General features: G+C 68.6%; 58 protein-coding genes and 2 tRNA genes (2 of these 60 only partly in view). 27 read left to right on the top strand and 33 right to left on the bottom strand.

What is annotated here, in order from left to right; translation table 11 throughout:
- From GGR12_RS11705 to GGR12_RS11690, 4 genes are all read right to left on the bottom strand, one after another.
- Positions 1-2122, bottom strand: the 5' portion of a protein-coding gene (locus GGR12_RS11705; RefSeq protein ID WP_183204566.1) for a translocation/assembly module TamB domain-containing protein. 2111 nt of this gene lie to the left of the window's left edge; the window shows 2122 of its 4233 coding nt (coding positions 1-2122); it begins with the start codon at positions 2120-2122; its stop codon lies beyond the left edge, outside the window.
- Positions 2119-3903, bottom strand: coding sequence for an autotransporter assembly complex protein TamA (locus GGR12_RS11700; RefSeq protein WP_246328859.1), 1785 nt, complete (start codon positions 3901-3903; stop codon positions 2119-2121). The genes GGR12_RS11705 and GGR12_RS11700 overlap by 4 nt, the downstream gene beginning before the upstream one ends.
- A 93-nt stretch (positions 3904-3996) precedes the next feature.
- Positions 3997-4260, bottom strand: coding sequence for a hypothetical protein (locus tag GGR12_RS11695; RefSeq protein ID WP_183204565.1), 264 nt, complete (start codon positions 4258-4260; stop codon positions 3997-3999).
- Between the two features lie 189 nt (positions 4261-4449).
- The gene (locus GGR12_RS11690) at positions 4450-5532 is read right to left on the bottom strand and encodes a CaiB/BaiF CoA transferase family protein (RefSeq protein ID WP_183204564.1); all 1083 of its coding nucleotides are present in this window, start codon (positions 5530-5532) and stop codon (positions 4450-4452) included.
- A 110-nt stretch (positions 5533-5642) separates the two neighbouring features.
- Here GGR12_RS11690 and GGR12_RS11685 point away from each other — a divergent pair.
- The 3 genes from GGR12_RS11685 (at position 5643) to GGR12_RS11675 (ending at position 6756) form a co-directional block, all read left to right on the top strand.
- Positions 5643-5719 (top strand) — tRNA-Lys (locus tag GGR12_RS11685).
- A 64-nt stretch (positions 5720-5783) separates the two neighbouring features.
- Positions 5784-5996: a hypothetical protein gene (locus GGR12_RS11680; protein ID WP_183204563.1), complete on the top strand. Its 213-nt coding sequence runs from the start codon at positions 5784-5786 to the stop codon at positions 5994-5996.
- A 217-nt stretch (positions 5997-6213) separates the two neighbouring features.
- A complete protein-coding gene (locus tag GGR12_RS11675; protein WP_183204562.1) occupies positions 6214-6756 on the top strand; it encodes a hypothetical protein in 543 nt (180 codons plus the stop codon).
- Here GGR12_RS11675 and tgt read toward each other — a convergent pair.
- From tgt to queA, 3 genes are read right to left on the bottom strand one after another with little or no spacing between them, the layout of a single operon-like run.
- A complete protein-coding gene (gene tgt, locus GGR12_RS11670; protein ID WP_183204561.1) occupies positions 6753-7874 on the bottom strand; it encodes a tRNA guanosine(34) transglycosylase Tgt in 1122 nt (373 codons plus the stop codon). The two genes, GGR12_RS11675 and tgt, sit on opposite strands and share 4 nt — an antisense overlap.
- Positions 7871-8353, bottom strand: a complete 483-nt coding sequence (locus GGR12_RS11665) for a hypothetical protein (RefSeq protein WP_183204560.1) — start codon at positions 8351-8353, stop codon at positions 7871-7873. The genes tgt and GGR12_RS11665 overlap by 4 nt, the downstream gene beginning before the upstream one ends.
- Positions 8350-9441: a tRNA preQ1(34) S-adenosylmethionine ribosyltransferase-isomerase QueA gene (gene queA, locus GGR12_RS11660; protein WP_183204559.1), complete on the bottom strand. Its 1092-nt coding sequence runs from the start codon at positions 9439-9441 to the stop codon at positions 8350-8352. Before queA ends, GGR12_RS11665 begins: the two co-directional genes overlap by 4 nt.
- A gap of 95 nt (positions 9442-9536) precedes the next feature.
- Between queA and GGR12_RS11655 the strand changes: the two genes are divergently transcribed.
- Both GGR12_RS11655 and GGR12_RS11650 read left to right on the top strand, forming a co-directional pair.
- The gene (locus GGR12_RS11655) at positions 9537-9932 is read left to right on the top strand and encodes a hypothetical protein (RefSeq protein WP_183204558.1); all 396 of its coding nucleotides are present in this window, start codon (positions 9537-9539) and stop codon (positions 9930-9932) included.
- A gap of 50 nt (positions 9933-9982) precedes the next feature.
- Positions 9983-10453 (top strand): nuclear transport factor 2 family protein, encoded by a 471-nt coding sequence (locus tag GGR12_RS11650; RefSeq protein WP_183204557.1) that lies wholly within the window; start codon positions 9983-9985, stop codon positions 10451-10453.
- Here the strand turns inward: GGR12_RS11650 and GGR12_RS11645 are convergent.
- Positions 10450-11715: an amidohydrolase family protein gene (locus GGR12_RS11645; protein ID WP_183204556.1), complete on the bottom strand. Its 1266-nt coding sequence runs from the start codon at positions 11713-11715 to the stop codon at positions 10450-10452. The genes GGR12_RS11650 and GGR12_RS11645 overlap by 4 nt on opposite strands.
- Before the next feature lie 69 nt (positions 11716-11784).
- Positions 11785-12936, bottom strand: coding sequence for a serine hydrolase domain-containing protein (locus GGR12_RS11640; RefSeq protein ID WP_183204555.1), 1152 nt, complete (start codon positions 12934-12936; stop codon positions 11785-11787).
- Between the two features lie 147 nt (positions 12937-13083).
- On the opposite strand from GGR12_RS11640, the gene GGR12_RS11635 reads away from it, so the two are divergent.
- The 3 genes from GGR12_RS11635 (at position 13084) to GGR12_RS11625 (ending at position 16221) form a co-directional block, all read left to right on the top strand.
- On the top strand, positions 13084-13812 hold the full coding sequence (locus tag GGR12_RS11635) for a hypothetical protein (protein WP_183204554.1): 729 nt from the start codon (positions 13084-13086) through the stop codon (positions 13810-13812).
- A 39-nt stretch (positions 13813-13851) separates the two neighbouring features.
- Positions 13852-15522, top strand: coding sequence for a lysine--tRNA ligase (locus tag GGR12_RS11630; RefSeq protein WP_183204553.1), 1671 nt, complete (start codon positions 13852-13854; stop codon positions 15520-15522).
- Positions 15523-15729: 207 nt separating this feature from the next.
- Positions 15730-16221 (top strand): SH3 domain-containing protein, encoded by a 492-nt coding sequence (locus GGR12_RS11625; RefSeq protein WP_183204552.1) that lies wholly within the window; start codon positions 15730-15732, stop codon positions 16219-16221.
- A 59-nt stretch (positions 16222-16280) separates the two neighbouring features.
- Here GGR12_RS11625 and GGR12_RS11620 read toward each other — a convergent pair whose 3' ends face one another.
- The 6 genes from GGR12_RS11620 to GGR12_RS11595 form a co-directional block, all read right to left on the bottom strand.
- The gene (locus GGR12_RS11620) at positions 16281-16916 is read right to left on the bottom strand and encodes a S24 family peptidase (protein WP_183204551.1); all 636 of its coding nucleotides are present in this window, start codon (positions 16914-16916) and stop codon (positions 16281-16283) included.
- 54 nt (positions 16917-16970) lie between these two features.
- Complete coding sequence (locus tag GGR12_RS11615) at positions 16971-17378, bottom strand: hypothetical protein (RefSeq protein ID WP_183204550.1); 408 nt, start codon at positions 17376-17378, stop codon at positions 16971-16973.
- 29 nt (positions 17379-17407) lie between these two features.
- Complete coding sequence (locus GGR12_RS11610; RefSeq protein ID WP_183204549.1) at positions 17408-17836, bottom strand: hypothetical protein; 429 nt, start codon at positions 17834-17836, stop codon at positions 17408-17410.
- Between the two features lie 88 nt (positions 17837-17924).
- Positions 17925-18263, bottom strand: a complete 339-nt coding sequence (locus tag GGR12_RS11605; protein WP_183204548.1) for a hypothetical protein — start codon at positions 18261-18263, stop codon at positions 17925-17927.
- 355 nt (positions 18264-18618) lie between these two features.
- Complete coding sequence (locus GGR12_RS11600) at positions 18619-19017, bottom strand: PaaI family thioesterase (protein ID WP_183204547.1); 399 nt, start codon at positions 19015-19017, stop codon at positions 18619-18621.
- Positions 19014-19490: a PaaI family thioesterase gene (locus GGR12_RS11595; RefSeq protein WP_183204546.1), complete on the bottom strand. Its 477-nt coding sequence runs from the start codon at positions 19488-19490 to the stop codon at positions 19014-19016. Before GGR12_RS11595 ends, GGR12_RS11600 begins: the two co-directional genes overlap by 4 nt.
- Positions 19491-19572: 82 nt before the next feature.
- Here GGR12_RS11595 and GGR12_RS11590 point away from each other — a divergent pair, with 82 nt between their 5' ends.
- A complete protein-coding gene (locus GGR12_RS11590; RefSeq protein ID WP_183204910.1) occupies positions 19573-20607 on the top strand; it encodes a ligase-associated DNA damage response exonuclease in 1035 nt (344 codons plus the stop codon).
- Here GGR12_RS11590 and GGR12_RS11585 read toward each other — a convergent pair.
- Entirely contained in the window at positions 20604-22232 is a 1629-nt protein-coding gene (locus tag GGR12_RS11585) for a response regulator (RefSeq protein WP_183204545.1), read from the bottom strand. The genes GGR12_RS11590 and GGR12_RS11585 overlap by 4 nt on opposite strands.
- A gap of 190 nt (positions 22233-22422) precedes the next feature.
- Between GGR12_RS11585 and queC the strand changes: the two genes are divergently transcribed.
- Genes queC through GGR12_RS11565 form a run of 4 tightly spaced genes read left to right on the top strand, consistent with a single transcriptional unit; the run spans position 22423 to position 24885 of the window.
- On the top strand, positions 22423-23142 hold the full coding sequence (queC, locus tag GGR12_RS11580; protein WP_183204544.1) for a 7-cyano-7-deazaguanine synthase QueC: 720 nt from the start codon (positions 22423-22425) through the stop codon (positions 23140-23142).
- Positions 23139-23774, top strand: coding sequence for a 7-carboxy-7-deazaguanine synthase (queE, locus tag GGR12_RS11575; RefSeq protein WP_183204543.1), 636 nt, complete (start codon positions 23139-23141; stop codon positions 23772-23774). Before queC ends, queE begins: the two co-directional genes overlap by 4 nt.
- Positions 23771-24136 (top strand): 6-pyruvoyl trahydropterin synthase family protein, encoded by a 366-nt coding sequence (locus tag GGR12_RS11570; RefSeq protein WP_183204542.1) that lies wholly within the window; start codon positions 23771-23773, stop codon positions 24134-24136. Before queE ends, GGR12_RS11570 begins: the two co-directional genes overlap by 4 nt.
- Positions 24079-24885, top strand: a complete 807-nt coding sequence (locus tag GGR12_RS11565) for a LuxR C-terminal-related transcriptional regulator (protein ID WP_183204541.1) — start codon at positions 24079-24081, stop codon at positions 24883-24885. Before GGR12_RS11570 ends, GGR12_RS11565 begins: the two co-directional genes overlap by 58 nt.
- Here GGR12_RS11565 and GGR12_RS11560 read toward each other — a convergent pair whose 3' ends face one another.
- Positions 24886-25158, bottom strand: coding sequence for a hypothetical protein (locus GGR12_RS11560; protein WP_183204540.1), 273 nt, complete (start codon positions 25156-25158; stop codon positions 24886-24888). It abuts the gene before it with no gap.
- Positions 25159-25238: 80 nt separating this feature from the next.
- Positions 25239-25922, bottom strand: a complete 684-nt coding sequence (locus GGR12_RS11555; protein WP_183204539.1) for a transposase — start codon at positions 25920-25922, stop codon at positions 25239-25241.
- Between the two features lie 292 nt (positions 25923-26214).
- On the opposite strand from GGR12_RS11555, the gene GGR12_RS11550 reads away from it, so the two are divergent.
- Complete coding sequence (locus tag GGR12_RS11550) at positions 26215-27063, top strand: hypothetical protein (protein WP_183204538.1); 849 nt, start codon at positions 26215-26217, stop codon at positions 27061-27063.
- Between the two features lie 63 nt (positions 27064-27126).
- On the opposite strand, the gene GGR12_RS11545 is transcribed toward GGR12_RS11550, so the two are convergent.
- Both GGR12_RS11545 and GGR12_RS11540 read right to left on the bottom strand, forming a co-directional pair.
- Positions 27127-27203 (bottom strand) — tRNA-Val (locus tag GGR12_RS11545).
- 19 nt (positions 27204-27222) lie between these two features.
- On the bottom strand, positions 27223-30408 hold the full coding sequence (locus GGR12_RS11540; RefSeq protein ID WP_183204537.1) for an autotransporter outer membrane beta-barrel domain-containing protein: 3186 nt from the start codon (positions 30406-30408) through the stop codon (positions 27223-27225).
- Positions 30409-30608: 200 nt separating this feature from the next.
- Between GGR12_RS11540 and GGR12_RS11535 the strand changes: the two genes are divergently transcribed.
- The 5 genes from GGR12_RS11535 (at position 30609) to GGR12_RS11515 (ending at position 35146) form a co-directional block, all read left to right on the top strand.
- Complete coding sequence (locus GGR12_RS11535; RefSeq protein ID WP_183204536.1) at positions 30609-31490, top strand: SPFH domain-containing protein; 882 nt, start codon at positions 30609-30611, stop codon at positions 31488-31490.
- Between the two features lie 43 nt (positions 31491-31533).
- Positions 31534-31689 carry a type II toxin-antitoxin system antitoxin gene (locus GGR12_RS11530; RefSeq protein WP_246328858.1) on the top strand — a complete coding sequence of 52 codons (156 nt, stop codon included), beginning with the start codon at positions 31534-31536 and terminating at the stop codon, positions 31687-31689.
- Positions 31690-31822: 133 nt separating this feature from the next.
- Positions 31823-33073, top strand: coding sequence for a glycosyltransferase (locus GGR12_RS11525; protein ID WP_183204534.1), 1251 nt, complete (start codon positions 31823-31825; stop codon positions 33071-33073).
- A gap of 82 nt (positions 33074-33155) precedes the next feature.
- Entirely contained in the window at positions 33156-33668 is a 513-nt protein-coding gene (locus tag GGR12_RS11520; RefSeq protein ID WP_183204533.1) for a SixA phosphatase family protein, read from the top strand.
- A gap of 74 nt (positions 33669-33742) precedes the next feature.
- On the top strand, positions 33743-35146 hold the full coding sequence (locus tag GGR12_RS11515) for an MATE family efflux transporter (RefSeq protein WP_221212318.1): 1404 nt from the start codon (positions 33743-33745) through the stop codon (positions 35144-35146).
- On the opposite strand, the gene parE is transcribed toward GGR12_RS11515, so the two are convergent.
- Positions 35147-37261, bottom strand: coding sequence for a DNA topoisomerase IV subunit B (parE, locus tag GGR12_RS11510; RefSeq protein ID WP_183204532.1), 2115 nt, complete (start codon positions 37259-37261; stop codon positions 35147-35149).
- On the bottom strand, positions 37224-38579 hold the full coding sequence (locus GGR12_RS11505) for an O-antigen ligase family protein (protein WP_343053225.1): 1356 nt from the start codon (positions 38577-38579) through the stop codon (positions 37224-37226). The genes parE and GGR12_RS11505 overlap by 38 nt, the downstream gene beginning before the upstream one ends.
- A 42-nt stretch (positions 38580-38621) precedes the next feature.
- Here GGR12_RS11505 and GGR12_RS11500 point away from each other — a divergent pair, with 42 nt between their 5' ends.
- Both GGR12_RS11500 and GGR12_RS11495 read left to right on the top strand, forming a co-directional pair.
- Positions 38622-39788, top strand: coding sequence for a low temperature requirement protein A (locus tag GGR12_RS11500; RefSeq protein WP_183204530.1), 1167 nt, complete (start codon positions 38622-38624; stop codon positions 39786-39788).
- Between the two features lie 67 nt (positions 39789-39855).
- Positions 39856-40953: a serine hydrolase domain-containing protein gene (locus GGR12_RS11495; protein ID WP_183204529.1), complete on the top strand. Its 1098-nt coding sequence runs from the start codon at positions 39856-39858 to the stop codon at positions 40951-40953.
- Between the two features lie 3 nt (positions 40954-40956).
- On the opposite strand, the gene GGR12_RS11490 is transcribed toward GGR12_RS11495, so the two are convergent.
- Positions 40957-43290 carry an ATP-dependent helicase gene (locus tag GGR12_RS11490; RefSeq protein WP_183204528.1) on the bottom strand — a complete coding sequence of 778 codons (2334 nt, stop codon included), beginning with the start codon at positions 43288-43290 and terminating at the stop codon, positions 40957-40959.
- A gap of 128 nt (positions 43291-43418) precedes the next feature.
- Between GGR12_RS11490 and GGR12_RS11485 the strand changes: the two genes are divergently transcribed.
- A complete protein-coding gene (locus GGR12_RS11485) occupies positions 43419-43613 on the top strand; it encodes a hypothetical protein (RefSeq protein ID WP_183204527.1) in 195 nt (64 codons plus the stop codon).
- Positions 43614-43616: 3 nt separating this feature from the next.
- A complete protein-coding gene (locus GGR12_RS11480; protein ID WP_246328857.1) occupies positions 43617-43937 on the top strand; it encodes a hypothetical protein in 321 nt (106 codons plus the stop codon).
- Here the strand turns inward: GGR12_RS11480 and GGR12_RS11475 are convergent.
- The 3 genes from GGR12_RS11475 to GGR12_RS11465 are packed head-to-tail and all read right to left on the bottom strand — an operon-like array spanning position 43934 to position 45337.
- Complete coding sequence (locus tag GGR12_RS11475; protein ID WP_183204526.1) at positions 43934-44650, bottom strand: SIMPL domain-containing protein; 717 nt, start codon at positions 44648-44650, stop codon at positions 43934-43936. The genes GGR12_RS11480 and GGR12_RS11475 overlap by 4 nt on opposite strands.
- 43 nt (positions 44651-44693) lie before the next feature.
- Positions 44694-44936, bottom strand: coding sequence for a ribbon-helix-helix domain-containing protein (locus GGR12_RS11470; protein ID WP_183204525.1), 243 nt, complete (start codon positions 44934-44936; stop codon positions 44694-44696).
- The gene (locus tag GGR12_RS11465) at positions 44933-45337 is read right to left on the bottom strand and encodes a YbaY family lipoprotein (protein WP_183204524.1); all 405 of its coding nucleotides are present in this window, start codon (positions 45335-45337) and stop codon (positions 44933-44935) included. The genes GGR12_RS11470 and GGR12_RS11465 overlap by 4 nt, the downstream gene beginning before the upstream one ends.
- 127 nt (positions 45338-45464) lie before the next feature.
- Here GGR12_RS11465 and GGR12_RS11460 point away from each other — a divergent pair, with 127 nt between their 5' ends.
- Both GGR12_RS11460 and GGR12_RS11455 read left to right on the top strand, forming a co-directional pair.
- Positions 45465-46217 (top strand): Coq4 family protein, encoded by a 753-nt coding sequence (locus GGR12_RS11460; RefSeq protein WP_183204523.1) that lies wholly within the window; start codon positions 45465-45467, stop codon positions 46215-46217.
- A 104-nt stretch (positions 46218-46321) separates the two neighbouring features.
- Positions 46322-47266 (top strand): DMT family transporter, encoded by a 945-nt coding sequence (locus GGR12_RS11455; protein ID WP_183204522.1) that lies wholly within the window; start codon positions 46322-46324, stop codon positions 47264-47266.
- On the opposite strand, the gene GGR12_RS11450 is transcribed toward GGR12_RS11455, so the two are convergent.
- The gene (locus tag GGR12_RS11450; RefSeq protein WP_183204521.1) at positions 47263-47421 is read right to left on the bottom strand and encodes a hypothetical protein; all 159 of its coding nucleotides are present in this window, start codon (positions 47419-47421) and stop codon (positions 47263-47265) included. The two genes, GGR12_RS11455 and GGR12_RS11450, sit on opposite strands and share 4 nt — an antisense overlap.
- Before the next feature lie 4 nt (positions 47422-47425).
- The gene (locus GGR12_RS11445; RefSeq protein WP_183204520.1) at positions 47426-47602 is read right to left on the bottom strand and encodes a DUF4169 family protein; all 177 of its coding nucleotides are present in this window, start codon (positions 47600-47602) and stop codon (positions 47426-47428) included.
- Between the two features lie 70 nt (positions 47603-47672).
- Here GGR12_RS11445 and GGR12_RS11440 point away from each other — a divergent pair, with 70 nt between their 5' ends.
- A complete protein-coding gene (locus GGR12_RS11440; RefSeq protein ID WP_183204519.1) occupies positions 47673-47909 on the top strand; it encodes a DUF2171 domain-containing protein in 237 nt (78 codons plus the stop codon).
- Positions 47910-47914: 5 nt separating this feature from the next.
- On the opposite strand, the gene GGR12_RS11435 is transcribed toward GGR12_RS11440, so the two are convergent.
- From GGR12_RS11435 to GGR12_RS11415, 5 genes are all read right to left on the bottom strand, one after another.
- Positions 47915-48985 (bottom strand): alpha/beta hydrolase, encoded by a 1071-nt coding sequence (locus GGR12_RS11435; RefSeq protein WP_183204518.1) that lies wholly within the window; start codon positions 48983-48985, stop codon positions 47915-47917.
- A gap of 100 nt (positions 48986-49085) precedes the next feature.
- Complete coding sequence (locus GGR12_RS11430) at positions 49086-49847, bottom strand: AAA family ATPase (protein WP_246328856.1); 762 nt, start codon at positions 49845-49847, stop codon at positions 49086-49088.
- A complete protein-coding gene (fumC, locus tag GGR12_RS11425) occupies positions 49844-51232 on the bottom strand; it encodes a class II fumarate hydratase (protein ID WP_183204517.1) in 1389 nt (462 codons plus the stop codon). The genes GGR12_RS11430 and fumC overlap by 4 nt, the downstream gene beginning before the upstream one ends.
- 73 nt (positions 51233-51305) lie before the next feature.
- On the bottom strand, positions 51306-52340 hold the full coding sequence (locus tag GGR12_RS11420; protein WP_183204516.1) for a hypothetical protein: 1035 nt from the start codon (positions 52338-52340) through the stop codon (positions 51306-51308).
- A gap of 78 nt (positions 52341-52418) precedes the next feature.
- Entirely contained in the window at positions 52419-53537 is a 1119-nt protein-coding gene (locus GGR12_RS11415) for a serine hydrolase domain-containing protein (RefSeq protein ID WP_183204515.1), read from the bottom strand.
- A gap of 73 nt (positions 53538-53610) precedes the next feature.
- Here GGR12_RS11415 and GGR12_RS11410 point away from each other — a divergent pair, with 73 nt between their 5' ends.
- Positions 53611-53753, top strand: partial view of a RusA family crossover junction endodeoxyribonuclease gene (locus GGR12_RS11410; protein WP_183204514.1) — the 5' portion only. 223 nt of this gene lie beyond the right edge of the window; only the first 143 of its 366 coding nucleotides appear in the window; the start codon lies at positions 53611-53613; its stop codon lies off the right edge, out of view.

Genomic DNA, 53753 nt, shown 5'->3' with positions numbered 1-53753 from the left:
CGATCGCGCCCTGGGCGGTGACGCCGCCGGCGTCCAGATCGACGTCGGTCAGGCGGATGCGGTCGCCGCCGAGGAAGAAGTTGCCGCTGGCCCTGGCGGGACCGAAGTTCGATCCCGCGGTGACGGCGATGCGTCCGTCGGAGGCGTCGCGACCGCGGCGGAAGCTGAGGATCATGTCCGCGTCGGTCAGGGTCAGCCCGCCGGCGCTGACGCGGCCGAAGCCGGCGCGCAGGTCGGCGCGCGGCTGGGCCAGCGTGCCGGTCAGGGCCCCGTCGCCGGTCATGGCGCCGTCGATCGCCACCGGGCCGACGCCGAAGGGGCCGCGCGCGTTCCAGTTCAGGGCCAGACGCAGGCGTCCGTCGTTCTCGATCAGACCCCGGGCCCCCGCCGAGCCCTGGGCGCCGGTGAGGTCGGCCTGTTCGATCTCGATGCGACCGTTGTTGAGCGCGCCGGTGGCCTTGAGCCTGGGCGTCTGGCCCAGCAGACGGTCGAGCTCGCCCAGACCGGTCGCCAGCCGACGGCCGCGCGCGTCGAAGGTGAGGCGCCACGGGGCGCCGCTGCGGGTGGTCGAGGCGGCGACCGGGCCGCCGAAGGCTCCGCTGGCGCCGCCATGGATTTTCGAGGCGTCGGTGATGTCGACCTGGCCGCGGAAGCCGAGCCCACCCATCAGATTGCGCCCGCCCGAGCCGGTGACCTTGATCGCCTGACCGGCCGCGTCGATCCGTTCGAGCAGGATGGCTCCGTCGGTCTGGCGGACCGCCTCGAACTGGACCCGGGGTCGGGCGCCGAGCAGACCGCCGATAATGCCCGCCGTCGAGCCGCCAGTGGCCCGGATGTCGCCTTCCAGATCCATGCGCCCGGCGCGGACCTGGAGGTTCAGGGGCCCCTGCAGCCGTTGCGCCCGATAGCTGACGGCGTTGACGCCCATCAGGTCGACCGTCCCGTTCAGGGTCCAGTTGGTCGCGTCGCCCTTGAACAGGCCCGCATAGGCGGCCCGTCCCGCCGCCGGACGCCCGACCAGCCGGCTGAGGGACGGGGTCGAGACGTCCAGACGGATGCCGTCCGGGCTGCTGCGGTCGCTCATCCGGATTTCGCCGCTGGCCCCGGAGTTCAGGTTGTCGGACAGCAGCCGCCAGCCGACGCCTTGCAAGCCATCGCTATCGCGGTCGGGCGAGGTGGCGAAGCCGAAGCGCGCGGTGCGGCCAATCCGCTCCGCGAACGGCTCCAGCAGATCCGAGCCCGAGAAGTCGAGGAAACCGGAAATGCGGGCTTCCTTCGGCCCGTAGCGGCCGGTGATCCTGAGCGGCGTGAAGTCGCCGGTGCGGACCATGGCGTCGACGATGCGCCCGTTGACGACGGCATAGGCTCGGAACGGCTCGTCCGGCGAATAGCCCAGCGCGCCGGCGATGGGACCGCCGCCGGCCTCGTTGGCCTGCAGGTTCAGACGGGTGTCGGCGATATCGTCGCCCAGGGTGGCGCGAACCCGCAGATAGTCGCCTGGCCGGCTGTTGCTGAGTGCATTGACGGTGAAATTCTTGGCCCCGCTGCGCGGGATGTTCGCGTCGCCGGACAGGTTCCAGCGGCCGTATTCCTTGCTGAAATTCTCCAGCAGTTCGACGTCGGCGGCGAAGCGGTCGATGTCGATGGACAGGGCCTGCGGGCCCGGCGGGGTCGTCGGCGGCTCCACCTCCGGGCGGCGGATCAGCCGGATGACGTCGGCTTCGATGTTCGTGGCGTGGAAGCGGCGCGTGACCAGCGGCCACCAGTTCCAGTCGACCCGGACCTGGCGCGCGTCCAGCCAGACGCCCTTGGCGTCGGTGATGGTGACGCGGTCGATGGTGAAGTCGTCGAAGAGATCGCCCTTCACGCCCTCGACGTTGATGCGGCCGTAGCGACCGACCTTCTTGCCGGCGACGAAGCTGGTGACCAGCTCCCGGCCCGGTCCGGACAGCAGGTACATGCGCCCCCCGACCAGGGCGACGACCAGCACGGCGGCGAGGACCGCCAGGCCCATGCCCGCGAAGAAGGCCAGGGCCTGCAGGCGCGTGCGTTTGCGCTTCGCCTTCTTGGCGGGCGTGTCGGGCGCTTCAGGCGCGTCGGACGGGGGCGGGACCTCGGTCAAAACGCCTGTCCGATGCTGACGTAGACCTGGAAGTCGGCGTCGCCCTCACGCTTGTCGAGCGGGAAGGCGATGTCGGCGCGGATCGGACCGAAGGACAGCAGGTAGCGCACGCCGAAGCCCGCGCCATAGCGGGTGTTGTTGAGGTTCGGAATCTCCTGGAAGCCGATGGCGCCCGCGTCGACGAAGGCCACGGCCTGAAGATTGCGCCAGACGGTGCGGCGCACCTCGGCCGACGCCTCGAACAGGCTGAGACCGCCGCGGGGCGTGTTGTCCGGCAGTCGGGGGTTGATGCCCTGGAACTCATAGCCGCGGACCGAGCCGCCGCCGCCCGAATAGAAAAGGCGGTCGGAGGGGACCGTCAGTTCTGACCCGCCGACGATCGAACCGATGCGCACCCGGCCGGCCAGCACGGTCTTTGCCTGCTGCAACGGGATATAGGCCGTCGCCTGGGACTCGGCGCGAAGGAAGAAGACCGTGTCCTCGCCGGTCACCGCAGTCGGCTGGGCCGAGGCCAGCAGTCGCCAACCGGTGGTGGGGTTCAGCGGATCGTCCGAGCGATCCATGAAGAAGCCGCCGCGGCCGGTCAGGATGACCAGATCGCGGTCGAGGGTGACGGGCTGCTGGGTGTCGGGATCGAACCGGTTCTCGTTGTACCGCCCCGCGTCGAGGGCGATGCCGTAGCTGAACCACGAGGTCTTGCCGAGGCGCTGGCGCAGGTCGGCCGAGGCGGTCAGGGCGGTGCGCCGGTAGGCGTCGGTGTCCTCGTTCACCAGCGCGCCGGCCAGGGTCAGGGTCTGACCCGGATTGCGCCAGTGCGGCAGGCTGAGACTGCCGCCCAACCGGCTGTCCAGATCGGTCAGCCGGGCTTCCCAGACCAGGGTGTCGGCGCGGCCGAAGCGGTTGTACCAGGTCCAGTGGGCGTCGACGCCGGAGCCGCCGGAGGTCGAGAAGGTGGCGCCCGCCTCAAGAATGCGGCGCGGGCGGTCGGTGAGGGTGACGATGATCGGCCGGTGGCCGTCGGCGGTGGTCTGGTCGACGGGGGCGAGGGCCACGCCGACGCCGTCATAGACGCCTGTGTCCAGCAGCCGGCGCTCCAGCTCGGCGACGTCCTCGGGATCGTAGACGTCGCCCTCGGACCAGGGCGCCAGGCCCGCGACCCATTGGGCGTTGGTCGGTCCGCGGGTCTCCATCCGGATGCCGTCGAGGCGGACCAGCTGGCCGGAGGCGATGTTGTAGGTCGGCTGGACGCTGAAGGTCGCGTGGTCGACCACCACCCGGCGCGGCTCGGCCTTGGCGTCGGCGTAGCCACGGCGGTTCAGGCCGGCGACGATCCGGCCCTCGGCCGCGATCACCTCGACGGCGCGGCCCGGATCGCCAGGCGTGAGTCCCATTTCACTGATGGCCGTGGCGGCATTCGTCGGGTCGGGCTCGGGTTCGATCCAGCGCACCGCCGGATTGGCGATGAGGAAGCGACGGCCGGGCACGACGGTGACGATGGCGATCGGGTTCTCTTCGCCCTCGACCTCGTCTTCGAGAACGGGCTGGTAGTAGCCTTCGGACCGCAGCAGCGCTTCGGCCGCCTGCATGGCGGAACGGGCGCGTCCGCGCGCCTCGAAGCGGTTGGCCGGAGGACCATCGACTTCGCCCACCGCCCGGACCAGTTGTTCACGGAGGTCGGCGTCCATTTCGCCGCGGATCTGGGCGCGCGGATCGGCCGCTGCGGCGGACGCGAAGGCCAGGCCCGCCACGCTGAACAGGAAGAAGGCGGGCCCTTGCTTCAAACTCGAACCTTCGTCAGCGGGCGAACGCCCAAATCACTGGCCGCGCTCGCCGGCCGCCGTCTTCGCCCGCAGGGGAACCGCCTCGATCGCGGCCTAGTAGAACAGGGTCTCGCTTTCCGGCTGGACGGACTCTTCCGAGGTCCGCTTCTCGGAGGGCATGGTCGTCGAGTCGGTCGGCGGCGGCGGAGTGGTCGGCGCGGTGGCGTCTGCAGGGACGCCGGCGTCTTCGGCGGCCGGAGCCACCGGCGTTTCGACCGTCATTTCGGTCGACATGTCGTCCTCGACCGGGCGCGGATCGTCGCATGCAGCGACCGCGAAAGCGCCGGTGAGGGCCAGAAGGGCAACAATGCGTTTCATATTCGGCGTCTCCCCCGGATTCGGCCTTCAAACGCTTGGCCGTTTCGCCTGTTCCAATAGAGCGGTTCAGCTTTGACGCATCTTGCGCGCGTCTGCTCAAGCTTCAGCCTCTAGCTGTGAACCGCGCGCGGGTCACCACCTGCGAGAGACCGCGCACGGAGAAATTTCCGTGACGGCTCCCGAACCGTCTCAGCGCCAGAGGTTCAGCGCCTCGTCCAGCGAGAGAGGGGCCGGCTGCGGCGCGGGCGTCGGCGGCGTCTGGCCGAAGCGCGGGGCGGGGGCCGGCTGTGGCACGGGCTGGAGCGCGAAGGTCCCTCGCGCCAGGTTGTGGGGATGCAGCGGGGCCTCGTGCAACGTCAGGACAGGCGTGACGCAGGCGTCCGTGCCCTCGAAATGCGCGGTCCAGTCGTCGCGGTCGCGAGCGGCGAACAGGGTTTCGAATCGGGCGTGCAGGGCGGGCCAGCCGGCCATGTCGAACTGGGGCGCCTCTTCGGCCGTCAGGCCCAGGCCGGCGATCAGGGCGGCGTAGAACTGCGGCTCCAGCGCGCCGACCGCGACGAAGCGGCCGTCGCGACAGGCGTAGCAGCGATAGAAGGGCGCGCCGCCGTCCAGAAGATTGGCTCCGCGGGTGTCGCTCCACAGCTCGCGCGCGCCCAGGGCGTGGAACAGGCTGGTCAGAAGGGCCGAGCCGTCGGTCATGGCCGCATCGACGACGCGTCCCCGGCCGGTGGTCTTCGCCTCCAGCAGGCCCGCGAGCACGCCGGTGACCAGGAACATGGCCCCGCCGCCGTAGTCGGCGACGAGGTTCAGGGGCGGGCGAGGCGGGCGGTCCGGCTCGCCCATCGGGTGCAGGGCGCCGGACAGGGCGGCGTAGTTGATGTCGTGCCCGACCTGATCCGCCTTGGGTCCGGTCTGGCCCCAGCCGGTGATGCGGCCGTAGACCAGGCGGGGGTTTCGCGCGGCGACGATGTCGGGCCCCAGCCCCAGCCGCTCCATGACGCCCGGGCGGAAGCCTTCGATCAGGGCATCGGCGCCGGCGATGAGATCCAGCACGCGGGCGTGGTCGGCCGAATCCTTCAGATTGACGCCGACGGCGGCGCGACCGCGATGCATGACCTCGCCGCCCACCTCGCTGATGACCGCCGCCCCGGCCGATGCGTTGCGCGTCAGGCGCAGAATTTCGGCTCCCATGTCGGCCAGGACCATGCCGGCGAAGGTCACCGGACCGAGGCCGTCGAACTCAAGGATGCGCAGGCCGGAGAGGGGTTTCATGCCACTTGCCTAGCTTGTCCGTTCATAAGCGTCGAGGCGACGCTTGACCCCGGCCACGCTATGAACCAGAAGGCGCGTCGCCGGTTCGCAAGTGCGGGCCGGTTCGATGTGCGTCCTTAGCTCAGTTGGTTAGAGCATCTGACTTTTAATCAGAGGGTCCTCGGTTCGAGCCCGAGAGGACGTACCATCGCCTTTTCCGGAACTAGCAGGCGGTCGTTGGGTTTGTCGGATGACACCCAAAGGAGATTGCGATGCCGAATCGGAACGTCGAAGAGCCACGTGCCTTCGTCTCGGCTGAGGATTACGTGGATGAGGACGGGGAGCCCCTGGGCGCCTCCGACGTCCAGCAGGGCGGGACCCACGACAACCGGCTGAGCCATCGGGCCAAGGATTCCATCCAGGGCCGGAAGACTATCGAGGGCAATCGCCAACGCCTGAAGACCGGCTCCGCCGACGGCAACTGAGGCCTAGCGCGGCGGCTTTCGTCGCGCACGGCACTTCTTGCAGACAAGCGTGCCCGGCTTTGACCGGCTGTATCTGTACTCGTGCTTGCAGGTGAACCGGGCAAGCCATGACTGGATCGTCTGGAGCATGATGCAGCGAAGGTACGCTGTTTGGCGCTCGTGAAAAGGCGAATCGGCGGACGCTTCCGTTACAGGCGTGGCCATGGTTGAAGAGGCGATGCGTCGTCTCTTCCTGCTTCCGACCCTTCTCATTCTGGCTGCCTGCAACGCGGGGCATTCCGCGGTGGAGGGCGCGCGCACCTTCGGCGCCGGATTCGGCGACGCGGCGACCGCGCCGCTGGAGGATCTGAACCTGCGACGGGAGTACATCCCGACGGTCCTGCTGCAGGCTGAATCGAACCCCTATGACCTGCGCAATCTGAACCAGTGCACGACCATCGGCGCCGAGATCGCGCGGCTGAACGAGGCGCTGGGGCCGGACAGCGACGAGCCGCCGGCGCCGGACGGCTCCTATCTGAGCGAGATCGCCGCCGACGCGGCGTCGAAGGCGGCGCTGGACGCCATCCGCGACGCCACCACGGACTTCATCCCGGGCCGCAGCTGGGTGCGCCAGCTCAGCGGAGCCGAACAGCACAGCCGCCACGTCCAGTCGGCGATCCAGGCGGGACGGATGCGACGCGCCTTCCTGAAAGGCATGGGCATGCAGAAGAACTGCGCCCCGCCGGCCGCGCCGGCGTGGTTCCGCCCCAGCCGGGTCTAGCCCGCGCTGTTCGACGTGTGCCGGGCGTGGAAGTCGCGGCGGAATTCCTCGAACCGCCCCCGCGCGATCGCCTCGCGCATGGCCGCCGTCAGGGCCTGGAAGAAGGCGATGTTGTGCCAGCTGAGCAGCACCTTGCCGAGGATCTCGTCGGCCCGGATCAGGTGGTGCAGATAGGCCTTTGAATACTCTTGCGAGGCCGGGCAGGGGACGTCGACGTCCAGCGGGTCCTGATCCTCGGCGAAGCGGGTGTTCTTCAGGTTGATGGGGCCGTTCCAGGTCCAGGCCTGGCCGTGGCGGCCGGCGCGGGTGGGCAGGACGCAGTCGAACATGTCGACGCCGCGGTACACCGCCTCGACCAGATCGACCGGCTTGCCGACGCCCATCAGGTAGCGCGGACGATCGGCGGGCAGCATTTCCGGCGCATAGTCCAGCACCTCGCACATCGCCTGGTGGCCCTCGCCGACGGCCAGGCCGCCGATGGCGTAGCCGTCGAAGCCGATCTCCTGCAGGCGCTCCGAGGATTCCTTGCGCAGGTTCTGGAAGGTCGAGCCCTGCTGGATGCCGAACAGGGCCTGGGTCTCACGCGTGCCGAAGGCGTTCTTCGACCGTTGGGCCCAACGCGCCGACAGCTCCATGCCGGAGCGGGCGCGGCTTTCCTCGGCCGGCCAGGCGACGCATTCGTCCAGCTGCATGACGATGTCCGAGCCCAGCCGGTCGGCCTGGATCTCGATCGAGCGCTCGGGCGTCAGCACGTGCTTCGACCCGTCGATATGACTGGAGAAGGTCACGGCCTCCTCGGTCAGCTTGGAGATGCCGGACAGGGACATGACCTGGAAGCCGCCCGAGTCGGTCAGGATCGGCTTGTCCCAGCGCATGAAGTTGTGCAGCCCGCCCAGCCGCTCCATCCGCTCCGGACCGGGGCGCAGCATCAGGTGATAGGTGTTGCCCAGCAGGATGTCGGCGCCGGTCTGCGCCACCTGGTCGACGGTCAGCGCCTTCACCGTGGCCGCGGTGCCGACGGGCATGAACGCGGGCGTGCGGATGTCGCCGCGCGGGGTCTTCAGAACGCCGGTGCGCGCGCGGCCATCGGTGGCGGAGATGTCGAAGGGGAAGCTCATGCGGGATCGATCAGTCGTTCAAGGGCGTCGGCCCGACTCAGGTCCTTGGGGCGTCCGAACTGGCGGGCGACCGCGATCTGCTCGGTCAGGGCCGGGATATGGAGGATATGATCGCCCGCCGCCACAGGGACGCGGGTTTCGAACACGACGGGGCTCCAGTCGGGACCGGTGCGGACCTCCAGTCCGGCCATGACCTCGATGGGCACGGCCTCGTCCCGGGTGCGGCCATAGACCCGCGAGCGAAACTGTCCTTCGCCGGGATCGGTGACGATCTCGGCGCCCAGCGCCGCGAGCAGCCGTCGGGCGTCGCCGGAACTGGTGAGGACGTCGATGTCCGGCACCCGCCAGTCGCGCAGACCGACCAGGGCCATGGCCGCGCCGCCGAACACCCACCAGGGATCCTGCATGCCGGCCCGGGCCGCCGCGTCCGCGAGCCTGTCCAGGCCGTCAAGGAACGCCTCGGGCAGGCCGTCGGTCATGGGGCTTGCCGGAACAGCAGGCTGCCGTCGCCGTAGGAATAGAACCGGTAGCCGTCGGCGATGGCGTGGGCGTAGGCCGCCTTCATGGTCTCCAGACCGGCGAAGGCGCTGACCAGCATGAACAGGGTCGATTTCGGCAGGTGGAAATTGGTCATCAGCACGTCGGCGGCGCGGAAGCTGTAGCCGGGGGTGATGAAGATGGCCGTGTCGCCGTGGAACGGCCGGATCACGCGGTCGTCGTCGGTCGCGCTCTCCAGCAGGCGCAGGGAGGTCGTGCCGACGCAGACGATGCGGCCGCCGGCGGCGCGCACGGCGTTCAGGGCATGGGCGGTGTCGGCGGACACCTCGCCCCACTCTGAGTGCATCTTGTGGTCGGCGGTGTCGTCGGCCTTGACCGGCAGGAAGGTTCCGGCCCCGACGTGCAGGGTCACGGCGTGGGTCGCGACGCCCTTCGCCCGGATCGCCTCCAGCAGAGCAGGGGTGAAATGCAGCCCCGCCGTCGGCGCGGCCACCGAGCCGTCCCATTGCGCGAACATGGTCTGATAGTCGGACCGGTCGCGGTCGTCCTCGGCCCGTTTGGCGGCGATGTAGGGCGGCAGGGGCATGACGCCGACGTCGCGGATGGCGTCGTCCAGCGCCGGCCCGGTCAGGTCGAAGCGCAGCGCCACCAGCCCGTCCTCGCCCTTGCCGACCACGGTCGCGTCGAGGCGGCCCAGGTCGCAGGCTCCGTCGGCGACGGCGCCGAAGCGGATGCGGTCGCCCTCCTTGATGCGCTTGCCGGGCTTCATGAAGGCCGACCAGACATCGGGGGCGTCGCGGTGGTGCAGGGTGGCCTCGACCTCGACGGTCAGGGTCTCGCCCTCGGGCCCCGGCCGCTGGCGGACGCCGGACAGGCGCGCCGGGATCACCCGCGTGTCGTTGAACACCAGGGCGTCGCCGGGACGCAGGAAGTCCGGCAGATCGCGGATGATCCGGTCCTCCAGATCGCCGCCGTGAACCACCAGCAGGCGCGCGGAATCGCGCGGCTCCGCAGGGCGCAGGGCGATGCGCTCGTCGGGCAGGTCGAAGTCGAAATCGGCGGTCTTCATCAGGCGGCGCAAAGGCCACGGGGACGGGACGGGGTCAAGGCGGGGCGACCATGTGTCAGCCTGACCGGGCGCGCGCGATCCGCCATAGAGGGGGCATGAAACTGCTCAGCCTCATCGCCTTCCCGGCGCTCGCCCTGTCCGTCGCGGCTTGCGACATCGACACTTCCGCCCTGCAGGAGATCGAGGATACCGCCGCCCAGGCCCGCGCCACGGCCGACGAAATCAACACGCGGACGGACCAGATCCAGCAGGCGGTCGACGATCCCGTCGGCGCTCTGCGCGGCGTGGTGACGGCCAATCTGGCCAAGGCCCCGACCGACCAGCCGGGCGTCTATGTGCTGACCGACCTGCAGACGGGCTGCCAGTTCCTGGCCACCTACGCCGCCGACGGGACGACGGTCAGTTCGATCGCCCCGCGCGTCGAGGCCGCGGCCGGCGGTACGCGCCAGCGCTGCATCCCGATGCCGGAGGCCCGCGCCGCCGAGGGCTGATGCGGGCTCCGGCCATGGACAGGGTTCGCAAACCGTTGGATTGTGAGCTCATGCGCAATCCCGGCCTTTTCCTGATCGCCTGCATCACCGCGCTTGCTGCCGGACCCGCCCTCGCCGGAGAGGCAGCGGATTGCGACGGTTCCCCCGCCGCCAATCGCGAACTGGTTGTGGCCTTCTACACGCTCGGGCTGGTCGAGCGGCAACCGCAGCCAGCTTTTGAGCGCTACGTTGCGCCTGACTTCGTCGAGCACAAGCCGGACATCCCGGGCGGCACGCGCGAAGCCGCCGTCGACTTTCTCGGCGGGATCATTCGCGACGTGCCCACGGCACGTTGGGAGATTCTGCGTTCAGCGGCCCAGGACGACCTGGTCTTTGTTCACGCCCGTATGACGCCGGCGCCAGGCGCCGGCGTCTATGCCCTGGCTGACATCTTCCGGGTGGAGGACTGTCGCATAGTCGAACACTGGGACGTGGTGGGCGGACCAACGGACATGGCCGTCAACCCGCATCCGCGCTTCTAACGGCCGCGGTCCGTCACCACCTCGCCGCCCTTCATGACCCAGACGACGTTTCGCGTCGCCCGGATGTCCGCGGTCGGGTCGCCCTGGACCGCCACCAGATCGGCCAGCAGACCGGGTTGAAGCCGGCCCCGGTCGGGGACGTCGAGGGCGTCGGCGTTGACGGATGTCGCCGCCATCAACACGTCCGTTGGGCGCATGCCCCAGTCGGTCATCAACTCCATCTCGATGGCGTTGGTCCCGTGAGAGTAGACGCCGACGTCGCCGCCCATGCACATCGTCACCCCGGCGGCGCGGGCGGCCGCGAAGTTGTCGCGGTGGGCCCGAACGCGGGGCGGGGCGGGCTCCGCGCCGTCCCAGCCGGCGTAGCGCGCGTTGGAGTATGTGGCGGCGAGCGTCGGGCACAGGACCACGCCGCGCTCCGCCATCAGGCGATAAACCTCCGGCGTGCCGCCATCGCCGTGCTCGATGGTGTCGGCCCCCGCCAGGGTCGCGCGGCGCATGCCCTCGGCCGTGCTGGCGTGGATCGAGACCGGGCGTCCGGCGGCATGGGCGGTCTCGACCGCCAGACGCATCTCGGCCTCGGAGAAGGTCGGGCGGCTGGGTTCGCCGGGGCGCCAGGGCGAGTCGGCGTAGAGTTTGATCACATCCGCGCCCGCGCCGATCTGGCTGCGCACCACGCGGACGATCTCGTCGTCGTCGGCTTCCTCCGCCCCCAGAGGGGTGCCGGCCCCGGGCTCGAAGCCTTTGGGCCCATAGGCCCCCGTGGCGACGATGGCGCGGGTGGCGACCAGCAGGCGCGGACCGGGGACGATTCCCTCATCGATGGCCTGACGCAGGCCGTCGGCATAGCCCGCCCCCTCGGTGCCCAGATCGCGCATGGTGGTGAAGCCGGCGTCCAACGTGTCGCGCGCCGCCACGACGGCCCGGGCCGTGCGCAGGGCCAGGGGCTCGTGCAGCACCTGATCGTCCCACGCCGCCTCGTTGTAGGGGTGCAGGAAGAGGTGCGAGTGCCCTTCGATGAAGCCGGGAAGAAGCGTGGCTCCGGGCAGATCGATCACGCGGGCGCCGGGCGGGGCCGCGACCGAAGGGCCGACGGCGACGATGCGCTCGCCCTCGACCAGGACGGTCCAGCCCTCGTGGCGTCGGCCGTCGACGCCGTCGAATACGGCGGCGGGGCGGATGAGGGTGGCGGTTGGAGCGCTCTCTTGGGCCGCCACGGGCAGGGCGGACAGCAGGGTCAGACAGGCGGCGAGGATACGCATGGGAAACCTCGATGTGACGGCGTTCTGCGAGGAACGCCCTCGCATTGGGCGGGTCAAGGCTTCAGACCGTCAGGCCGTCGCTGCGACCGCGGCGGTCCGGAGGGCCTCGCGGATGTTGCGCATCCGCGTGCGGACGCCGTTGGGGCCGTGGAAGCCGCTGTCGGTATTGAAGACGACGGCGGTGGTGATCCCCGTGTCCAGGTCGGCGCCGACATAGGTCATGAAGCCCATGATCGTCCCTGTGTGGGTGACGATCCGCGGCTGGCCGGGCAGGGGCAGGAACAGGCCCAGGCCGTACTGCACTGGATCGCCCAGGTCGAGCGTGGGATCGCCCCCTGCGAGCGTGGCGGGCGTCAGGGCCTGGCGCAGCGCGTCCGGCGGCAGGGCCTGTCCGCCGAGCAACAGCGTGAACCAGCGGCACAGATCGTCCGCGCTCGAACGCATGGCGCCGGAACCGCCGATGGCGCTCATGGACACGAAGGCTGCGTGGGCGAAGCCCGAGGCGCCGGGCAGGTTGGTGTAGGCGGCGGCGCGACCACGCACGACCTCGGTTTCGTCGTCGACGGCGCTGGCGGTCAGGCCCAGCGGGCTGAACAGCCGGCTGGCCATTGCGTCCTGCAGCGACTGGCCCGTGGCCTTCTCGATCACGGCGCCCAGGAGGATGTAGCCCGTATTGCTGTAGTGCCATTCGGCGCCGGGCTCGACGCGCTGCAGCTTCGGCTGGGCGGCGAGGAAATCGACCATCTGAGTGGTGGAGCGCGGGGTGGCCAGGGTGCGGAACATGTCCTCCAGCGTGCCTTCGTCGGTGTAGTTCGACAGGCCGGCGGTGTGGTTGAGCAAGCGCTCAAGCGTGATGTCGGCCGCGCGGGGGAAATCCGGCAGGAAGCGGGCGAGGGGATCCTGGATCGACAGCAGGCCCTCGGCCTGCAGCTTGAGCACCGTGGCGGCGGTGAAGGTCTTGGTGGCCGAGCCGATGCGGACGACGCTGGCCGGGGCCATGGCCGCGCCGGCTTCCAGATCGGCGCTGCCGAAAGCCTCGCTGAACAGCGGCGTCGAACCGGACCAGGCGGAGAGCTGCATCCCCGGCGTCATCTGGTCGCGCACGGCGAGGGCGGCCGCGTCGCGCACGGACGTCCACGGATCGGCGGGACGGGCGAGGGCCGTTGCGGGCAGGGCCGCCGCGGCGGCGGTCAGCCCGAGGGCGTCTCTCCGGTTGAGCATGAACCGTCCTCCCAAAGCGCACGATCTCCACGGCGAAGGTTGCCGTCGATGCGGCCGCCGGACAAGGGGCAGGGCCAGCGCGCATGACGCTGGCTGTCGGTTCGTCCTATGTTAGCCTTACGGGGTACGGGGATCGCGGGGGCGAGGATGAACGAAGCGCAAAGGCAGACGCCGGCGACGATGTTCTACGTCGCTGTGGCCGTGCTCGGGCTGGTCGTGTCCGTGCTCGGCTTTTCGAAGACCTTCTTCCTGCCGCTCGGCGCGGGCGAGTTCCAGGCGCCCGCGGTGGTGTTCGTGCATGGCGGCGCGGCCTTCGCCTGGGTGCTGCTGTTCGTACTTCAGCCCAGCCTGATCCGGCTGGGGCGCTACGACATCCATGCGCGGACCGGCGCGATCGGGGCCGTCCTGGCCGTGGTGGTGGCCGTCACCGCCGTTCCGGTCGCCCTGTATGCGGTGGAGCGCGACCTGTCGGCGGACCTGGATTTCGCCGTTTCGACCCTGCCGGGGGTGTTCACCTCCATGGCGATGTTCCTCGCCCTGGTGATCGCCGGGGTGATGAACCGTCACCGGCCGCAGACGCACAAGCGGCTGATGTTGCTGGCGACCATCGTCGTGCTGTGGCCGGCCTGGTTCCGGCTGCGCCACTGGTTCCCGGGCGTGCCCCGCCCCGAGATCTGGTTCGCCGTGGTGGCCGCGGACGCCCTGATCATCATCGCCATGATCCGGGACAAGCTGGTCGAGGGCCGCGTTCACCCGGTGTGGTGGTTCGTCGGCATTCCGGTGATCCTGGAGCAGACGATCGAGGCGCTGCTATTCGACTCGCCGGCCTGGCGGGCCGTGTCGCACGCCCTGTACGGGCTGTTTACGTCGGGCTGAGCGTTGACCCTGCGGCCGTGAGGCTGCAAAGCCCCTCGCATGCTGCAGAACATCGACACCCTCGCGCGCGACGCCAAGTCGTGGCCGTTTGAACAGGCCCGCAACCTTCTGGCCCATGTGCTGAAGAAGCGGCTGTCCGACGCCGAGCGGAATGCGGCGAAACTGCTGATCGACGCCGGCAAGACCGATGAGGCGCTGGCGACCTTCGAGGCGCTGCAGCGGCCCGTGGTGCTGGAGACCGGCTACGGCCCGTCGGGCCTGCCGCACATGGGCACCTTCGGCGAGGTGGCGCGCACGACCATGGTGCGCAACGCCTTCCGCGCCCTGACCGGCGACCACTGGCAGACGCGGTTGATCGCCTTCAGCGACGACATGGACGGCCTGCGCAAGGTGCCGGAGGGCATTCCCAACCCGGAGATGCTGCGCGAGGACCTGCACAAGCCCCTGACGGTGGTGCGCGACCCGTTCGGCACGCACGACAGCTTCGGCGCGCACAACAACGCCCGCCTGCGGGCCTTCCTCGACAGCTTCGGCTTCGAATACGAATTCCTATCGTCGACCGAGCAGTACAAGGCCGGCCGCTTCGACGAGGTGCTGCTGCGCCTGCTGGAACGGTTCGACGCCATCCAGGCCATCATGCTGCCGACGCTGGGCGAGGAGCGCCGCGCCACCTATTCGCCCTTCCTGCCGATCAGCCCGATCACCGGCCAGGTGCTGCAGGTGCCGACGCTGGAGCGGAACGTCGAGAAGGGCACGATCGTCTTTGACGATCCGGCCGGCGGACGCACCGAGGTTCCGGTCACCGGCGGTCATGTGAAGCTGCAGTGGAAGCCCGACTGGGCCATGCGCTGGACGGCGCTGGACGTCGACTACGAAATGTCGGGCAAGGACCTGATCGAGAGCGTGCGCGAGAGCGGCAAGATCTGTCGAGCGCTGGGCGGCACTCCGCCGGAGGGCTTCAATTTCGAGCTCTTCCTCGACATCGAGGGCAAGAAGATTTCGAAGTCGAAGGGCAACGGCCTGACGATGGAGGAGTGGCTGCGCTACGGCACGCCGGAGTCGCTGAGCTGGTACATGTTCCAGTCGCCGAAGTCGGCCAAGTCGCTGCACTTCAACGTCATTCCGCGCGCGATCGACGACTATCTGGCCTTCATCGAGGCCTACAAGACGCAGGAGCCGGCCAAGCGGATCGACAACGCCGTGTGGGCGATCCATGCCGGCGCGCCGCCGGAGCACACCTCGCCCGTGTCGTTCGCCCTGCTGCTGAACCTGGTGGGCGTGGCCAATGCGTCGGACAAGGCGCAGCTGTGGGCCTACTTCGCCAAATATCTGCCGGACGCGACGCCGGAGAACGAGCCGCTGCTGGACCAGCTAATGGACCGGGCGCTGAACTATTACGTCGACTTCGTGAAGCCGACGAAGTCCTACCGTCTGCCGGACGACAAGGAAAAGGCGGCGCTGCTGGATCTGGCGGCGCGCCTGAAAGCCCTGCCGGCCGACACGACCGACGGCGAACTGATCCAGGGCGAGGTCTATGCGGTGGGCAAGGAACACGCCTTCGAACCGCTGCGCGGCTGGTTCGGGGCGCTGTACGAAGTGCTGCTGGGCGCGTCGCAGGGGCCGCGGTTCGGCTCGTTCGCGGCCATCTACGGCCTGCCGCAAACGATTCAGCTGATCGAGGACGGGGCGAGCGGCAAGCTGGCTTCCTAGGGGCCGCGGACCATCGGCCCTGCGGGACCTCCCGACCCGACGCGGCCTGGCGCTTCGCGAGCTCGCGCTCAAGCAGCGAGCCGCCGCGCGGCGAGCGATAGCGCCCTAACGAAGATGAACCGAATATAACGGCGACCCACCGGGAGCCTTCAGCTTCGCTGGCGCATTGTGCCTGCCATCGACCAACTCGATGACAGGAGATGAGCCATGTCGAATAAGAAACTCACCGTCGCTATCGCCGCCGCCGCTGTGCTGGGCACGCTCGCCCCTGCGGCCCTTCCCACCATGGCCATGGCCCAGTCGCGCGCCAACGGCATCACCAACTGTGACGCCCCCGGCGGACGTCAGCGCGCCGGCGCCCTGATCGGCGGCGTGATCGGCGCCCTCGCAGGCAGCCAGATTTCGGACAACGAACGCGCCCTCGGCGCGGTCGCAGGCGGCGCCGCCGGTGCGGCCGCCGGTTCGTACGTCGGCTGTAACCAGCAGCGCGCCCGTCAGTACCAGTCGAACTACAACTACGGCAGCGGCGACCAGTATCGCGCCTCGTCCAACCTGAACATTCGTTCGGGCCCGGGCACGAACTACCGCACCGTGGGCCGTCTGTCGGCCGGCCAGCCGTTCACGGCCACCGGCTCGCAGGGCGAATGGGTCCAGATCGCCGGCGGCGGTTGGGTCAACGCCCACTACGTCTCGCGCTAGGGATCAGCGCAGTCACAATGAAAGGCCGCCCTCCGGGGCGGCCTTTTTTGTTGGGCGGCCTACTGGCTGACCCAAAGGATCCGCGCCATCCAGACGATGTCGGCGCGGGCGATCGTGCGCGGCTCATAGGCCGGGTTGATAGAGGCGAGGGTGACCGAACGCGCGCTCAGGGCGGCGATTTCCTTGGCCACGGTCTGGCCGTCCATGGTGCGGACCACGACTCGGTCGCCCTTGCGCACCTCGGTGGCGGCCTGGTCGATAATCACGCGGTCGCCCTCGCGGTACAGCGGAGCCATGGAGTCGCCGGCGATCTTCAGGCTGAACAGGCTGTCGCCCGAGCGCGGCAGCTCGGTCGGCTCCCAGCCGTCGCCGGTGGGCAGGCCCGCGTCGTCGAAGAAGCCGTCCTGACCCGCCTGGGCCATGCCGAGCATCGGCAGGGTCGCCGGCCGGTCAGGCGCATCCTGGGCCAGCGCCGCGAAATCGCCCAGCGACAGGCCCGTGGCCTCAAGGATGCGCGTCAGGCTTTCCGTGGACGGCCAGCGGGGGCGGGGCGGTTCGCCGGGGCCGAACCGCTTGGAGGGGTTGAAGCTGGTCGCGTCCAGCCCCGCGCGCCGCGCCAGGGCCGACGCGCTCAGGCCTTCGCGCCGCGCCAGGCGGTCGATGGCCTTCCAGATCTGGGCATGGGACAGGGGCATGGGGGCGGCCCGGCGAATCGGTTTGTAGGAATATTCGCCTATCGGGCGGCGACGTCAATCGCTCCGGCCGGGGCCCGCCGCGCGCCGGTCACGCCACGCCAGGACGGTCGCGACGACCAGCGTCAGAACCACGCCCCAGACGGCCAGGTTGAGCGCGTCCTGGGGCGGCTGCGGGCCTAGGACCGTGAAGGTGCGACCCATGACGATCACCGCCTGGAGCCCGCAGGCCCAGAGCAGCCACGTCCGCCGGCTCTTCCATGCCAGTCCGGCGAAGATGGCCAGAAGGATGAGGTCCATGACGAGCTGGGCCGGGGGGCCGCCGCGGAGGAGGAGGGTGGTGAACAGCGCGAGCAGGCAGGCGCCCGCGCCGATGCGTTCGGGCTCGTCGCCCTTCAGAAAGGCCAGGATGGCCACCAGCGCCGTCGCGGCGAAACCGGCCGGCGACAGGGTGCTGTCGATCATGCGGTCAGGCCGGGCGTCGCGGCCATCGGCTACTCGAGTCCGGCGGCGCGCCGGTCCTGCCACGCCCAGAAGGTCCCGATGGCGATGGCCACCAGGATGCCGTAGCCGGCCAGGTTGGTGACCACATAGAAGGCTATGGCGGTTGGGCTGAGATCCAGCAACACGAGGACGTGGGTCATGACGATCAGCGCCTGACAGGCGGCGGCCCACAGGGGCCAGGAGCGACCGCTTTTCCAAGCCAAGCCTGCGTACACGACCAACAGGAGCGTATCGACCGCCATCAGACCCCATTGCGGGTTCGATGGATTGCTTTCGTCCTGGATCAGCAGCGAGGCGATGAAGACGAAGACGAAGGCGCCCGCGCCTATGCGTTCGGGTTCCTCGCCCTTGATGAAGGCGAACGCCACCACCAGCAGGGTGACGGCCGCGCCAATCATCGAATACGCCGTGTCAAACACAGAATCGCCCCCACGCCATTCGGCACGGGGGCGACTTTGCATCGAAACTGCGGAAACCGGAATGACCGGTCGCCGACATTACATCGAATTAAGCCCGGAGTTGATAGACCGGACGCGTTTCGCGCGGCGGCTCTTCCGGCTTGTCGAGGATGCCGCCGGCGTAGGTGCCGTAGCCGAGGCGACGGTGATCCTTGGCCAGTTCGGCGTGGCAGGCGACGATCGCCTGACGGGCCGTGCTGAGAGCGGCGATGGCTTCCATAGCCTTGGCCTGCGCCTCAGCGCCGGACACCGGCGAAAGGCTCAGCTGGGTGCGGGCGCCGATCATGGCCTGCACCAGGGTCGCCGCGTGGGCGATGGCGGCATCAACCGATTGCTCGGTCGCATTCAGATCGCCGGCAACGCTGGCGATGACTTCGGCCTTATTCATTATCCCCTCCGGACTAAACAGGATGAATGAGCCCTTAACACGGATCGGTAGAGCTTGGTAGGAATTTGTTTTCCCTGTTCGACAAGGCTTTTTTAACCATGTTTCCGGAATTCGGCGCAGTTCAGCGAGCCGCCGGGGAAGCGATTTGCGTCTCTGGGGTTGTGCCGGGAATGGAGCCGGGAGGCCTCTGACGAGGCGCCGGTCAACGAGCTTTGCGGTGTCGTTCAGGCGTGCGTGGTGGATCGCCGCCCGCGCAGCATCCAGCGCTGTGGCCAAGCTTCGCCCATGGCGTGTCAGTCGCGGAAGTCGCCAAGCAGGCCGAACGTCTGGCCGTCAGGCGGGGAGCGTCGCGTTTCTAGAGGTCGAGTTGCGCCACCAGGAAGTGTGCGCTGAGGGTGGCGATCGGCTGCGCCTCGTCCTCCTGCCACGCTTCGGCCTGGACGTGGGCGACGCGGCGGCCGGCCTTGCTGATGCGGGCGCGGGCGTGAACGTCGACCGGCCGGCCCGAGCGCAGATAGGCCACCGTCACATTGATCGGCCGGGGCAGTTTCAGTCGCGGGTACAGCAGGGCCACCTGGGCGACCGCGGTCAGTTCGAGCATGGCGGCGGTCGAGCCCCCGTGCAGGGCCGGCAGCATCGGGTTGCCGATCAGCTTGTCGGCGAATGGCATGGTGACCGTCAGGGCGTCGCCGTCCTGTTCGGTCGTGAGCCCGAGGAAGCGGGCGTAGGGCAGGTCGGCCAGGACGTCGCTCATTCTCCGGCCTCCCGACGCGGGGCCAGGTTGGCGCCGACGCCGCGGCCGCTGCTGGAGTTCAGCATGTAGGCGCTCTGGGCGGCGGCTACCGGATCGTCCGGATGGTCCTCGAACGCCCAGGCCCGCACGAAGGCGACTGAATGGGTCAGGCGGAAGCAGCGCGCCTCGGCGATCAGGTCGGCCCGGGGGCGGGCGGCGCGCATGTAGTCGACGCGTAGATCGAGGGTGGCGATGGATTCGAACCGGTCCAGCGCGACCCAGACCGCCAGCCCGCCGACGTGATCCAGCAGGGTGGTCACCAGACCGCCGGCGAGCACGCCGGTGTCCGGGTCCCCGACCAGGTCCTCGCGCCACGGCACACGGATGCGCACCCGGTCGCCGACCAGGCTTTCGTAGGCGAAGCCGAGCGCGTGCGTATGGGCGGCGCCGGTCGCCAGGGTCGGCAGCAGGGAGATCAGGGGCGAAGCGGACATGATCCAGCTATCCACCCCGTCGCCGGTTGAGCGCAAGACCGGCTCGTGCGTTCTGGACAGCGACCGGGAGGCTAACCGCCAGATGATCCGCTTCGAGGACCTGCTGAGGCCGACGCCGGCAGGGCTGTATTGCCCGCCGGGCGACTTCTACGTGGATCCCGTGCGCCCGGTGGACCGGGCGGTGATCACCCATGGCCATTCGGACCACGCGCGGGCCGGACACGGCGCGGTTCTGGCCACGCACCAGACCCTGGCGATCATGGCGGAGCGCTACGGGGAGGACTTCACCGGGCAGCGGCAGGGCCTGAAGTACGGCGAGACGGCCTCCCACAACGGCGTGGAGGTGTCGCTGGCGCCCGCCGGGCATGTGCTGGGCTCGGCCCAGGCCGTGATCCGCTGGAAGGGCGTCACCATGGTGGTGTCAGGCGACTACAAGCGCCGGCGTGATCCAACCTGCGCGGCCTTCGAACCCGTTCCGTGCAACGTCTTCATCTCCGAGGCGACCTTCGGCCTGCCGGTCTTCGTGCATCCACCGGATGGAGGCGAGATCGCCCGGCTGGTGCAGTCGCTCAGGCAGTTTCCGGAGCGCGCCCATCTGGTCGGTGCCTATGCGCTGGGCAAGGCGCAGCGGGTCATCCGTTTGCTACGCGAGGCGGGCTGGGAGCGGCCGATCTACGTGCACGGCGCGCTGGAGCGGTTGAACCGCCTGTACGAACGCGAGGGCGTCGCCCTGGGCCCGCTGGAGCCGGCGACCGGGCTGAAGAACAATTCATTGGGCGGCGAGGTGGTGATCGCTCCGCCATCCGCGACCCAGGATCGATGGTCGCGGCGGTTCGCCGATCCGGTGCTGGCCTTCGCCTCGGGCTGGATGCTGGTCAAGGCGCGGGCGCGGCAGAGGGGCGTGGAGCTGCCGCTGGTGCTGTCGGACCATGCGGACTGGCCCGAACTGACGGCGACCTTCGCGGAGCTGAAGCCGGAGGAGGTGTGGATCACCCACGGACGTGAGGAAGGTCTGCTGCGCTGGTGCGAGCTGAACGGCCAGAAGGCCCGGGCGCTGAGGCTGGTCGGCTATGACGAGGAAGACGACGAGGCGGACAGCGAGGAAACGGTCAGCTAGGCGACCGAGCGGCTCCGCCCACCGGTGACTTCCGCCGCTTCGCGGGCTGCGGCCTGTTCCAGCGCGGCGTTCATGGCCATGCGCAGGCGCTCGGGCTTGATCGGCTTCTCAACCACCGCGGCCATGCCGATCGACAGGTATTTGCGCGCGTCTTCCGGATCGGCGTTGGCCGTCAGGGCGACGATCGGGATGTGGCGCTGCTCGCCGGGCAGGGCGCGGATTGCCTGGGTCGCCTGGACGCCGTCCATGCGAGGCATCTTGATGTCCATCAGGACCAGATCGAAGCGGCGCTCCTGGACGCATTCGACGGCCTCGACGCCGTCTTCGGCGGTCTCCGAGGTGCAGCCGAACATCTCGCACAGGGCCTGGGCGACGACGCGGTTGGTCGCGTTGTCGTCGACGATCAGGACGTGCGGGCTGTTGTGCAGGTCCAGATCGGCCAGGTTCTCGACGTTCGAGGACTGGGCGGCGGGCGCCTCGGCGCGCTCGACCTCGATGTCGAAGGCGAAGGTCGCGCCGCAGCCCGGATTGTTCTCGGCCCAGATGCGGCCGTTCATCCGTTCGATGACCTGCTGGCAGATCGACAGGCCCAGGCCCGCGCCGTCGGGGCCCGAGCCGTGGACGAAGGGTTCGAAGATGACGTCGACCCGGTCGGCGTCGATGCCGGGGCCGTCGTCGCGGACGCGGGCTTCCAGGCGGATGGTATCGCCGTCGGCCGTGGCCTTCAGGCCGGCCTCGACCACGCCGTTGCGGGCGAACTTCAGGGCGTTGCCGATCAGGTTGTTGAACACCTGCTTCATGCGGGCGCCGTCGATGACGGCCGCCATCTCGGTGTCGCCCTCATAGCTGACCATCAGGGTGACGTTGTCCTGCGAGGCGCGGGGCGCCCACATGGCCTCGATGTCGTCCATCAGGGCCCGCAGCGGCGTGACTTCGGCGTTCAACTCCAGCTCGCCGGCTTCGGCGCGCGACAGGTCCAGCGCGTCCTGGAGGATGCGCAGCAGGGTCTCGGAGGACTCGACGATGGTCGAGACATGCGCGTGGGCCTGCTTGTTCAGCGGCTGGCGGCGCAGAAGTTCGGCGACGGCCAGCACGCCGTTCATCGGCGTGCGCAACTCGTGGCTCATGATGGCGAGGAACTGGCTCTTGGCGCGGGCGGAGGCGAGGGCCTGGGTCCGGGTGTCGGTCAGGACGCGCGCCTGTTCCTCCAGCTCGGCGTTCTGCTGGCGCTGCCGGTCGTTGACGGCCTGCAGCAGCGAAACGGCGGTGCCGACGCCGTGATACTTTCCGCCGCGGGTGACGATGAAGCCGCGCATCAGCGCGCCGGGGCCGCCCTTCAGCAGGCTGTCGCAGAAGGTGTCGATGCTGACGCCCGCCTCGACCACGGCGGGCTCGGGATCCATCACGTGGATGACGGGGCGTTTGGCGTAGAGGGCGTGGCCGAAAGCGCCGGCGATCTTGAGCAGGAAGGCGTTGCGTTCGATCAGGCCGACAGGACGATCGCCGTCGACCACGGGAATGACCAGCGTGTCCGGCTCGCTTTCAAAACGAGCGAAGACATCGCTTCCCGGCGTCTGGGGCGGGATCGCCTCGGCGCGTTCGGTAAGAACTTCGATCGTCGGCATGTCCGGCCGGCACTCCACTGCGACCGGTGGACAATGGCGATAACCATTTGCGGAAGGGTTAAGGACGGTAACCGTCATTTTCCCGCCGGTTTTGCCCCGCTGGCCGCGGTGGTGTAGAAGGCCCGCCCGTATCCATACGGCCCATCTTTTTGTCCATGCGCGCGGCCAGACGGCCGACCGCAGGTTTGTCATGAGCGCAATCTCCCAACCGACCCCAACCTCCGCTCTCGTCCTGTTCTCCGGTGGGCAGGACAGCGCCACGTGCCTGGCCTGGGCGCTGGAGCGGTTTGTGCGCGTCGAGACCGTCGGCTTCGACTACGGCCAGCGTCATTCGGTCGAGATGCAGGCGCGCCTGGACGTGCGCGAGGGCATGAAGCGCGCCCTGCCGCAGTTCGCCGACCGGCTGGGCCCTGACCACGTCGTCGATCTGACGGGCTATGGCAAAATCGCCGAAAGCGCCCTGACCGCCGAGCGCGCGATCGAAATGGACGAACGCGGCCTGCCCACGACCTTCGTGCCGGGCCGGAACCTGGTGTTCCTGACCTGCGCCGCCGCCCTGGCGGATCGTCGTGGGCTGGAGGTGCTGGTCGGCGGCATGTGCGAGACCGACTATTCCGGCTACCCCGACTGCCGCCGCGACACGATCGAGGCGATGGCGCGGGCGTTGAGCCTGGGCCTCGACAAGCCGGTGATCATCGAGACGCCGCTGATGGCCCTGACCAAGGCCGAGACCTGGGCGTTGGCCGAGCGGATCGGCGGCAAGGCGCTGGTCGATCTGATCGTTGAGGACAGCCACACCTGCTACCTCGGCGACCGGGCCACGCGCTTCGGCTGGGGCTACGGCTGCGGCAAATGCCCGGCGTGCGAGCTGCGGGCCAACGGCTACGGCGAGTGGGTGGCGCGCCCGTGACCTACTCAGCCAAGGAAGTCTTCCTGACCGTGCAGGGCGAGGGCGGGCAGGCCGGGCGTCCGGCCGTCTTCCTGCGTTTCGCCGGCTGCAATCTGTGGAACGGGCTGGAGCGGGATCGCGCCACGTCGGTCTGCACCTTCTGCGACACGGACTTCGTCGGCGTGGACGGCGACGGCGGCGGGAAGTTCACGACGGCCGACGCCCTGGCTGATCATGTCGCGGCCATGTGGCGGGGCAGGGCGGGGGACCCGAAGCTGGTCGTCTGCACGGGCGGCGAGCCGCTGCTGCAGCTGGACGCGCCCCTGATCGACGCCCTGCACGCGCGCGGCTTCGAGATCGCCATCGAGAGCAATGGCACGCTTGAAGCCCCCGACGGCGTCGACTGGGTGTGCGTCAGTCCCAAGGCGGACGCGCCGGTCGTCCAGACCCGCGGCCAGGAACTGAAACTGGTCTTCCCCCAGGCGAAGGCCATGCCCGACCGGTTCGAGGGGCTCGAGTTCGAGCGCTTCTGGCTGCAGCCCATGGACGGCCCTGACCGCGAGGCCAATACGGCCGCGGCCATCGACTACTGCCTGACGCACCCGCAATGGCGGCTCAGCGTCCAGACCCACAAATACATCGGCGTGAGATGAGCGTTTTCGAGATCACCAAGGCGGCCACCTTCGACGCGGCCCACCACTTCCCCAACGAGCCCGACGGCAGCCCGTACCGGCGCATGCACGGCCATTCGTTCTCGGTCGAGGCGACCGTGCGCGGCGAGGCCCTGGACGGTCATGGCTGGGTGGCGGACCTGGGCGCCCTGGACCGCGCGCTGAAGGCGGCGGCGGAGGAGCTGGATCACGGCCTGCTGAACGACAAGCCGGGGTTGGAGCTGCCGACCCTCGAACACCTGTGCCTGTGGTTCGCCAATCGCCTGAAGCCGGAGTGGCCGGGCCTGTGCCGGATCGCCGTGGCGCGGCCGACCATCCACGAGCGCTGCGTCCTCAGCCTGTAGAAATTGATCCCGGTTACCGTCGCCTGGCGGCGAAATGTCCGTTTCCGGACATTGGAACACCAGCGTTCTCCGCATGTTTCATTACGGGAAACAAGCTGGGCGTTAACATGGCCGGGAATACAACGCAGGGCGTTCTGATCGCGCACGGGCATCCGATGTGCCGGAACGGGCTGCGTGCGATCGCCGTCGACGATCTCGGCCTTGAAGTTGTGGCGTGCGCCGACGCCATGGGCGTTGTAGTCGATTGTCTGCGCAACAAGGCCGATGTTTCGGCGCTGATCATCGCCAGGGACCTTCCGGGCCTCGGCGGCGACGCGGGCCTTCGGGGCATTCGCCTGGAGTGGCCCTCGCTACGGACGCTGGTGATCTGCTCTCTGCTGGATCGCGACATGGCCCTCAGCGCGCTGTCCGCGGGCGCCCACGGCTGCGTCTCGATGGAGGCGACCTCGGAGGAACTGGCGGCGGCCTTCACTCGCGTCCTTTCGGGGCAGACCTATGTGCCTGAAGTGATCAGCGGCCCGCCGACGCGGCGGAAGGCTGACGGGGAGGGACGCTCGAAGTTCGACAGCCTCAGTCCCCGGCAGCGCGACGTCATCGCCGGGGTCATCGCGGGGAAGTCCTGCAAGCAGATCGCCCGGGACCTCGAAATCGCCGAGGGCACGGTCAAGATTCACACCCATGCGGCCTACAGGGCCTTGGGCGTCCGAAACCGGGTCGAAGCCCTGGTCGCGCTCAGGGACGTTGGTTGATCAGCAGCTCTGGCCGCGCTCGCGACGCTGTTCGCAGCGGCGCTGTTCGCGTTCGTACTCGCGCTGTTCGCGCTCGCGCTTGAGTTTGGTCTCTTCGTCCGAGGTCGTCACCGCGTCGACGCCCGCGCCCAGCACGGCGCCCGTGACCTTGGCCGTTCCGCCGATCACGGCGCCGGTCGTGCCGACCACGGCGCCGACGATGCAGCCCTGAAGCATCAGGGCTCCGGCGAGGACCGCCGACAGGGCGGCGGCTTTTCTGAACGTGTTCGACATGGCGTTGCTCCCGACCGGAGCAGGGTTAACCGCCAATGGTGAATGCAGTCTGACGCCGCTGTGGTGAAAGCAGGGCGCGATCAGGCGGCCAGACCGGCCTCAGCCTGCGCTCTCGGCTTGCGACCGCGCTTGCGGGGCGCCAGCGAGCGGGAGGTCATCTCCTCAAGCTGGGCGATCCAGTCGGCCGCGCCGACCGGTCGGCCGGTCGAGTAGGAGCGGCGCAGGGCGGAAACGGCCTGTGCATCCTCGGGCTCGGCGAGGAAGCCCGCGAAATTGCCGACCCGGTCGAGGATGGGGGTGACGTCGACGACGTCGTCTTCGCGGGCGGTCAGATGGGCGGCGACGCTGGACCAGCGCCATTCCGCCGCCGTCTCCACCAATCGGCAGCGCACGGGATTGAGGGACAGGTGCCGGACCGCTGTCAGCAGATGCTTCTCATCGAGGACCGCCGAGCTGAAACGGCCCTGCCACAGGTGGCCCGTCTGTCGGAGGCGGGTGTTGATCCGGGCGGTGTAGCGCCGGTGCGCCTCGGCGAAGGTCGCCCGCAGACCGTCCGCATGGGTAGGGGTCATGACGAAGTGGACGTGGTTGGGGAGCAGGCAGAACGCCCAGATGGCGGTGCCGGCGCGGCGCGCGGCGGCGTCCACCAGGTCGAGATAGGCCTGATAGTCGTCGTCGCCGAAGAAGACCTGCTCGCGACGATTGCCCCATTGGGAGACGTGGTGGGGAAGGCCTGGCGCAACCACCCTTGCCAATCTGCACATGCGATCCTCCCCGCGCTTGCCCCAACCTTGCGGTGTGTCGGCGCGTCGGTTCGCGTGAGTCGCGGAGACGAGCGGAACCGGGCCGGAGCCCACCAATATCCCGGTATCACGCTCTCGTAATCCGCACCGATCCTCCTAAGCCGTTAGTGATACGCCATTAAAATCAACCACCAATCCACTTGGACTAAGTAGAAACCTATACTGTCACCGAAATAGGATAATTCTATACCAGTCATAATCCGGTCAAATATCGAGACAAAACCGCCTCCCATCTAAAACGGGAGTGCCTCTATTGGACCCGAAGACTTATCTTGTTCTTCTCCATTTGATCGGGCTTGTCGTAGGGCTCGGAAGCGTCACCACGCTTGATATCTATTTGCTGAAATTCCTGCGCGGCGACACCGTCACCAAATCCGATGCTCACCTTGTCGACCTCGTCGCCAAGCTCGCGGGCCTCGGCCTGCTGTTCCTGTGGATCTCCGGGATCGGCTTCCTGGTCATGGCCTGGTTCAACAATCCGCAACTGCTCACCAGTCCGAAGGTGCAGGCCAAGCTGCTTGTCGTCGGCATTCTGACGATCAACGGCGCCTTCCTGCACTTCAAGGTTCTGCCGCAGGTCGAACGCGCCGTCGGCCGCCCGCTGTTCTGCCGCTCCGGCGCGCGCAGCGACCGGATATGGATGCGCGTCTGTGGCGCGGTCTCCGCCGCCAGCTGGTGGACGCCCTTTTTCCTCGGCACGGTTCGTGAGCTGAATTTCGCCGCTCCGATCCACGTGTTCCTGGCTGCCTATGCCGTCCTGCTGGCCGTGTGCCTGATCGGCTTCACCGTCGTGGAGCACTACCTGTCCACCCGCTGGGCAAGGTCGCATCCCGGCGTGGCGCCGGACGTGGCGCCGGCGGTTCATGCCGCTCCGGCCGCGCTCTTGTACGCCAAGGCTGCAGACGATCGCCCAGCGATCGGACCGTCGCCGGTCGTGGCCGCGGAAGAGAAGTCGTTCGCCCGTTCGCATGAGGATCAAGTCGATCTGCACGACGATCTCGACCGCCGCATTCGCGAGCGCCAGATGCGGGCGGCGCGACGTCGGCTGGGCGCCTCGGATGCCGAGGCGGGGGATGACGCGGGCGACGCCGCGCGGCACTGAAGCGTAGTCCCGTAATGAAGAGGGCGCTCCGTCATCCGACGGAGCGCCCTTTTCTGTGTCGCGTGGTGGGCGGCGAGGGGTTCGAACCCCCGACCCCCTCGGTGTAAACGAGGTGCTCTGACCAGCTGAGCTAGCCGCCCCTTGGTGCGCCCCGGTCGATCAGAACCGGAAGCTAGCCCGCAGGAACAGCATGTAGCGCACGTAGTTGTCGAGCATCTCGGCATCGGCGCTGACCGACAGCATGCCCAGCTCGTTGCCGACGTTCAGACGGAAGCCGACGATCGGACCGCCGCCTTCGATGGTATCCGGGCTGAGGATGAAGTCCGGGCCGGTCGAGTTGCGGAAGCGGGCGATGGTCTCGCCCGGATCGACCGAGAGGTTCTGACGCCAGCCGAGCCGCAGTTCCGGACGCAGCCAGCTGGTTTCACCCATGGCCATGCTGACGTTGATCGCAGCGGTGGCCGAGAACAGGTGGCCGTCGCGGTCGTCGATCTCGAGATCGAAGCCGTCGCCGCCGCCTTCTTCCGAGTGGCCGTCCTCGCTGAGCGAGAAGTACTCGGCGTAGATTTCCGGACGGACGCTGAAGCGACCGAACTCGCGCTCGTAGGACGCGCCGGCCGCGGCGGCCAAGGTCAGGCCGTTCCAGTCGGACGTGGTGGTCAGGTTCAGGCCGGCGCCGACCAGGCGACGCTCGGACTCGAAGGAGGCGTAGCCCGCGGCCGCGCGGGCCCAGGTGGTCCAGTACTGGCCCTGGGCGCGCCAGTAGAGGCCCAGCTCCAGCAGGCTGGCCGACAGGACTTCCTCGGCCTCGGCCTCGGGATCCTCGAGGTCGGACGAGGTGAAGGCCACCGAGAAGCCGAGGGCGCCGAGGCCCGTACCGCGCTCGACGCCGCCCGCGACGCCGAAGCCTTCCGAGCGGAAGCCGTAGGTGTCGGTGCGTTCCTTGTCGGCGTAGAAATTGATCTCCTGCACCCACGCGCTGGTTTCACCCGGCGCGGCGGCGGCGTTGCGGCCGGTCAGGGCGCGCGTCACGGCGTCCACGCCCGACGCCAGCGAGACCAGCGGACCGCCCGAGTGGTCGGGCAGGAGCTGTTCGTACAGGTTGATGAAGTCGTCGCGGCCGGTCTGGGCCAGGAAGGCGTCGCGGATGTTCTCGGCGCCGTCGATGCCCAGGGCCGTGTAGAAGGAGTCGTACATCGACGCCTCGACCGGGATCATCCCCGCCTCTTCGGCCGTGCGGCGACGGACGTCGGCGTAGACCAGGCCGTTCGGCACGTCGGCCCCGGCCTGGACCACGTACAGGAAGGGCGAATTCTCGGCGACCGAGCTCAGGTCGACGTTGCCGAGGTTCAGCGTTCCCGCGTCGATCAGGGTGAAGCGTTCGGTCGGATCCTGCAGCAGCGAGTTGAAGCGCATGCCCAGGCTGGCGCCGTCGGCGAGCGTCGCCGTGCCCGAAACGATGAAGCCGGTGTTGGTGGTCGTCTCGGGATCGACGCTGACGATCAGGGTGCCGTCGCCGCCGATGTTCATGCTGGTGACGTTCATCGCCGCCGTCTGGCGGGCGTCGAGCGTGCCGTTGGCGATGTTGATCGCCAGATCGCCGCCGCTGTCGCTCAGCGCGCCCGTGACGACCGCGCCGCCCGAGATCGAGAGAGTGTCCGCGCCGCCGCCGAACGAGATGTCGCCGGTCACGGTGCCGTTGCGGATGTCGAACAGGTCCGCGCCCGAGCCCAGCAGCACGTTGCCGACCATGACAGGTTCGTTGTCGTTGGGGACGCCGTCGCCGTCGCTGTCGGGATTGGTTGCGGACGGCGTACCGGTGATGCCGTTCTGCAGGACCGTCACGCCGGACGTGTTGTTGCGAACGTCGATGGCCGTGGCGGTGCCGGTGAGGGCGCCCGTGCTCAGGTTCGGCGTGACGCTGGCCTGGATCGACTTGGTGTTGGTGATCGACGTCAACGTGCCGCTGAGGTCGAGGACGGCGGTCACGCTGGAGACACCGCCCGAGGCGACGGCGACGATGCTGCCGTTGTTGTTCAGTGCGGGAACGACCGCGTCGTCGTCGATGCGGATGGCAGTGGCCGTCGCCGTGGCGACGTCGCCCGTGACGCCGGCCGTAATAGTGCCGGTGTTGGAGATCAGCGGGGTGCTTGCCCCGTCGCCCAGGCGGACGGCGGTGGACTGGCCCTCGGCCGAAAGGGTGGTGATCGTGCTTTCGTTGCGGAAGCCACCGTTCAGCTGCACCGTCTGGCCGGTGTTGCCGACGACCACGCCGTTCGCGTCAATGCCGTCATAGACGCCGTTGCCGTTGATCGCGCCACGGTTGATGAAGCCGAAGGCGTTGTCGCCCGTGCCCACCACGCCGATCGTGATGCCGCGGCTTTCCGAACCGATCTGGATGGCCGGGGCCTCGCCGAAGATGGTGACCGCGCCGATGTTTTCGGCGGCGTCCGGCACCCCGTCGTTGTCCTCATCCGGATTGGTCGCGACAGCGTCGGCCGGCGGACGATCGATGACGATGCCGCCGCCAACGTCGGCGGCGACGATCACGGCCGGGCCGGCCTGGAGCAGGTCGTTCGGGTCCAGCTTGTCGATGAACGCCTGGCTGCCGCGGGTCGTGTAGCGATAGCCGGTGACGTTGATGTCACCTTGCAGACTCAGCCGGCCGGCGACGTCGCCACCGACCGAGATGGCCGTGGCGTCCTCGCCGCGCGCCAGAACGCCACCGACGTTCATGAAGTCGCCGCTGATGGCGCCCGTCGTGCGGATGCCCACGGTGTCGTCGCCGAACACCCGGATATTGCCGCGGTTCAGCAGCCTGCCGGTCAGGTTGGATTCGAGCGAGATGCCGTACGAGGCGTTGCCGTCCACGGTGATCGAGCCGCCCTGACCGATCAGCAGGTCGCCCGTGACGGTTCCGCCGGGCGCGTAGCGGACGCCGTAGCGGCCCGAGCCGGTGGCCCAGTCGCCGTCGACGTCACCGTCGTTGTCCGTGTCCGTGTAGTCGCCGATCGTGTCGCTGACGACGATGGCGCTGCCGATGTTCAGCGTGGTGGTGACGCCCGGGTTGACGAGGACGGCGGTCGAACCGTCCGCCGCGCTGGCCATGGTGACCGTGCCGCCGTCCATGGTGAAGTTGTGGCTGCTGTCGACCGTGACCGCGGCGCCGCTGGAAACGTTGATCGCGCCGTTGGTGGCCAGGCGGATGCTGTCCGCGCCGCTGCCCGTCGCGTTGGACGTCGTGATCGGCGTCGTGCGGGTGGTCGAGATGACCACCTCGGCCATAGCGCCGGAAGCCGCCAGCAGGGGAGCGATCGCCACCGCGGTCGCGAGCAAAATACGCATTCGGAAGAAACCCCTGTGGTCTGCGCGCAGAGACGCCGGCGATCCTCTAACAGGGACCATGCCAGCCTGCCTCAAGTTTCTCGAATTTGAGGCGAATGCAAGGCCGAACGTGCCTGGGGTGTGCCGGAACGAAGCGGGGCTATTGCCAGAATAGCGATCAAAGTGATATCATTTTCATATCGACTTTCAGGGAGAGGGCCATGACGACCACCCATTCAAAATCCACCGAACGCCCGGCCTCGACGGCCAACGGCATTCTCATGTTGCTGGTCGGGCTGGCGCTCATCATCGGCGGTCCGGTCCTCGTGGCCCAGGATCCCGACAACATCCCCATGCTGCTGACGGGGATCTTCGCGGCCATCGTCGGCCTGCTGCTGCTCTGCGGCCTGTACTCGCTGCAGCCTAACGAGGGCATGGCGATTCTGCTGTTCGGCGACTACCGCGGCACCGATCGAAAGACCGGCCTGCGCTGGGTCCTGCCCTGGTACAGCCGCAAGAAGATCAGCCTGCGGGTCCGCAACCTCACCAGCGACAAGCTGAAGGTGAACGACAAACGCGGCAATCCGATCGAGATCGCGGCCAACGTCGTCTGGCGCGTCGAGGATTCGGCCCAGGCCCTGTTCGACGTCGACGACTACCAGGCGTTCGTGAACATCCAGGTCGACACCGGTCTGCGCGACCTGGCCTCGCACTACGCCTACGATCACGGCGAGGAGCACGAGCTGACCCTGCGCGCCGACGCCGAGGACGTCGCCACCCGCCTGCGCGACGAACTGGTCGGCCGGGTCTCCCGTGCGGGCGTCTCGATCGATGAAGCGCGCCTGGCGCACCTGGCCTACGCCCCGGAGATCGCCGGCGCGATGCTGAAGCGTCAGCAGGCCGAGGCGGTGCTCTCCGCCCGACGCCTGATCGTGCGCGGCGCCGTCGGCATGGTCGAGAACGCCCTGACCGACCTCGGCGAGCGCGGCGTGGTCGAGCTGGACGAGGACCGCAAGGCGATGATGGTGTCCAACCTGCTGGTGGTGTTGTGCGCCGACCGGGAGGCCCAGCCCGTCGTCAATACCGGCACCCTGTACGGCTGATATGGCCCAGGGCCCGAAAGCCAAGGCCAGGAAGCCTTTCCTGATGCGGGCGTCTCCGGGCGTGATGGCGGCGGTCGAGAAATTGGCCGCCGCCGAGCTGCGTTCGGTCAACGCCCAGGTCGAGGTCTTGCTGCGCGAAGCCCTCACGCGCCGCGGTCTTTCAACTACCGAAGACGGTCCGGCGACGGACGACGCTTGAGCTTGACCGCCAGCGGCGCTACGGCCCGCTGATGGTCAAGTCGCATATGTCCCGCGTCCGCAAGGCCCGCCGCATCCAGAAGCGGGTCCGGCGCGTTGGTGCTGCCAATGTCAGCGCAGCGGAGCAGGAACTGATGAGTTTGGCCGGGCTTGAGGTCCAGGAGGGCGAACTGCGCCTGATCCCGGGCTGGGACGAGGAAGTTTCCGACACCCTGAAAGCCACCAAGGCCGCCGGCGAGGACGAACGTCCCCGGCTGGTCGACACCACCATGCTGTACGCGCCGCGTTCGGGCGGGGTGAAGCGCTACCTCCTCTCCAAGAAGGCGTGGCTCGAAGCCAACCGCCCGGGCATCGCCCATTCGCTGGTGGTGCCGGGCCAGCACCACAAGGCCGGCCCGGACGGCATCGTCCAGCTGCACGCCACCAAACTGCCGTTCGGCGACGGCTACCGTTGGCCGACTTCGGTGCGCCGCTGGGGCGCCTGGGTCGCGTCGCTGAATCCGTCGATCATCGAGGCGGGCGATCCGTACACGCCGGGGCAGGGGGCTCTCGAGGCCGGCCAGCGCGCAGGCTGCCCGGTCGTTGGCTTCTGCCACTCGGATCCTGCGGGCCTCGCCGCCCTGCATTTCGGCGAATGGGCCAAGAAGCCGGTCGAGAAGCGCTGGGCCCGCCTGTTCGGCCAGTTCGATCGCGTCGTTTCGCCCAGCCGCTACATCGCTCGTCGTCTCGAAGAAGCGGGCATCAAGGACATCGTCATCCAGCCGCTGGGCGTCGAGATCGACACCTTCCGCCCGGATCGGCGCGACCGCGACTGGCTGCTGAAGAAGCTGGGCCTGCCTTCGTCTGCGCGGGTGCTGTGCTTCGCCGGCCGTCCGGCGCGCGAGAAGAACATCGATGTGCTGATCGAGGCCGTCCAGAAGCTGGGCGACCCCTATCACCTGGTGCTGGTCGGCGCCGGGCAGGGTCTGCCGGCCGAAGAGCGGGTCATCTCCCTGCCGTATGAGGCCAACCCCAAGGTCGTGGCCAGGATCATCGCTTCCTGCGACGCCTTCGTGCACGCCAACGACAAGGAGCCGTTCGGCCTGATCGTGCTGGAGGCGATGGCCTGCGGCCGTCCCGTGGTCGGCGTCAACGCCGGCGGGGTGAAGGAGACGGTCGACAACAGCGTCGGCCAACTGGCCGCCTCCGCCGATCCCGACGCCTACGCCGAGGCCATCGAGGCGCTGTTCGCGCGCGATATCGAGGCCCTCGGCGCCGCGGCCCGCCAGAAGGCGGTCGAACGCTTCGCCTGGAACCGCGTGTTCGAGGACCTGTGCATGACCTACGCCGACGTGAGCGGACAGACCGCGTTCGCGCGGGCGGACATGGAAGAAGCGCTGAACTGACCGCCGTGCGGTGTCCCTGAACACAGGACACTTGCCCGGCGCACGCCGCGGACGTAGCCCTTGTGGAAACAGGGACTCGCCGATGAAACGCCTTCTGCTCGCCGCCGCGCTCTCGTTGCTGACCGCCGGCTCGGCCATGGCCCAGACCGTCTACATCGTCCGTCACGCCGAGAAGGCCGACGCCAGCGCCGATCCGGTGCTGTCGCCCGCGGGCGAGGCGCGGGCAGGCGCGTTGGCCGCCGTCATGGCGGACACGCATCCCTCGCTGATCCTCGTCACCCCGCTGCAGCGCACGCAGCTGACCGCCGCGCCGACGGCCGAGTATCATTCGCTGACGCCCGAGGCCGTGCCGTTCGACGGCGGCGCCCAGGGGCAGGCCGACGTGATCGCCGCCCGGGTCGCGGCCCTGCCGGACGATACGACCGTGCTGATCGTCGGCCACAGCAACACCGTGCCGCTGATCGTCCGCGCCCTCGGCTTCGGCGCAGCGGCCGACATGCCCGAATGCGAGTACGACCGGATGACCGTCGTCACGATCAACGGTGAGATCGTCACCGGCGACGTCAGCCGCTACGGCGAGGCGACGGTCTGCTGACGCAATAAATGCCGGGTAATATTGACGGACATATTTTGTCCGGGTAAATCGACGCCGTTCCGCATGGGCAGGCCATGCGCGGCGTGGACGCGATGACGATGCAGCACGACCTCACCCAGGGCTCGATCAGCCGGCGCCTGCTTGGCATGGCCGCCTTCATCGGCCTCGGCCTGCTGTTCCAGACCCTCTATTTCCTGATCGACCTGTATTTCGTGGCCGGGATCGGCCCGGACGCCATTGCCGGCGTGGGGCTCGCGGGTGTGGTCTTCTTCCTCGTCATGGCGGCGGCGCAGATGGTCGCCGTCGGCTCGCTGTCGCTGATCGCGCGTGGCATCGGGGCGAAGGATTTCCAGCAGGTCGACGGCGTCTACCGCCAGTCGATGATCATGTCGCTGGGTCTCTCCGCGCTGACCCTCGCCGGGGGCTACGGCTTCGGCGGCATGGCCATCGCGTCGCTTGCCGCGGATCCGGAGACGGCGCGACAGGGGACCGCCTACCTGTACGGCTTCCTGCCTGCGCTGGCCCTGATGTTCCCCACGGGGGCCATGGGCTCGGCCTTGCGGGCGGCGGGCGTGGTTCGCCCGACGATGCTGATCCAGACCGGGACCGTCGTCCTGAACGCCATCCTTGCCCCGGTGTTGATTGCAGGGTGGGGCTCGGGCGTACCGCTGGGCGCGTTCGGGGCCGGCCTGGCCAGTTCGGTGGCGGCGCTCGCGGGCTTCATCGGCGCGGTGTGGCTGTTTGGACGGGTCCAGACCCTGATGACCGGTCCGCTGCGGCTGGCGAAGCCGGATCGGGCGGTGCTGTCGCGCATCGTCGGCATCGGCCTGCCCTCGGCGGCCGAGTTCCTGCTGATGTTCTGCACCATGGGCGTCGTCTACGCGGTGATCCGCAATTTCGGAGCCGAGGCCCAGGCCGGGTTCGGCGTCGGCTCGCGCGTCATGCAGTCGGTCTTCCTGCCGGCCATGGCCGTGTCCTTCGCCGTGGCCCCGGTCGCGGGTCAGAATTTCGGCGCCGGCCTGCCGGACCGCGTGCGGCGCACGGTGCGCGACGCCGCCGTCATCAGCACGGGCCTGATGCTGGTCCTGACCCTGGTCTGCCAGTGGGAGGCCCGCTGGCTGGTGGCGCCGTTCACGCCCGACCCGGCGGTGGCCGAGGTCGCCTCGACCTATCTGCGCATCGTCTCGCTGAACTTCGTCGCCACCGGCCTGATCTTCATCGCCTCGGGCACGTTCCAGGCGCTGGGCGACACCCGGCCCGCCCTGGTCGGCAGCGTGCTCAGGCTGGTGGTGTTCGCCGGCGGCGCCCTGTGGCTTTCGGCCCAGCCGTGGACGCGGCTGGAGCATTTCTGGTGGCTGTCGGCCAGCGCCGGCCTGCTGCAGTGCGTCGTGGCGCTGTTCTTCCTCCGGCGTCAGCTGAAGGTGAAGCTGGCCGGCCTGGTCCCGCCGGCGACCGCTTCGGCCGCCGGTCAGGCCTGATCAGACGTCCAGATCGGCGACCGCGAAGCGGGCGTTGTCCTGGATGAACTGGTAGCGGGCCTCGGCCTTCTTGCCCATCAGACGCTCGACCAGATCTTCGATCTCGGCCTCGTCGGACGGCAGTTCGATCTTGGCCAGCGTCCGCTTCTTCGGATCCATGGTGGTCTCCTTCAGCTGGGAGGCCATCATCTCGCCGAGACCCTTGAACCGGCCGATCTCGGTCTTCTTGCCCTTGAAGACGGTCGCCAGCAGCTCGTCGCGGTGGGCGTCGTCGCGGGCGTACTCGGACAGGGCGCCCGCCTGGATGCGGTACAGCGGGGGCAGGGCCATGAAGACCCGGCCCTGACGGATCGTCTCCGGCATGACGCGGTAGAAGAAGGTGATCAGCAGCGCGGCGATATGTGCCCCGTCCACGTCGGCGTCGGTCATGATGACGATGCGCTCGTAGCGCAGGTCCTCGATGTTGAACCTGTTGCCGGGCTGAACGCCCAGCGCCAGCGCCAGGTCGGACAGTTCGACGTTCTGGCGCAGCTTGTCGACGGTGGCCGAGGCCACGTTCAGAATCTTGCCGCGAAGGGGCAGGATGGCCTGGGTCGTCCGGTCGCGCGCCTGTTTGGCCGAGCCGCCGGCCGAGTCGCCCTCGACGATGAAGAGCTCGGTGCCCTCGGCCGACTGGCGCGAGCAGTCCGACAGCTTGCCGGGCAGGCGCAGCTTGCGGGTCGCGGCGGCGCGCTGGACTTCCTTGTCCTTGCGGCGCTTCAGCCGGTCCTCGGCGCGCTCGATGACGAAGCCGAGCAGCTGGTTGGCCTGTTTGGGGCTTTCGGTCAGCCAGTGGTCCAGCGGGTCGCGCAGCAGCTGTTCGACCAGGCGCGAGCCTTCCGGCGACGACAGGCGGTCCTTCGTCTGCCCCTGGAACTCGGGGTTGCGGATGAAGACCGAGATCAGGGCGCCGGCGTTGGCGATGACGTCTTCGGCCGTGATCAGGCCGGCGCGTTTCTCGTTGGTCAGCTCGCCGTAGGCCTTGAGGCCCTTGACCAGGGCGGCCCGGAAGCCGGCTTCATGGGTGCCGCCGTCGGGCGTCGAGACGGTGTTGCAGTACGAGGAGACGAAGCCGTCGGCCTCGCCGAAGCCGATCGGGGACCAGGTCACGGCCCATTCGACCGCGCCGGCCTCGCCCTTGCGTTCGACCCGGCCGGCGAAAGCCGGGGTGACGGTCTCGATCTGGCCGATGCGTTCGGACAGGGCGTCGGCCAGACCGCCGGGGAAGTGCAGCAGGGCGGTTTCCGGCGTCGCGTCGGTGATCCGCTCGGGCGCGCAGGTCCATTTGATCTCGACGCCGCGGAACAGATAGGCCTTGGAGCGGGCCATCCGGAACAGGCGGGCGGGCTTGAAGGCCGCGCCGACGCCGAAGATCTCTTCGTCCGGGTGGAAGCGGATCAGGGTGCCCTTCTTCTTCGAAGGTCCGACCTGCTGGATCGGTCCCAGCACATGGCCCTTGGAGAAGGACTGGCGCCATTCGAAGCCGTCGCGCCAGACGGTGACGTCGAGGTGGTCCGACAGGGCGTTGACGACCGAAACGCCGACGCCGTGCAGGCCGCCCGACGTCTCATAGGCCTTGCCCGAGAATTTGCCGCCCGAGTGCAGCACGGTCATGACGACTTCCAGCGCCGACTTGCCCGGGTGTTTGGGGTGCGGATCGACGGGGATGCCGCGGCCGTCGTCGAACACCGACAGATAGCCGTCGGCGTCCAGATCGACCTTGATCACCTTCGCATGGCGGGCCACGGCCTCGTCCATCGCGTTGTCCAGCACTTCGGCGAACAGGTGGTGCAGCGCCCGCTCGTCGGTGCCGCCGATGTACATGCCCGGACGCTTCCGGACAGGCTCCAGGCCTTCCAGCACCTCGATCGACGAGGCGGAATAGCCCGTCGCGGCCGCCAGCGGGGCGGAGGAGGGGACATCGGCCGGCTTCGGCGTCGGCGCGGGTTCGGGCTTCGGCGCGGCCGCCTGGGGCGTCAACGCGGGCTCCACGGCAGGCACGGGAGCGGGTTCGGCCGGACGCGGCAGCGTCGGCTCGTCATCGAACAGCGAAAGGAGGTCGGCGGACTGGCCCATTCGGATACTGTGCGGCGATTCGGGGACCGGTCTGGTAGGCTCCGCGGGACCTCGGGGCAAGCGGGACCGCCTCTGCTGTGGACGACGGCAGGAAAGCGCGGGTCATCACGGCCAGGAACAGCACCCACGGCAGGCTCTGGTGGGTCAGCAGGATCGATTCCGACAGGCTGAGCACGAAGAAGGCGGCCAGGAAGCCCAGCGCCCACCAGCCTTCGCGCACGCCCGCGCCGCCGCTGCGGAACAGGGTGACGAGGAAGGTCGTGGCCATCAGCACGCCGGTCAGGATCGCGCCGGGCCAACCCAGTTGCACCAGCAGGTCGATCCAGCCGTTGTGCGCCGAGGGCACGGTCCAGCCGGTTTCCTTGCGCACCCAGTCGGCGGGGACGGACTCGCCCTCGCGGCCCCAGAAGGCGCCGTAGCCGTAGCCGGTCCACGGACGCTCGGCGACGCGACGCATCAGGGCTTCCCAGATGTCGGTCCGGCCGGTCAGCGACGGGTCCTTGCCCAGAGCCTCCAGCACGGCGACCGAGTGGGATTCCCAGATCCAGATGCCCGCGCCCGCGACGACGACGGCGGCCCAGATCGCCACGACGGTGAAGGCGGCTCCGCCACGGCGCAGGGCCCAGAAGCCGCCGACCATGCCGAGACCGATCATCAGGCAGAGCAGCGAGGTCTTTGACTGCGTCGCCAGAACCAGGCCGCTGGACAGGGCCAGGGCGATGGCGGGCGTCAGCCGGCGCGGATCGGGGGAGGCGAGGCAGGCGGCTGCGGCCGTCGCGCCGATCACCATCACCGCGCCCATCTGGTTCTTCTCGTACCAGAGCCCGCGCCACAGGCCGGCGTTCTCGAACTGGTGCACGCCGATCTCGGGGAAGGCGAAGACCATCACGATGCTGCCGACGGCCATGGCCAGCGCCGTATGCATCAGCAGGCGCGGCAGGTACGGACCGCGGAAGGCGGCGCCGAGGTACAGGGCGAACATGCCGCTGATGGCCAGGGCGATGACACGGCGGCTGGTGGTCTCGAAATCGATCGACCAGTAGCGCGAGGCGAAGGTCAGCCCCAGCAGCAGCACCAGGGCGATCGCCGCGGGCCACGCCCGCCACATCCGGTCGATGCGGAAGGCGATCAGCCCGGCGATGGCCGCATAGGCCGGCAACCAGACCAGGCGCAGCACCGGCGTCTCTTCCTGGGTGGGGGCGAATACGGGTCCGATCAGGGCGCCGGTCAGCATGGCGATGATGACGGCGCAGATCGCCGCCTCCCACCAGGTGGGAGCCGGGTCCGTCAGGGCCTCGACTGGACGTGACTCGCGCACCCATGCAGGGTCGGCGCTCAGGCTTAACGAAGGGTTGGGACGATGAAGGGCGACCTGCTCCGCAACCGCAGCGACGGGCATGCCCGCGTCGGCTTCGTCGAGCTGTTCTTCGATCTGGTCTTCGTTTTCGCCATCACCCAGATCTCGCACACCTTGCTGGCCAATCTGACGTGGCTGGGCGCGCTGCAGGCCGCCCTGCTTCTGGGCGCCCTGTGGTGGGCCTGGATCGACACCAGCTGGATCACCAACTGGCTGAACCCCGAGCGGACGCCGGTGCGGCTGCTGTTGTTCGTCCTGATGGGGGGCGGTCTGGTCATGTCGACCTCGCTGCCCGATGCGTTCGGCGACAAGGGCCTGGTGTTCGCCTGCGCCTTCGCCTTCATCCAGGTCGGGCGCGGCCTGTTCACCCTGTGGGCCGTGCGGGCCGAGCCGGTCATGCGGCGCAATTTCCAGCGCATCGTCATCTGGGCCAGCGTCGGCGCGGCGCTGTGGATCTCCGGCGGCCTGATGACCGGCGACATGCGCATGATCCTGTGGCTGATCGCCGTGTTCGGCGAGTTCGTCGCTCCGGCCTGCTATTTCTGGGTCCCGGGGCTGGGCCGGTCGCATACCCAGGACTGGAAGATCGAGGGCGAGCATCTGGCCGAGCGCGTCGGCCTCTTCATCATCATCTGCCTGGGCGAGTCCGTGCTGGTCACCGGCGCCACCTTCGCCGGCCTGGAGTGGACGCCGGACGTGGTCGCCGCCTTCGCCGCGGCCTTCCTCGGCACGCTCGCCATGTGGTGGATCTATTTCAACAAGGCTCACGACGCGGCGTCGGAGGTCATCTCCAGGTCCACGGACGCCGGCCGCGTCGCCCGTTCCGCCTACACCTACGCTCCCATTCTGGCGGTGGCGGGCATCGTCGTGACGGCGGTGGGCGACGAGCTGTCGCTCAGCCATCCGACCGGCCACACCAGCTTCGGCACGGCCGCGGTCATCGTCGGCGGCCCCATGCTGTTCCTGATGGGCGCCCAGGCGTTCAAATACGCCAGCTTCGGCAACTGGTCGCCGTCGCGCCTGACCGGCATCGGCCTGCTGGCCGCCCTGGCGGTGGTGTCCATGCTGCTCACGCCGCTGCAACTGGCCGCCGCCGCGACGGCGGTGCTGATCTTCGTGGCGACCTGGGAGACGATCGGCCATCCCCGGTACGTCACGCCCGGGGGCTGAGAAAGACAGTCGCGTCCTGCATCCGACGGGCCGTCTCGCGGCCTCAACTCCCGGGGAAGAGAGTCCCATGAACCGATACGCCCGCCGCCTGCAGTCGTGGACCGGCGCTTTCGCCGCCGCGGCCATCATCGCCGCCGGAACACCGGCTGCCGCCCAGGCGCCGGCGTCGTCGGCCGCTGTCGCGGAGATGGTGCGCACCTACGCCGCCGATCACGATTTCAACGGCACGGTGCTGGTCGCGCGGGACGGCGAGGTGCTGACCTTCGAGAGCTTCGGCTTGGCCGAGCGCGCCTTCGGCGTCCCGGCGGCGAACGACACCCGTTACTGGATCGCCTCGGTCACCAAGCTCTTCACCTCGGCGCTGATCATGCAGATGGTCGAGCGGGGGGAGATCGGCCTGCAGGCGCCGGTGCGGACCTACCTGCCGGACTTTGCGGGCGATCCCTCGATCACCGTTCATAGCCTGCTGAACCACACGTCCGGCCTGCCCAATCCGGACGCCGGGGCCGATCCGACGAAGGGCGTGCCGATGTACCAGCTGCCGCACACGCCGGCTCAACTGGTCGCCGACTACGCCAGCGCGCCCTTGGCGCACCCCGTCGGGACCCATTTCGACTACAGCAACGCCGACTACTACGTACTGGGCCGCATCATCGAGGTGGTCTCTGGCCAGCCGTTCGAAGAGGTGTTGAAGGCGCGCATCCTGACGCCCCTGGGCATGCCCGACAGCGGCATGCTGCGTCAGAGCGACATCATCCCCCGGCTGGCCAGCTCCTATTTCCGCATGGGCGACGACCAGCCGCTGATCAACGACCTGCCGGTCTACAACGAGAACTGGTTCGCCGGCGGGGGCATGTATTCGGACGCCGACGACCTGCTGACCTTCGCCGAGGCCCTGTACGGCGGCCGGGTGGTCAGCGCCGAAAGCCTGCAACGCATGCTGACGCCGGGGCTGGACGACTACGGCTACGGCCAGTGGATCTGGGACATCGAGGCCGGCGGCCGCAAATACCCGACCTACGTCCGCTTCGGCGGCGTCATGGGCGCCAACGCCGTGCTGTTCCGCGTCGGCGAGGCCAACGTGACGGTGGTGATCCTGTCCAACACCAACCTGACCGACATGGGCTCCTTCGGGCGGAAGGTGGCGGAGAAGGTGCTGGAGTAGGGCTCACGCCTTCTCCACAAACGTATCGATCACCTTCTTCTCGCCGGCCTTTTCGAAGTCGACGACCAGTTTGTTGCCCTCGATGACGCGGACTTTTCCGTAGCCGAATTTCTGGTGGAAGACGCGGTCACCGCGGGTCCAGCCGGAGCCGGCCTTCGGATCGGCGGTGGCGACCAGACGGCCGTCGCCCTCGATCAGGGTGTGACGGGCCGGGCGGGCGGCAGGGGCTTTCGCCGCCGTGAACGACTGCGCCCGCTTCCAGCCCGGCGAGGAATAGCCACTGCCGAAGGTCGGCATCTCGTCCCAGCGGGACTTGGCTTCCTTCATGCCACCCGACGCGCCGTAGTAGCCGGTGTCCGACTGGGCCTCGACGTGGTCGATGGGCAGTTCGTCGACGAAGCGGCTGGGCAGTTGCGAGGTCCAGCGGCCGTAGACCAGCCGGTTGGCGGCGAACGAAATACGCGCGTCGGCCTTGGCCCGGGTCACGCCGACGTAGGCCAGGCGGCGTTCCTCCTCGAGACCCTTCTCGCCCTTCTCGTCGATGCTGCGCTGACTGGGGAAGACGCCTTCCTCCCAGCCGGGCAGGAAGACCAGCGGGAACTCCAGCCCCTTGGCTCCGTGCAGGGTCATGATCTGCACCGAGTCCGCGCTCTCGCCGCGGTCCAGGTCCATGACCAGAGAGACGTGCTCCAGATAGGCGGTCAGGCCGTCGAAGGCCTGCATCGACTGGGTCAGCTCTTTCAGGTTGTCGAGCCGGGTCTGGCCGGTCGCGCGGTCGGCCTTCTGCATGTCCGTGTAGCCGCTCTCTTCCAGAACGGTCTCGGTCAGCTCCCATTGGGTCGAGGTGTTGGCGAACTCGCGCCAGCGATCGATGTCGCGCACGAAATTGGACAGGGCGGTGCGGGTGCGCGCCTGCAGTTCGTCGGAGCCGAGCAGGGCGCGGACGGCCGTCATGGCCGAGACGCCGTTCTCGCGCGCGATCTGCAGCACCTTCTGCACGCTGGTGTCGCCGATGCCGCGCTTGGGCACGTTGACGATCCGCTCGAAGGCCAGGTCGTCGTCCTCGCTCAGGATCAGGCGCAGATAGGCGTGGGCGTCGCGGATTTCGGCCCGCTCGAAGAAGCGCGGGCCGCCGATGACGGTGTAGGGCACCGCCAGCATTACGAACCGCTCTTCGAACGCCCGCATCTGGAACGAGGCGCGCACCAGCACCGCCATGTCCTTGTAGGCCACGCCCTGTTTGCGGGCGGTCTCGATCTCGTCGGCGATCAGCCGGGCCTCGGCCTCGCCGTCCCACACGCCGCGGACGCGAACCTTGTCGCCGCTGGTTTCCTCGGTCCACAGCGTCTTGCCCAGCCGGCCCTTGTTGGCCGCGATCAGGCCCGAGGCGGCGCCCAGGATGTGGTGGGTCGAACGGTAGTTGCGCTCCAGCCGGATGACCTTGGCGCCCGGGAAGTCGCGTTCGAAGCGCAGGATGTTGTCCACCTCGGCCCCGCGCCAGCCGTAGATCGACTGGTCGTCGTCGCCGACGCAGCAGACGTTGCCGGTCGAGGAGGTCAGCAGCCGCAGCCACAGGTACTGGGCGACGTTGGTGTCCTGATATTCGTCGACCAGGATGTAGCGGAAGCGGCGGCGGTATTCCTCAGCGATATCCGCATGTTTCGACAGGATCGTGAGGTTGTGCAGCAGCAGGTCGCCGAAGTCGCAGGCGTTCAGGCTGGCCAGCCGCGCCTGATAGGCGGCGTACAGGCCGTGGCCCTTTCCGTTGGCGAAATCCTCGCTGGGCGGCAGCTTGTCGGGCGTCCAGCCGCGGTTCTTCCAGTGGTCGATCAGGCCGCTGAGCGAACGGGGCGTCCACCGCTTGGTGTCGAGGTTGGCGGCCTCCAGCAACTGCTTGCAGACCCGCTCCTGATCGTCGGTGTCCAGGATGGTGAAGGTCGACTTCAGCCCGACCAGTTCGGCATGCCGGCGCAGGATCTGGGCGGCGACCGAGTGGAAGGTGCCCAGCCAGCGCAGCCCCTCGGCCGAGGGGCCGATCAAATGGGTGATCCGCTCGCGCATCTCGCGCGCGGCCTTGTTGGTGAAGGTGACCGCCAACAGCTCCCAGGGCTTGGCGCGGCCGGTCGCCAGGATGTGCGCCAGCCGGGTGGTCAGCACCCGCGTCTTGCCTGTGCCCGCGCCCGCCAGCACCAGCACCGGCCCCTCGGTCGTTTCGACCGCATCCCGCTGTTCGGGATTGAGGCCGGACAGGTAGTCGCGAACGGCGGCGGGCGCGACGCCGCCGGGGCCGTGCGAGCGGGCGAGATCGGAAATGCGGGGAGGTGCGGAATCGGTCATCTGAACCGCGAGAACATAAGGAGACCGAAGCCGCTTGTCAGCCGTTACGGAACGACCGTCCGGAACCCTTACGGCCACGCCTCCGTTTCGTCGGCCTGACAGGGACAATTCAAAGGAGGGTCATAGCTATGGCCGAGAACACCAGCAGCGGTGGCAACACCGGTCTCGCCTTCATCGTCGGCGCCGTCGTCGTCGTCCTGGCGATCGTCGCCTACTTCGTCTTCGCCCGCGGCGGCATGGGCGGCGAGACCAAACAGGTCAACGTCGACGTCGATCTGCCCGAGGTCTCCGCGCCCGCCGTTCCGGCGCCGGCCGGCAACTGACGCATGACGGACCCCAACGTCCCGCCGCCCGAGCGGCCCGAGGTGGTGCATCACACCACCATCAACAACCCGCCGCCCCAGCGCGGCGGCGGCAATAGCTGGATCGCCTTCCTGGTCGGCGGCATCGTCGTGGTGCTCGCGGTCATCGCCGTCGTCATGATGTCCAACGGCGGGGTCGAGACCCCGAAGACCACGGACATCGACATCGACGTGGACATGCCGCGGCCGGAGCTGCCCGAAGCGCCGAAATTGCCGGACCTGCCGACCCCGCCGCCGGTCGAGCCGCCGACGCTGCCGTCGCCCGAACCCGCTCCCGCGACCTAGCGCAGTCGATAGCTGATCGTGGTCACGACCCGGACCTTCTTGTCCGGGGACTGGCTTTCGTCGCCGAACCCGTCGCGCGGCAGGATTTCGAACGAGCCCTGCGTCGCCTGGCGGATCGGCCCCAGCGGCGCGCCGGAATCCTTCGCGAACTGCGCGGCGCCCGTGCGGGCCGAGGCCGTCGCCTCGGCGATCATGGCCGGGCGCACGTCGTTGAGCTTGGTGAACAGATAGGTCGGGCCGTTGAAGTCCTGCAGCACCACTCCCTGACGCACGAGGTCGTTCAGCGCCCGCGTCGTCGCCTGCACCCGGTTCACGTCCGTCGTGCGCACGATGACCGTCTGGGCCAGGATGAAGCGGGGGCCGCCGTCCTGGGTGGCGTATTCGCGCGAGCGCCGGTCCGCGACCTCGAGCCGTCCCAGCGACACGGCGTTGGCCGGATAGCCCTGCGCGGTCAGGAACTGGCGCACGATGGCCAGATCGCCGTCGATCCGCGCCTGCACCTCGGACAGCACCTCTCCGGAGGCGGTGAAGCGTAGCGGCAGGATGGCCAGATCGGCCTGCACGTCCTTCTCGGCCACGCCGCGGACGGTCACCGCGCGGTCCCCGACCCGGGCGTTGACCACGCCCTGTCCGATCAGGGCGCCGCCTCCGATGAAGCCGAGTGCAAGAATGCCGCCGAATACGGCGGCGGGGATGAGGCGGTTGTCGGTCATGTCGTGGTCTCCACGACGGAGGATGCGCCGATGCCGGCGGCTGTCAATCGGACGACCTGTGTTCGGCGAAAGATCGATCGCCGCCCGCCCAGGCCAGCGCCAGAAGCCGGCAGGCGGAGGCCAGCGGCGTCCGCCCACGGGTCTCGTCGATGCGCTTCATCAGCCCCGCGTGCGACAGGCCAAGCGCCGCCCCGACGCGGTCCAGCACGGCCCAGAAGGCCGGCTCCAGCGCCACCGACGTCGCATGCCCCGACAGGGATACCGATCGCTTGACCAGGCCGCTCAACGCACGTGGATCATGACTACGTCCGCAGTGTTTCCCGAACCGTTGGTCAGCACGGGATGTCGCGTATCGGTGGTGAAGAGCAGCTTGCCGTGCTCGTCGTGGATATCGGCCCGCACCGCATAGGTGTAGCGCGGATCGACCCGGTCGTCCGGCACGTCGAGCCAGACCTTGTACGGCGGCCTGCGTCCGGCCAGCAGCTCCGAACTTTCGGCCAGAACCACGGCTGGAGCGTCGGCCCGGCTGACGTCCTCAAGTCGGACGGTCAGACGGTAATACGGGTACAGGGTCATGAACTCGCGGTAGCTGGCCGTGACCTCGACGGGCGTCACGCCGGGTGGCGTAGGCGGCACGGTTGAGCAGGCAGTCAATGCGAGGGTGAGGGCGAGAACAGCGCGTCGCATGGCGGGTTCCTTCCAATCCGCCACAGTATGCCAGAATTCGCGTCATGGTGCGAGGACCGCGACACGTTATCGGCGTTCACCCGTCCGTGTTATCGCGCTATGATCAATGGGCATCGCAGGACCGCCCATGACCGCCGCCGACCTCGACGAGTTCGATCGCTTCAGGCCCCAGAGACTGGAGCCGATCAAGGCGTTCCGGGCCTTCGGCCGGCTGATCCGCAACAAGGAGGACACCGCCCAGGTGTTCGAGATCATGCGGGCGCTGAGCGGCCGTTCGATCGGCCGCGGCTACAACCGGATGCTGAAGACGATGGAGGGCGGCCGTCAGGCCTTCCTGCGCGAGGAACTGGCCCACAAGCTGGACGATCCGGTGTGGCTGGCCCGCTTCAAGCCGGGCACCGTCGGCGCCGCCTATCGCGACTTCCGCACCGCGCGCGGCTTCACCGCCGAGGGCCTGGCCGAGGAGGCGCGCAAGATCGGGCCGGCGGTCGACGCCCAGCATCCGGTCATCTGGTACTCGCGCCGCCTGCGCGACGTGCACGACATCTGGCACGTGCTGACCGGCTACGAGACCGACGCCCTTGGAGAGGCCTGCGTGGTCGCCTTCTCCTACGCCCAGACCCGCAATCTAGGTTTCGCCTTCATCGGCTGGGGCGCGGCGCGCGAAATCCAGCGCGAGGCCCCGTCGGTGCCCGCCCGGCGCGCCGTCTGGCAGGCGTACCGCAACGGCAAGGCCGCGCGTTGGCTGCCGGGTCTGGACTACGAGGCCCTCTTCGCCCGCCCGCTGGAGGAGGCGCGCGAACGTCTGAACATCCGCCCGGCCGACGTCTATGGCGCGATCCCGGTGGAGACCCGGCTGGCGCTGAAGCTGCGCGCCTGAGCCCCGGCGCCCGAACGCGCCTTCCGGCTGTCATAAGGACCGCTTGTGCCGGCCGCCCCATTCCTCGGCTTGCGTCCTGGTCCCCCGTCCTCCACTTGGCGTGAATGTCCGCCCCCACTGAGTCCATCGCGCCCCCGAAGGCGAAGGGCCTGCCCCAGGCGACGCTGCTGGCGATCGGCGGCGTGGCGCTGTGCGCGCTGATCTGGGGCACGACCTGGTACGCCATCACCTGGCAACTGGGGACGGTGGATCCCATCGCCTCGGTGGTCTGGCGCTTCGGCCTGGCCTCACTGGTGCTGTTCGCCGGCTGCCTCGTCGCTCGCCAGCCGGTGCGCCTGAACTGGAGCCAGCACCTGGCGGCGATCGGGCAGGGGGCCTTCGTCTTCGCGATCAGCTACGCCTTCGTCTACCAGTCGGAGCAACGGGTGGCCTCGGCCATCGTGGCGGTGATCTTCGCCGCCCTGGCCTTCCTCAACCTGGTCCTGTTCCGCGTCGTCGGCGGCCAGAAGGCCGCGCCGGCCGCCTGGCTGGGCGCGAGCCTCGGCGTCGCCGGGGTCATCGTCCTGTCCGGCAGCGAGGTCGTCGCCGCCGACATGGATACGCGCGCCCTGATCGGCATCGGCATGGCGGTTCTGGCCGTCAGCAGCTCGGCCATCGGCAATTTCTTCTCGTGGCGCGGCCAGCAGGCCGGCTCACCGGTCCTGTCCTCGACGGCCTGGGCCATGGGTTACGGCACCGCCATGCTGGCCATCTACGGCCTGCTGACGGGCGTCGAATGGCGTCTGGAGATGACCCCCGGCTACATCATCTCGCTGCTGTACCTGTCGGTCATCGGCTCGGTGGTGGCGTTCGCCGTCTATTTCTGGGTCGCCCGCACGCGCGGCTATGCGCTGGCCAGCTACATCTCGGCCCTGACGCCGCCGATCGCCATGCTGGTGTCGGTGCTGTTCGAGGGCGCCCGCTTCGGCTGGCCGGCCCTGGCCGGCCTGCTGCTGGTTCTGTCGGGTCAGGCGCTGCTCATCCGCGCGCCCAAGGTCTCGGCGGCCTAGCCGAACCAGCCGCGCTTCTTCTTCGGCGGGACCGGCTGACCGGCCTTGCGCGCAGCCTCCGCCGCGCGACGCTCCCGTTCCCCCTGAACCCTCATGGCGACAAGGATCGGGATCAGTCCGTGTTTGATGCGCGGGTCCTGGCGGAGGCTGGACATCGGTTCAGTCTTCCCGTTTCGACCCATCCAGAAGCCGCTCGGCGCGGGCGCGTTCCTTGTCGGCCTTCGTGCGCTCGGCCTTGGTCCGCCCGTGGACGGCGCGGTTCGCAGCGGCAGTCGCCTTGGCATCGGCTTTTGCGCGATCCTTGCGCAGCCGGTTCAGGTTCACGACCTCGCCCATGAAGACCTCCGTGATGCAACCCGACCGGCCTGGGCCGGTTCTCCTGCACTCAACACCACAGGAGACCATCATGGTAGACGCCTCGCAGATCCGCGAACACCTCGAAGTCCTCGGTTCGGACGGCGAGCATGTCGGCCGCGTCGATCACGTTCACGGCGACCAGATCGAGCTGGCCAAGCTGGACCTCGGCGCCGGCTTCAAACACCACATGATCCCGGTCAGCTGGGTCGATCACGTCGATGAGCATGTGCATCTGAACGTGACGAAGGACGACGCCAGAGCGCGTTGGAGCGAAAGGATGCACTAGGCGGTCTAGGCCTCGTCGGGCTCCACCCGCGGGACCTCCGCGGGCTTCTCTCCGAGTTCCTCGATCAGCCGCCAGCTGCGCAGCCGCTCGACATAGACGCGGTTCGAAATCTCCTCCGGGATCGCGTCCGACAGGACTGCGCACATGTCCAGCTCCATGGCCTTGCTGCGCACGAAGTAGCCGTGGTGGACCCAACGGTCGGCGCCCCGGGCCACATGCCGGGCGTCGATCAGGATCACCTTCTTGGGTATCAGATCCACCAGCCTCGGGCCGTCTGATCCCAGACGGTCCGGGTTGGCCTTGGTCTTGTCCGAGATCAGCAGCGCCCGGTCGGTGGGGTTGTAATAGACCGTCACCTGCCGTCCGATCCTCGGCAGCAGGCGCAGCTTGGTGTCGTGTTCGAAGGTGTCGTCGTCCTCGTCCGGCGCGGCCATCAGGATCTGGTCGAACAGCCGGATCAGACTGTCCTTGTCCTTGGCGATCAGCGCCTGCAGTCCGTTGCGCAGCACATAGTTGCCCATGCTGTGCGCCAGCAGGTGGATACGCCGCTGGCAGTATTCCTCCTCCGGCATCTCCTCGATGAATTCCTTCAGCTTCAGGAACGCCCGCGCCACTGCCGGGCCCGACACGCGGGCGTCCTCGCGGTCGCTGTAGTAGGACATCAGCGGCACCGCCGTGCCGTCCGACGGCCAGCTGAACACCACGATGTTCACCGGCCGCCCCTCGACCTTCAGGCTCTGGGCCAGCAGGGCGCCGGCGGTCAGCGCGCCGGTGAAGGAGACGTTGAAGCCGTGGATGAAGACCAGGGTGTCGGTCCTCTTCGTCCCGGTCATGACCTTGTGCAGCGCTTCCATGAACATGCCGCCGCCGGTCTTCTTGATGTCGGTCTCGCCCTTCACGTCCGGATAGACGTGCAGCGTGTCCAGCTTCGGCTTCACCGGGTCGGGCGTGAAGTCGGCGTATCCGAACCGCAGGGCGGCCACGCCGTCCGGGTTGAAGGTCTTGCCGAAGACCTGCTTCTTGTTGCCTTCCTGATGGTTTCGGTTGGTCGCGAAGAACACCCGGATGCCAGCCATACGCCCCCTCCTGTCGGTTCCCGCGCAGGCGCAGAGCTCTCGCGCAGGAGTTGCGGGAGGCTATTCTTCTACCGATGTTCGATCAAGCGTTGCGGCGCCCTCATTCGGGATTCAGCAGTACGTCCAGATAGGTGGCCGGCCGGTTCAGGAAGCCCTTCGTCACCTGGTAGTGTTCGGTGTCCTCCCAGGCCACGCGCTCCAGTCCGTGCCGCGAGGCCTGATAGATCCACGCATCCGGATAGCCGAGCAGGATCGGCGAATGGGTGGCGATGATGAACTGTGAGCCCTGCCGCACCAGGTCGTGCAACCGCGCGAGGAACGACAGCTGGCGCGACGGCGACAGCGCGGCTTCCGGCTCGTCGAGGATGTAGAGACCGCCACCGCGGAACCGGTGTGAGAACAGCGCGAAGAAGCTTTCGCCATGCGACTGCTCGTGCAGGGATTTTCCGCCGTAACTGTGGATGACCGGCGGGCCGCCCCCCGGTTCCTCATCCAGTCGCTCGATCTCCGACGCGACGTTGAAATAGCTCTCCGCCCTCAGGAAGAAGCCGTCATTCGGCCGATGGGCCGCGCGCACCGGCCGCACGAACCGATGCAGGGGCGAGTGCGACCCTCGCGTCGAGAAGCCGAAATTCCGTGATCCGCCCTCGGCGTTGAACCCCCACGCCACCGCCAGGGCCTCGACCAGGGTCGACTTGCCGGACCCGTTCTCGCCCACAAGGAAGGTCACCCGCGGGTGGAAGGACAGGACGTCGGTTGTCCGAACCACCGGAAGGTTGAACGGATAGGCGTCGTCGTCCCAGCCCTCGCGCCGCTCAAGCCGCGCCTCGATCCAGTAGGGACGGTCCAGCGCGGCCATCATCCCGGCGAGATCATGTTCTCGGGACGGACGTACTGGTCGAACTCCTCGTTCGTAAGATAGCCGCCGCCGACCGCTTCCTCGCGCAGGGTGGTGCCGTTCTTGTGCGCCGTTTTGGCGATCTTGGCGCAGGCGTCGTAGCCCAGACGGCCGTTCAGCGCCGTCACCAGCATCAGCGAGTTGTCGAGGCCGCGCTTGATGTTGTCCTCGCGCGGCTCGATGCCGACGACGCAGTTGTCCGTGAAGCTGATCGCCGCGTCGGCCATCAGGCGGACCGACTGCAGGAAGTTGTAGGCCATCACCGGGTTGAAGACGTTCAGCTCGAAATGCCCCTGCGAGCCGGCGAAGGTGACCGCGGCGTGGTTGCCGAACACCTGGACGCAGACCTGGGTCAGGGCTTCCGACTGGGTCGGATTGACCTTGCCGGGCATGATCGACGAGCCCGGCTCGTTCTCCGGCAGGGCCAGTTCGCCGAGGCCCGAACGCGGGCCGGAACCGAGGAAGCGGATGTCGTTGGCGATCTTGAACAGGCTGGCGGCGACCGTGTTGATCGCGCCGTGGCTGAAGACCATGGCGTCGTGGGCGGCCAGGGCCTCGAACTTGTTCGGGGCGGTGACGAAGGGCAGGCCGGTGATGCCGGCGATCTGCTCGGCGACCTTCTCGGCGAAGCCGACGGGCGCGTTCAGCCCGGTGCCGACGGCGGTGCCGCCCTGGGCCAGCTCCATCAGCTTCGGCAGGGTCAGCTCGATGCGCTCGATGCCGTTGGCGACCTGCTGGGCGTAGCCGCCGAACTCCTGGCCCAGCGTCAGCGGGGTGGCGTCCTGGGTGTGGGTGCGGCCGATCTTGATGATGTGCGCCCAGGCCTCCGACTTGGCCTTCAGCGCGGCGTGCAGGTGCTTGAGGGCCGGGATCAGGTCGCGGACCACCTGCTCGGCGCAGGCGACGTGCATCGCCGTCGGATAGGTGTCGTTCGACGACTGGCTCATGTTGACGTGGTCGTTCGGGTGGACCGGCTTCTTGGTCCCCATCTCGCCGCCCAGCATCTCGATGGCGCGGTTCGAGATCACCTCGTTGGCGTTCATGTTCGACTGGGTGCCCGAGCCCGTCTGCCAGACGACCAGCGGGAAGTGGTCGTTCAGCTTGCCCTCGATCACCTCATTGGCGGCGTCGACGATGGCCTTGCCGATGGCCGGGTCCAGCTTGCCCAGCGCCATATTGGTCTCGGCGGCGGCGCGCTTGACGATGCCCAGGGCGCGGACGATCGGCAGGGGCTGCTTCTCCCAGCCGATCTTGAAATTGCCCAGGCTGCGCTGCGCCTGCGCCCCCCAGTAACGATCCGAGGCGACCTCGATCGGGCCGAAGGTGTCGGTTTCGGTGCGGTGCGTCATGGGAGGAATCCGGGCAGGTCAGGCGTGGCGGAGGATGGCGCGGGGTGTAGCACGCGGCCCCCGCCGATCAACCTCAGCGAACCTCGTCGGCAAGTCGGTCGATCCCGGCCAGCACCTGATTCAGGCCACGGTCGTTGCATCCGTTGCTGCAGACATAGCGATAGCGGCCGTTCACCACGGCCTCGAGCACCCACGGGGTCCGGCCGGGAGGTGGGACCGTACAGGCCGCGTCCTCAGTGCTCATGGCCGGGAATTCGCTGCGGCCCAGGATCTCCTCAAGCGGATCGCCGCTGGCCCTTTGCGTTACGGTACGCCCGCGCGCGGTGATCTCGATCTGGTTCGGGGCATTGATGTCGCAGAACACGATCTGCCTGATCTGACCGTCACGGGTGCGATAGGTGCCGCAATCATCATACGGTCCCCGGGTCAGGCCGATCTCGATCGCTTCAGGCGCCGCATCGCCCCGAAACCGGATCAGACGGTAGAAGCGGTCTTCGTAGGACGGAGCGAAGCCGAGTTCCGCGAATGATCGATCCTCAATCCACGGGCGGCCCGCCGGGCGGGTGCGGGACGGCTGCCACCACGGCCGGGGCTGGAACAGGCCGGCACGGCGTCGGGCGCCGCTGATCTGCTGCAGTTCCCACGCAGCATCCTCCACCGCCTGATCTGACGGGCGGAGATGGATCTGCCTGTAGCCCTCGTCCGACTCCATCTCGAAATAGACCTCGAAACATTCGTCCAGACAGGTGAAGCGACCGGGGTCTTCGTACGGCATCGTCAGAAACGCGTGGGCGTCGAACAGCGAGTGGAAGACGTCCAGGTCGCCCCGGTGAAGCTGCACGGGCCGGGCATCGCCGCTGTATCGGGTCCAGCCCGTCCCGTCGGCGTGTTCGATGACCTCGAAATAGCCGGAGCCGCCGCCAGGCCCCTCCGTGGTCTTGCGGTACACCCGGTCGCCCAGCCGCAGTTCCGGCTGGCCAATCCCCCGCAGCAGCTCCGTCCAGCGCTGGCCTTCCGGCCGCGGCGTGATCTCCTGACGCCGTTGGGTGACGCCCTCCGTCGGCACCGCGCACGACGCCAGCGTCAGCGCCGCCAAGGCGGCCGCCAACAGATATCTTGAACGCAGCATCGACGGCTCCCCCTCGCGCCCACGCTATGTCAGGCGTCGAGGAACACCAATGGGTCGTCAGTCGGTCGGACCGCGTACTCCCGGATCGGCCTCGATCAGCGCCAACACCGCGCGCAGCTGATCACGCACCGGCGCTTCGCCATTGTTGCCGACGAAATAGAGGACGGCGCCGGTCCGGGGGTAGAGCGCCAGGTAGGAGAAGAAGACCCCGTCAGAGCCGCCGTGCCCCACGCGCCAGGGACGCCCGGCGTCGTCGACGCGGAAGAACAGGCCGTAGCCCTCCTTCACGCCGGGCGAGTCCCCGTCCGCGTGGGGCTGCAGCATCAGCGTCCGCACGGCCTCCGGCGAGGCCATGAGGCCGGCGTGGAATCGGGCCATGTCGGCGGCCGAGGCCTGCAGCCCGCCATTGCCCCTCAAATTCCAGTCGGCGCCGTCCAGGGCGGCGATCCGGTCCGAGATCACGCCCTGCGAAACGTCGTCCAGATAGCCCACGGCGTGGCCGCCGGGCGCCGGCGTGGGGAAGGTCCAGCCGGTTCCCGTCATGCCGAACGGCGTCCAGACGTGGTCGCGCAGATACTCCGGCCACGATTGCCCCGAGACGCTCTCGACCACCGCTGCGGCGATGCTCAGCCCCATGTTCGAATAGACCGAGCGGCCCGGCTCGTGCGCCAGTGGCAGGGCCATGCACTGGGTCAACAGTTGATCCCGGGTGCGTGGCTCGAAATCGTCGCCGCAGTAGTCGGCCAGGCCGGCGGTGTGGGTCATCAACTGGTGCAGACTCGCCGAGGCCGCGGGTTCGGCCGCGCCGGGCAACCAGGTCCGCACCGGCGCCTCCAGATCGAGCCGCCCCTCGGCCGCCAGCTGGCTGACCGCCAGCGCGGTGAAGGTCTTGGTGATCGATCCGATCTGGGCCGAGGTCTCGGCGGTGAACGGCACGCGACGCTCGCGATCCGCATAGCCATAGCCGGCCTGAAGTACGGTCCGCCCGTCGACCTGCAGAACCACCGCGCCGCCAAAGCCGTTCGCCATCGCGGCGGTCAGTCCCTGATCGATCTGCGCGGCGAGCGGACCTTCCAACACCGCGACCGTCCTTGGCGGCGTGGGGTCCGCCTGCGCCATGACGGGCGCGGGGGAGACGATCAGCGCGAGGATCAGGGTCGCCAGCAGACGCTTCATCGGGTCCTCCGCCACTCACACGCGCCACAACCGCCACGTTGACGCGTCATCGCCCATGGTCGAAGGAACGGCAATGGCGGCGCAGGATCGGGACGGCTGGATCGGCACGGGCAAGGTTCGCGCCCGCGAGGGCGACGGCGCCGTCGAGATCATGATCGACGGCCTGACCACCCAGGCCAAATACTACAAGCCGCTGGTCTACGAGTTCATGCGCAA

It is taken from the genome of Brevundimonas lenta, assembly GCF_014196335.1.
Taxonomy (GTDB): Bacteria; Pseudomonadota; Alphaproteobacteria; order Caulobacterales; family Caulobacteraceae; genus Brevundimonas; species Brevundimonas lenta.
Note: the sequence above shows the minus strand (reverse complement) of the source record. Positions and strands in the feature narration are given on the sequence as shown.

Bases quoted from the DNA above. Each gene is read 5' to 3' on its own strand.
- GGR12_RS11655 (WP_183204558.1), top strand. From the start codon at position 9,537: ATGAAACTGCTCAGCCTCATCGCCTTCCCGGCGCTCGCCCTGTCCGTC.
- tgt (WP_183204561.1), bottom strand. From the start codon at position 7,874: ATGAGCTTCCCCTTCGACATCTCCGCCACCGATGGCCGCGCGCGCACC.
- GGR12_RS11645 (WP_183204556.1), bottom strand. From the start codon at position 11,715: ATGCGTATCCTCGCCGCCTGTCTGACCCTGCTGTCCGCCCTGCCCGTG.
- GGR12_RS11535 (WP_183204536.1), top strand. From the start codon at position 30,609: ATGACGACCACCCATTCAAAATCCACCGAACGCCCGGCCTCGACGGCC.
- queA (WP_183204559.1), bottom strand. From the start codon at position 9,441: ATGAAGACCGCCGATTTCGACTTCGACCTGCCCGACGAGCGCATCGCC.
- GGR12_RS11625 (WP_183204552.1), top strand. From the start codon at position 15,730: ATGTCGAATAAGAAACTCACCGTCGCTATCGCCGCCGCCGCTGTGCTG.
- GGR12_RS11430 (WP_246328856.1), bottom strand. From the start codon at position 49,847: ATGATGGCCGCGCTGGACCGTCCCTACTGGATCGAGGCGCGGCTTGAG.
- GGR12_RS11555 (WP_183204539.1), bottom strand. From the start codon at position 25,922: ATGTGCAGATTGGCAAGGGTGGTTGCGCCAGGCCTTCCCCACCACGTC.
- GGR12_RS11515 (WP_221212318.1), top strand. From the start codon at position 33,743: ATGCGCGGCGTGGACGCGATGACGATGCAGCACGACCTCACCCAGGGC.
- GGR12_RS11695 (WP_183204565.1), bottom strand. From the start codon at position 4,260: ATGAAACGCATTGTTGCCCTTCTGGCCCTCACCGGCGCTTTCGCGGTC.
- GGR12_RS11680 (WP_183204563.1), top strand. From the start codon at position 5,784: ATGCCGAATCGGAACGTCGAAGAGCCACGTGCCTTCGTCTCGGCTGAG.
- GGR12_RS11455 (WP_183204522.1), top strand. From the start codon at position 46,322: ATGTCCGCCCCCACTGAGTCCATCGCGCCCCCGAAGGCGAAGGGCCTG.
- GGR12_RS11620 (WP_183204551.1), bottom strand. From the start codon at position 16,916: ATGCCCCTGTCCCATGCCCAGATCTGGAAGGCCATCGACCGCCTGGCG.
- GGR12_RS11675 (WP_183204562.1), top strand. From the start codon at position 6,214: ATGCGTCGTCTCTTCCTGCTTCCGACCCTTCTCATTCTGGCTGCCTGC.
- GGR12_RS11595 (WP_183204546.1), bottom strand. From the start codon at position 19,490: ATGTCCGCTTCGCCCCTGATCTCCCTGCTGCCGACCCTGGCGACCGGC.
- GGR12_RS11520 (WP_183204533.1), top strand. From the start codon at position 33,156: ATGAAACGCCTTCTGCTCGCCGCCGCGCTCTCGTTGCTGACCGCCGGC.
- GGR12_RS11485 (WP_183204527.1), top strand. From the start codon at position 43,419: ATGGCCGAGAACACCAGCAGCGGTGGCAACACCGGTCTCGCCTTCATC.
- GGR12_RS11570 (WP_183204542.1), top strand. From the start codon at position 23,771: ATGAGCGTTTTCGAGATCACCAAGGCGGCCACCTTCGACGCGGCCCAC.
- GGR12_RS11560 (WP_183204540.1), bottom strand. From the start codon at position 25,158: ATGTCGAACACGTTCAGAAAAGCCGCCGCCCTGTCGGCGGTCCTCGCC.
- GGR12_RS11605 (WP_183204548.1), bottom strand. From the start codon at position 18,263: ATGAATAAGGCCGAAGTCATCGCCAGCGTTGCCGGCGATCTGAATGCG.
- parE (WP_183204532.1), bottom strand. From the start codon at position 37,261: ATGGGCCAGTCCGCCGACCTCCTTTCGCTGTTCGATGACGAGCCGACG.
- fumC (WP_183204517.1), bottom strand. From the start codon at position 51,232: ATGACGCACCGCACCGAAACCGACACCTTCGGCCCGATCGAGGTCGCC.
- GGR12_RS11650 (WP_183204557.1), top strand. From the start codon at position 9,983: ATGCGCAATCCCGGCCTTTTCCTGATCGCCTGCATCACCGCGCTTGCT.
- GGR12_RS11615 (WP_183204550.1), bottom strand. From the start codon at position 17,378: ATGATCGACAGCACCCTGTCGCCGGCCGGTTTCGCCGCGACGGCGCTG.
- GGR12_RS11450 (WP_183204521.1), bottom strand. From the start codon at position 47,421: ATGTCCAGCCTCCGCCAGGACCCGCGCATCAAACACGGACTGATCCCG.
- GGR12_RS11590 (WP_183204910.1), top strand. From the start codon at position 19,573: ATGATCCGCTTCGAGGACCTGCTGAGGCCGACGCCGGCAGGGCTGTAT.
- GGR12_RS11600 (WP_183204547.1), bottom strand. From the start codon at position 19,017: ATGAGCGACGTCCTGGCCGACCTGCCCTACGCCCGCTTCCTCGGGCTC.
- GGR12_RS11530 (WP_246328858.1), top strand. From the start codon at position 31,534: ATGCGGGCGTCTCCGGGCGTGATGGCGGCGGTCGAGAAATTGGCCGCC.
- GGR12_RS11635 (WP_183204554.1), top strand. From the start codon at position 13,084: ATGAACGAAGCGCAAAGGCAGACGCCGGCGACGATGTTCTACGTCGCT.
- GGR12_RS11525 (WP_183204534.1), top strand. From the start codon at position 31,823: ATGAGTTTGGCCGGGCTTGAGGTCCAGGAGGGCGAACTGCGCCTGATC.
- GGR12_RS11640 (WP_183204555.1), bottom strand. From the start codon at position 12,936: ATGCTCAACCGGAGAGACGCCCTCGGGCTGACCGCCGCCGCGGCGGCC.
- GGR12_RS11630 (WP_183204553.1), top strand. From the start codon at position 13,852: ATGCTGCAGAACATCGACACCCTCGCGCGCGACGCCAAGTCGTGGCCG.
- GGR12_RS11665 (WP_183204560.1), bottom strand. From the start codon at position 8,353: ATGACCGACGGCCTGCCCGAGGCGTTCCTTGACGGCCTGGACAGGCTC.
- GGR12_RS11480 (WP_246328857.1), top strand. From the start codon at position 43,617: ATGACGGACCCCAACGTCCCGCCGCCCGAGCGGCCCGAGGTGGTGCAT.
- GGR12_RS11475 (WP_183204526.1), bottom strand. From the start codon at position 44,650: ATGACCGACAACCGCCTCATCCCCGCCGCCGTATTCGGCGGCATTCTT.
- GGR12_RS11585 (WP_183204545.1), bottom strand. From the start codon at position 22,232: ATGCCGACGATCGAAGTTCTTACCGAACGCGCCGAGGCGATCCCGCCC.
- GGR12_RS11540 (WP_183204537.1), bottom strand. From the start codon at position 30,408: ATGCGTATTTTGCTCGCGACCGCGGTGGCGATCGCTCCCCTGCTGGCG.
- GGR12_RS11500 (WP_183204530.1), top strand. From the start codon at position 38,622: ATGAAGGGCGACCTGCTCCGCAACCGCAGCGACGGGCATGCCCGCGTC.
- GGR12_RS11690 (WP_183204564.1), bottom strand. From the start codon at position 5,532: ATGAAACCCCTCTCCGGCCTGCGCATCCTTGAGTTCGACGGCCTCGGT.
- GGR12_RS11435 (WP_183204518.1), bottom strand. From the start codon at position 48,985: ATGGCTGGCATCCGGGTGTTCTTCGCGACCAACCGAAACCATCAGGAA.
- GGR12_RS11490 (WP_183204528.1), bottom strand. From the start codon at position 43,290: ATGACCGATTCCGCACCTCCCCGCATTTCCGATCTCGCCCGCTCGCAC.
- GGR12_RS11445 (WP_183204520.1), bottom strand. From the start codon at position 47,602: ATGGGCGAGGTCGTGAACCTGAACCGGCTGCGCAAGGATCGCGCAAAA.
- GGR12_RS11415 (WP_183204515.1), bottom strand. From the start codon at position 53,537: ATGAAGCGTCTGCTGGCGACCCTGATCCTCGCGCTGATCGTCTCCCCC.
- GGR12_RS11495 (WP_183204529.1), top strand. From the start codon at position 39,856: ATGAACCGATACGCCCGCCGCCTGCAGTCGTGGACCGGCGCTTTCGCC.
- GGR12_RS11460 (WP_183204523.1), top strand. From the start codon at position 45,465: ATGACCGCCGCCGACCTCGACGAGTTCGATCGCTTCAGGCCCCAGAGA.
- GGR12_RS11440 (WP_183204519.1), top strand. From the start codon at position 47,673: ATGGTAGACGCCTCGCAGATCCGCGAACACCTCGAAGTCCTCGGTTCG.
- GGR12_RS11465 (WP_183204524.1), bottom strand. From the start codon at position 45,337: ATGCGACGCGCTGTTCTCGCCCTCACCCTCGCATTGACTGCCTGCTCA.
- queC (WP_183204544.1), top strand. From the start codon at position 22,423: ATGAGCGCAATCTCCCAACCGACCCCAACCTCCGCTCTCGTCCTGTTC.